General features: G+C 42.3%; 61 protein-coding genes, 3 pseudogenes and 3 riboswitches (1 of these 67 running past the window's edge). Of the genes and pseudogenes, 22 read left to right on the top strand and 42 right to left on the bottom strand.

What is annotated here, in order from left to right; translation table 11 throughout:
- The 10 genes from Q3W56_RS15125 to Q3W56_RS15080 all read right to left on the bottom strand — a co-directional run.
- Positions 1–454, bottom strand: the 5' portion of a protein-coding gene (locus tag Q3W56_RS15125; RefSeq protein WP_302896065.1) for a hypothetical protein. 29 nt of this gene lie to the left of the window's left edge; the window shows 454 of its 483 coding nt (coding positions 1–454); it begins with the start codon at positions 452–454; its stop codon lies off the left edge, out of view.
- Entirely contained in the window at positions 451–819 is a 369-nt protein-coding gene (locus tag Q3W56_RS15120; protein WP_302896064.1) for a hypothetical protein, read from the bottom strand. The genes Q3W56_RS15125 and Q3W56_RS15120 overlap by 4 nt, the downstream gene beginning before the upstream one ends.
- Positions 798–998 (bottom strand): hypothetical protein, encoded by a 201-nt coding sequence (locus Q3W56_RS15115; RefSeq protein ID WP_268398317.1) that lies wholly within the window; start codon positions 996–998, stop codon positions 798–800. Before Q3W56_RS15115 ends, Q3W56_RS15120 begins: the two co-directional genes overlap by 22 nt.
- Positions 999–1,100: 102 nt before the next feature.
- Positions 1,101–1,511, bottom strand: coding sequence for a hypothetical protein (locus tag Q3W56_RS15110; RefSeq protein WP_302896063.1), 411 nt, complete (start codon positions 1,509–1,511; stop codon positions 1,101–1,103).
- Positions 1,508–1,738 carry a helix-turn-helix domain-containing protein gene (locus Q3W56_RS15105; protein ID WP_085185694.1) on the bottom strand — a complete coding sequence of 77 codons (231 nt, stop codon included), beginning with the start codon at positions 1,736–1,738 and terminating at the stop codon, positions 1,508–1,510. Before Q3W56_RS15105 ends, Q3W56_RS15110 begins: the two co-directional genes overlap by 4 nt.
- A 64-nt stretch (positions 1,739–1,802) precedes the next feature.
- Complete coding sequence (locus Q3W56_RS15100) at positions 1,803–2,615, bottom strand: hypothetical protein (RefSeq protein ID WP_272516000.1); 813 nt, start codon at positions 2,613–2,615, stop codon at positions 1,803–1,805.
- A 251-nt stretch (positions 2,616–2,866) separates the two neighbouring features.
- Entirely contained in the window at positions 2,867–3,355 is a 489-nt protein-coding gene (locus Q3W56_RS15095; RefSeq protein WP_010333808.1) for a hypothetical protein, read from the bottom strand.
- A 959-nt stretch (positions 3,356–4,314) separates the two neighbouring features.
- The gene (locus Q3W56_RS15090; RefSeq protein ID WP_302896062.1) at positions 4,315–4,857 is read right to left on the bottom strand and encodes a hypothetical protein; all 543 of its coding nucleotides are present in this window, start codon (positions 4,855–4,857) and stop codon (positions 4,315–4,317) included.
- Positions 4,854–5,195, bottom strand: a complete 342-nt coding sequence (locus Q3W56_RS15085) for a hypothetical protein (protein ID WP_302896061.1) — start codon at positions 5,193–5,195, stop codon at positions 4,854–4,856. Before Q3W56_RS15085 ends, Q3W56_RS15090 begins: the two co-directional genes overlap by 4 nt.
- Positions 5,192–5,392, bottom strand: coding sequence for a hypothetical protein (locus tag Q3W56_RS15080; RefSeq protein WP_302896060.1), 201 nt, complete (start codon positions 5,390–5,392; stop codon positions 5,192–5,194). Before Q3W56_RS15080 ends, Q3W56_RS15085 begins: the two co-directional genes overlap by 4 nt.
- Positions 5,393–5,675: 283 nt before the next feature.
- On the opposite strand from Q3W56_RS15080, the gene Q3W56_RS15075 reads away from it, so the two are divergent.
- Together Q3W56_RS15075 and Q3W56_RS15070 are read left to right on the top strand one after the other, a co-directional pair.
- Positions 5,676–5,918, top strand: a complete 243-nt coding sequence (locus Q3W56_RS15075) for a helix-turn-helix domain-containing protein (RefSeq protein ID WP_268398331.1) — start codon at positions 5,676–5,678, stop codon at positions 5,916–5,918.
- Position 5,919: 1 nt separating this feature from the next.
- Positions 5,920–6,108 (top strand): hypothetical protein, encoded by a 189-nt coding sequence (locus Q3W56_RS15070; protein ID WP_268398333.1) that lies wholly within the window; start codon positions 5,920–5,922, stop codon positions 6,106–6,108.
- Between the two features lie 21 nt (positions 6,109–6,129).
- Here the strand turns inward: Q3W56_RS15070 and Q3W56_RS15065 are convergent, their stop codons facing one another.
- The gene (locus Q3W56_RS15065; protein ID WP_302896059.1) at positions 6,130–6,471 is read right to left on the bottom strand and encodes a DUF1433 domain-containing protein; all 342 of its coding nucleotides are present in this window, start codon (positions 6,469–6,471) and stop codon (positions 6,130–6,132) included.
- Between the two features lie 51 nt (positions 6,472–6,522).
- Here Q3W56_RS15065 and Q3W56_RS15060 point away from each other — a divergent pair, with 51 nt between their 5' ends.
- From Q3W56_RS15060 to Q3W56_RS15045, 4 genes are all read left to right on the top strand, one after another.
- Complete coding sequence (locus Q3W56_RS15060) at positions 6,523–7,947, top strand: lipase (protein ID WP_302896058.1); 1,425 nt, start codon at positions 6,523–6,525, stop codon at positions 7,945–7,947.
- 13 nt (positions 7,948–7,960) lie between these two features.
- Positions 7,961–8,272, top strand: coding sequence for a hypothetical protein (locus Q3W56_RS15055; RefSeq protein ID WP_268398338.1), 312 nt, complete (start codon positions 7,961–7,963; stop codon positions 8,270–8,272).
- A 70-nt stretch (positions 8,273–8,342) separates the two neighbouring features.
- Positions 8,343–8,555, top strand: a complete 213-nt coding sequence (locus tag Q3W56_RS15050) for a helix-turn-helix domain-containing protein (RefSeq protein ID WP_302896057.1) — start codon at positions 8,343–8,345, stop codon at positions 8,553–8,555.
- A gap of 170 nt (positions 8,556–8,725) precedes the next feature.
- A complete protein-coding gene (locus tag Q3W56_RS15045) occupies positions 8,726–8,947 on the top strand; it encodes a helix-turn-helix domain-containing protein (protein WP_302896056.1) in 222 nt (73 codons plus the stop codon).
- Positions 8,948–9,531: 584 nt separating this feature from the next.
- Here the strand turns inward: Q3W56_RS15045 and Q3W56_RS15040 are convergent.
- The 7 genes from Q3W56_RS15040 to Q3W56_RS15010 all read right to left on the bottom strand — a co-directional run bounded on the left by Q3W56_RS15040 (position 9,532) and on the right by Q3W56_RS15010 (position 15,206).
- On the bottom strand, positions 9,532–10,068 hold the full coding sequence (locus Q3W56_RS15040; RefSeq protein ID WP_302896055.1) for a tyrosine-type recombinase/integrase: 537 nt from the start codon (positions 10,066–10,068) through the stop codon (positions 9,532–9,534).
- Positions 10,069–10,113: 45 nt separating this feature from the next.
- Positions 10,114–11,094 carry a tyrosine-type recombinase/integrase gene (locus Q3W56_RS15035; RefSeq protein WP_302896054.1) on the bottom strand — a complete coding sequence of 327 codons (981 nt, stop codon included), beginning with the start codon at positions 11,092–11,094 and terminating at the stop codon, positions 10,114–10,116.
- 416 nt (positions 11,095–11,510) lie between these two features.
- Positions 11,511–12,008, bottom strand: coding sequence for a preQ(1) synthase (gene queF, locus Q3W56_RS15030; RefSeq protein WP_003218613.1), 498 nt, complete (start codon positions 12,006–12,008; stop codon positions 11,511–11,513).
- Positions 12,009–12,025: 17 nt separating this feature from the next.
- Entirely contained in the window at positions 12,026–12,757 is a 732-nt protein-coding gene (gene queE / locus Q3W56_RS15025) for a 7-carboxy-7-deazaguanine synthase QueE (protein ID WP_019714198.1), read from the bottom strand.
- Entirely contained in the window at positions 12,750–13,199 is a 450-nt protein-coding gene (gene queD / locus Q3W56_RS15020; protein ID WP_302896053.1) for a 6-carboxytetrahydropterin synthase QueD, read from the bottom strand. The genes queE and queD overlap by 8 nt, the downstream gene beginning before the upstream one ends.
- Positions 13,192–13,851, bottom strand: a complete 660-nt coding sequence (gene queC, locus Q3W56_RS15015) for a 7-cyano-7-deazaguanine synthase QueC (protein ID WP_302896052.1) — start codon at positions 13,849–13,851, stop codon at positions 13,192–13,194. Before queC ends, queD begins: the two co-directional genes overlap by 8 nt.
- A gap of 128 nt (positions 13,852–13,979) precedes the next feature.
- A riboswitch (PreQ1 riboswitch) is annotated at positions 13,980–14,024 on the bottom strand.
- Between the two features lie 138 nt (positions 14,025–14,162).
- A complete protein-coding gene (locus Q3W56_RS15010; protein WP_019714197.1) occupies positions 14,163–15,206 on the bottom strand; it encodes a YkvI family membrane protein in 1,044 nt (347 codons plus the stop codon).
- A 366-nt stretch (positions 15,207–15,572) separates the two neighbouring features.
- Here Q3W56_RS15010 and clpE point away from each other — a divergent pair, with 366 nt between their 5' ends.
- The 3 genes from clpE to motB all read left to right on the top strand — a co-directional run bounded on the left by clpE (position 15,573) and on the right by motB (position 19,577).
- A complete protein-coding gene (gene clpE / locus Q3W56_RS15005) occupies positions 15,573–17,672 on the top strand; it encodes an ATP-dependent protease ATP-binding subunit ClpE (protein ID WP_302896051.1) in 2,100 nt (699 codons plus the stop codon).
- Between the two features lie 335 nt (positions 17,673–18,007).
- Positions 18,008–18,820, top strand: coding sequence for a flagellar motor stator protein MotA (gene motA / locus Q3W56_RS15000; protein ID WP_268400556.1), 813 nt, complete (start codon positions 18,008–18,010; stop codon positions 18,818–18,820).
- A complete protein-coding gene (gene motB, locus Q3W56_RS14995; protein ID WP_302896050.1) occupies positions 18,792–19,577 on the top strand; it encodes a flagellar motor protein MotB in 786 nt (261 codons plus the stop codon). Before motA ends, motB begins: the two co-directional genes overlap by 29 nt.
- Positions 19,578–19,614: 37 nt before the next feature.
- Here the strand turns inward: motB and mhqR are convergent, their stop codons facing one another.
- Positions 19,615–20,052: a MarR family transcriptional regulator MhqR gene (gene mhqR, locus Q3W56_RS14990; protein WP_302896049.1), complete on the bottom strand. Its 438-nt coding sequence runs from the start codon at positions 20,050–20,052 to the stop codon at positions 19,615–19,617.
- Between the two features lie 192 nt (positions 20,053–20,244).
- Between mhqR and kinD the strand changes: the two genes are divergently transcribed.
- Positions 20,245–21,765, top strand: coding sequence for a sporulation kinase KinD (gene kinD / locus Q3W56_RS14985; RefSeq protein WP_302896048.1), 1,521 nt, complete (start codon positions 20,245–20,247; stop codon positions 21,763–21,765).
- Between the two features lie 28 nt (positions 21,766–21,793).
- Here kinD and Q3W56_RS14980 read toward each other — a convergent pair.
- Both Q3W56_RS14980 and spo0E read right to left on the bottom strand, forming a co-directional pair.
- Positions 21,794–22,215: pseudogene (locus tag Q3W56_RS14980) on the bottom strand (hypothetical protein).
- A gap of 83 nt (positions 22,216–22,298) precedes the next feature.
- On the bottom strand, positions 22,299–22,556 hold the full coding sequence (gene spo0E, locus Q3W56_RS14975; RefSeq protein ID WP_003232480.1) for an aspartyl-phosphate phosphatase Spo0E: 258 nt from the start codon (positions 22,554–22,556) through the stop codon (positions 22,299–22,301).
- A 203-nt stretch (positions 22,557–22,759) separates the two neighbouring features.
- Between spo0E and Q3W56_RS14970 the strand changes: the two genes are divergently transcribed.
- Positions 22,760–23,080 (top strand): YkvA family protein, encoded by a 321-nt coding sequence (locus tag Q3W56_RS14970; protein WP_019714190.1) that lies wholly within the window; start codon positions 22,760–22,762, stop codon positions 23,078–23,080.
- 109 nt (positions 23,081–23,189) lie between these two features.
- Here Q3W56_RS14970 and Q3W56_RS14965 read toward each other — a convergent pair.
- From Q3W56_RS14965 to mtnE, 6 genes are all read right to left on the bottom strand, one after another.
- A protein-coding gene (locus tag Q3W56_RS14965) for an IS3 family transposase (protein WP_302896047.1) occupies positions 23,190–24,325 on the bottom strand; the annotation gives its coding sequence in 2 pieces (ribosomal slippage) (positions 23,190–24,025 and positions 24,025–24,325; 1,137 coding nt in all).
- A 103-nt stretch (positions 24,326–24,428) separates the two neighbouring features.
- Positions 24,429–24,965: an acireductone dioxygenase gene (gene mtnD / locus Q3W56_RS14960; RefSeq protein ID WP_302896046.1), complete on the bottom strand. Its 537-nt coding sequence runs from the start codon at positions 24,963–24,965 to the stop codon at positions 24,429–24,431.
- Between the two features lie 14 nt (positions 24,966–24,979).
- A complete protein-coding gene (locus Q3W56_RS14955) occupies positions 24,980–25,609 on the bottom strand; it encodes a methylthioribulose 1-phosphate dehydratase (protein WP_302896045.1) in 630 nt (209 codons plus the stop codon).
- Entirely contained in the window at positions 25,567–26,274 is a 708-nt protein-coding gene (mtnX, locus tag Q3W56_RS14950; protein ID WP_302896044.1) for a 2-hydroxy-3-keto-5-methylthiopentenyl-1-phosphate phosphatase, read from the bottom strand. Before mtnX ends, Q3W56_RS14955 begins: the two co-directional genes overlap by 43 nt.
- The gene (mtnW, locus tag Q3W56_RS14945; protein ID WP_302896043.1) at positions 26,271–27,488 is read right to left on the bottom strand and encodes a 2,3-diketo-5-methylthiopentyl-1-phosphate enolase; all 1,218 of its coding nucleotides are present in this window, start codon (positions 27,486–27,488) and stop codon (positions 26,271–26,273) included. Before mtnW ends, mtnX begins: the two co-directional genes overlap by 4 nt.
- Before the next feature lie 83 nt (positions 27,489–27,571).
- Positions 27,572–27,672, bottom strand: a riboswitch (SAM riboswitch).
- A 41-nt stretch (positions 27,673–27,713) separates the two neighbouring features.
- Positions 27,714–28,907, bottom strand: a complete 1,194-nt coding sequence (mtnE, locus tag Q3W56_RS14940) for a methionine-glutamine aminotransferase (RefSeq protein WP_302896042.1) — start codon at positions 28,905–28,907, stop codon at positions 27,714–27,716.
- Positions 28,908–29,001: 94 nt separating this feature from the next.
- Here mtnE and Q3W56_RS14935 point away from each other — a divergent pair, with 94 nt between their 5' ends.
- The 3 genes from Q3W56_RS14935 to mtnA all read left to right on the top strand — a co-directional run bounded on the left by Q3W56_RS14935 (position 29,002) and on the right by mtnA (position 32,387).
- A complete protein-coding gene (locus tag Q3W56_RS14935; protein WP_302896041.1) occupies positions 29,002–29,781 on the top strand; it encodes a carbon-nitrogen family hydrolase in 780 nt (259 codons plus the stop codon).
- A gap of 83 nt (positions 29,782–29,864) precedes the next feature.
- Positions 29,865–30,019, top strand: a riboswitch (SAM riboswitch).
- Positions 30,020–30,124: 105 nt separating this feature from the next.
- Complete coding sequence (gene mtnK / locus Q3W56_RS14930) at positions 30,125–31,318, top strand: S-methyl-5-thioribose kinase (RefSeq protein ID WP_302896040.1); 1,194 nt, start codon at positions 30,125–30,127, stop codon at positions 31,316–31,318.
- 7 nt (positions 31,319–31,325) lie between these two features.
- On the top strand, positions 31,326–32,387 hold the full coding sequence (gene mtnA, locus Q3W56_RS14925) for an S-methyl-5-thioribose-1-phosphate isomerase (protein WP_302896039.1): 1,062 nt from the start codon (positions 31,326–31,328) through the stop codon (positions 32,385–32,387).
- A 33-nt stretch (positions 32,388–32,420) separates the two neighbouring features.
- On the opposite strand, the gene Q3W56_RS14920 is transcribed toward mtnA, so the two are convergent.
- From Q3W56_RS14920 to kinE, 3 genes are all read right to left on the bottom strand, one after another.
- The gene (locus Q3W56_RS14920) at positions 32,421–32,546 is read right to left on the bottom strand and encodes a hypothetical protein (protein ID WP_019714179.1); all 126 of its coding nucleotides are present in this window, start codon (positions 32,544–32,546) and stop codon (positions 32,421–32,423) included.
- A gap of 89 nt (positions 32,547–32,635) precedes the next feature.
- On the bottom strand, positions 32,636–33,133 hold the full coding sequence (locus Q3W56_RS14915; RefSeq protein WP_302896038.1) for a methylated-DNA--[protein]-cysteine S-methyltransferase: 498 nt from the start codon (positions 33,131–33,133) through the stop codon (positions 32,636–32,638).
- Positions 33,130–35,346 (bottom strand): sporulation two-component system sensor histidine kinase KinE, encoded by a 2,217-nt coding sequence (kinE, locus tag Q3W56_RS14910; protein WP_302896037.1) that lies wholly within the window; start codon positions 35,344–35,346, stop codon positions 33,130–33,132. Before kinE ends, Q3W56_RS14915 begins: the two co-directional genes overlap by 4 nt.
- Before the next feature lie 251 nt (positions 35,347–35,597).
- On the opposite strand from kinE, the gene Q3W56_RS14905 reads away from it, so the two are divergent.
- The gene (locus tag Q3W56_RS14905; protein WP_019714176.1) at positions 35,598–36,620 is read left to right on the top strand and encodes an acyltransferase family protein; all 1,023 of its coding nucleotides are present in this window, start codon (positions 35,598–35,600) and stop codon (positions 36,618–36,620) included.
- Between the two features lie 41 nt (positions 36,621–36,661).
- On the opposite strand, the gene Q3W56_RS14900 is transcribed toward Q3W56_RS14905, so the two are convergent.
- The 4 genes from Q3W56_RS14900 to htpX all read right to left on the bottom strand — a co-directional run bounded on the left by Q3W56_RS14900 (position 36,662) and on the right by htpX (position 39,567).
- Positions 36,662–36,832, bottom strand: coding sequence for a hypothetical protein (locus tag Q3W56_RS14900; protein WP_302896036.1), 171 nt, complete (start codon positions 36,830–36,832; stop codon positions 36,662–36,664).
- A 2-nt stretch (positions 36,833–36,834) separates the two neighbouring features.
- Positions 36,835–36,990 (bottom strand): hypothetical protein, encoded by a 156-nt coding sequence (locus Q3W56_RS14895; RefSeq protein ID WP_302896035.1) that lies wholly within the window; start codon positions 36,988–36,990, stop codon positions 36,835–36,837.
- Positions 36,991–37,146: 156 nt separating this feature from the next.
- Positions 37,147–38,496, bottom strand: a complete 1,350-nt coding sequence (ktrD, locus tag Q3W56_RS14890) for a Ktr system potassium transporter KtrD (protein ID WP_268400312.1) — start codon at positions 38,494–38,496, stop codon at positions 37,147–37,149.
- Between the two features lie 174 nt (positions 38,497–38,670).
- Positions 38,671–39,567, bottom strand: coding sequence for a protease HtpX (gene htpX, locus Q3W56_RS14885; protein WP_302896034.1), 897 nt, complete (start codon positions 39,565–39,567; stop codon positions 38,671–38,673).
- A gap of 170 nt (positions 39,568–39,737) precedes the next feature.
- Here htpX and htpK point away from each other — a divergent pair, with 170 nt between their 5' ends.
- Complete coding sequence (htpK, locus tag Q3W56_RS14880) at positions 39,738–40,442, top strand: transcriptional regulator HtpK (protein WP_302896033.1); 705 nt, start codon at positions 39,738–39,740, stop codon at positions 40,440–40,442.
- Between the two features lie 123 nt (positions 40,443–40,565).
- The gene (gene sspD / locus Q3W56_RS14875) at positions 40,566–40,760 is read left to right on the top strand and encodes an acid-soluble spore protein SspD (RefSeq protein WP_003218568.1); all 195 of its coding nucleotides are present in this window, start codon (positions 40,566–40,568) and stop codon (positions 40,758–40,760) included.
- 10 nt (positions 40,761–40,770) lie between these two features.
- Here the strand turns inward: sspD and Q3W56_RS14870 are convergent, their stop codons facing one another.
- From Q3W56_RS14870 to Q3W56_RS14855, 4 genes and pseudogenes are all read right to left on the bottom strand, one after another.
- A complete protein-coding gene (locus Q3W56_RS14870) occupies positions 40,771–41,913 on the bottom strand; it encodes an anti-sigma-I factor RsgI family protein (protein ID WP_302896032.1) in 1,143 nt (380 codons plus the stop codon).
- A complete protein-coding gene (gene sigI / locus Q3W56_RS14865; RefSeq protein ID WP_003218559.1) occupies positions 41,910–42,665 on the bottom strand; it encodes an RNA polymerase sigma factor SigI in 756 nt (251 codons plus the stop codon). Before sigI ends, Q3W56_RS14870 begins: the two co-directional genes overlap by 4 nt.
- 263 nt (positions 42,666–42,928) lie before the next feature.
- The gene (locus Q3W56_RS14860) at positions 42,929–43,723 is read right to left on the bottom strand and encodes a TerC family protein (protein ID WP_483298533.1); all 795 of its coding nucleotides are present in this window, start codon (positions 43,721–43,723) and stop codon (positions 42,929–42,931) included.
- Positions 43,724–43,982: 259 nt separating this feature from the next.
- Positions 43,983–44,649: pseudogene (locus tag Q3W56_RS14855) on the bottom strand (DedA family protein).
- Positions 44,650–44,822: 173 nt separating this feature from the next.
- On the opposite strand from Q3W56_RS14855, the pseudogene Q3W56_RS14850 reads away from it, so the two are divergent.
- The 3 genes and pseudogenes from Q3W56_RS14850 (at position 44,823) to Q3W56_RS14840 (ending at position 49,135) form a co-directional block, all read left to right on the top strand.
- Positions 44,823–46,322: pseudogene (locus tag Q3W56_RS14850) on the top strand (MHYT domain-containing protein).
- Between the two features lie 89 nt (positions 46,323–46,411).
- Complete coding sequence (ku, locus tag Q3W56_RS14845; RefSeq protein WP_483298532.1) at positions 46,412–47,296, top strand: non-homologous end joining protein Ku; 885 nt, start codon at positions 46,412–46,414, stop codon at positions 47,294–47,296.
- Positions 47,297–47,299: 3 nt separating this feature from the next.
- On the top strand, positions 47,300–49,135 hold the full coding sequence (locus tag Q3W56_RS14840; RefSeq protein ID WP_302896029.1) for a DNA ligase D: 1,836 nt from the start codon (positions 47,300–47,302) through the stop codon (positions 49,133–49,135).
- Between the two features lie 137 nt (positions 49,136–49,272).
- Here the strand turns inward: Q3W56_RS14840 and Q3W56_RS14835 are convergent, their stop codons facing one another.
- Complete coding sequence (locus Q3W56_RS14835; protein ID WP_302896028.1) at positions 49,273–50,286, bottom strand: glycosyltransferase family 2 protein; 1,014 nt, start codon at positions 50,284–50,286, stop codon at positions 49,273–49,275.
- 12 nt (positions 50,287–50,298) lie between these two features.
- Positions 50,299–51,993 carry a DUF6044 family protein gene (locus tag Q3W56_RS14830; protein ID WP_302896027.1) on the bottom strand — a complete coding sequence of 565 codons (1,695 nt, stop codon included), beginning with the start codon at positions 51,991–51,993 and terminating at the stop codon, positions 50,299–50,301.
- A gap of 197 nt (positions 51,994–52,190) precedes the next feature.
- On the opposite strand from Q3W56_RS14830, the gene Q3W56_RS14825 reads away from it, so the two are divergent.
- The gene (locus Q3W56_RS14825) at positions 52,191–53,000 is read left to right on the top strand and encodes a metallophosphoesterase (RefSeq protein WP_302896026.1); all 810 of its coding nucleotides are present in this window, start codon (positions 52,191–52,193) and stop codon (positions 52,998–53,000) included.
- Positions 53,001–53,027: 27 nt separating this feature from the next.
- Here the strand turns inward: Q3W56_RS14825 and Q3W56_RS14820 are convergent, their stop codons facing one another.
- A complete protein-coding gene (locus Q3W56_RS14820; RefSeq protein ID WP_302896025.1) occupies positions 53,028–53,579 on the bottom strand; it encodes a YkoP family protein in 552 nt (183 codons plus the stop codon).
- Positions 53,580–53,670: 91 nt separating this feature from the next.
- Between Q3W56_RS14820 and Q3W56_RS14815 the strand changes: the two genes are divergently transcribed.
- Positions 53,671–54,765 (top strand): MGDG synthase family glycosyltransferase, encoded by a 1,095-nt coding sequence (locus Q3W56_RS14815; protein ID WP_302896024.1) that lies wholly within the window; start codon positions 53,671–53,673, stop codon positions 54,763–54,765.
- 39 nt (positions 54,766–54,804) lie between these two features.
- Here the strand turns inward: Q3W56_RS14815 and Q3W56_RS14810 are convergent, their stop codons facing one another.
- Positions 54,805–55,269, bottom strand: a complete 465-nt coding sequence (locus Q3W56_RS14810) for a MarR family winged helix-turn-helix transcriptional regulator (RefSeq protein WP_079996345.1) — start codon at positions 55,267–55,269, stop codon at positions 54,805–54,807.
- Positions 55,270–55,544 lie beyond the last annotated feature (275 nt).

Genomic DNA, 55,544 nt, shown 5'->3' with positions numbered 1-55,544 from the left:
GGTAGTTTTTTAGCAGTAATAGCCGGCCCTTTAATGAACGACATCCGTCCAGCATTTCCATCGCTTCATCAATCGCGCTTACTTCTTCCGGACATGCCTCCATATCTGTAAAGACAGTAGAAGCGAATTCATGAGACTGGAACCGCCCCATAAGCCGCGCAGAAGTCTGGTAGAGTGAAGGATATTTCGGAACCGCAACTTCGACCATTTCAAACGCCAAGTCGATAAGTGGTTGATCGAAAACGATTTTCAAGTCGACCACCCCCGCCAACTCTGACGCAGCCCTTAGACTACGCTGAAGAGCAATGTGATCGGTACGGCTGCCATCGTTTTTGTGCTTGCCCGCAGTAACAAACAGGCCGGACGTCTTTATGCCTTGGTAATTGGTAACGAGATAGGCATAAACGACCCGCTTTTCATCGCTCACTTTCGTTATATAAAGCGTATGTTTCATCTTTCATCCCCCTCGGCAGTGAGAAGTCCGACCTTGTACTCATTTACCGGTATTCGATCAACCCCCTGTACAACAAACGCATTTTTCGCACCATAATGATAGGCGACATCGGTGGCCGCATTGAAAAGCGCACGTCGGATTTCGAGCTCAGTCGCTTTAGGGTTGTGCCGGACAGTAGACAGCGCGATAATGCCGCCGTCACGGCCAGTCACCATATATATGCCTCTTTCTACGTCAAGCTCGATAAGCGCAACGTCGCCCGGTAGTAAGCCCGTAAAACTGCCGCCTTTTGTTTCGCGGATGTACGAGCTCCCTGATTCTCCGTAACTACCCCAAAATTCGGTCATTTTAGATACGCAGTACATACGTCTTCCTCCCTCTGATACTCGATATTCGGTACTTCGCCGGCTTTCCGGCAGTAAAAAAGCGCCTGTGACACGAGTAAGTCTCGGTGACAGCCGCTAATCTTTCGCAATATTTCACCTGTTTCCGCGTCAACCGTGAGCACTTCGTCAGGTTTTACGTAGACCAAGACGTTAGTCAAAGATGTACCTCCTTTAGATACAAAAATCGAATTCTAATAGTAATATAGCCGGATGTCGTTTTTTGCATTTATAAAGCCCGTCATATCAACGTTTACAGACGTTTAAATCGTCATTCTTTTTCTTTGTCTATCTCGATAATCTTGATTCCTTCGCCGACTGTTTTCCTTTTCATTTTCAACCGCACATCCGGCGCAGTATAGTTGCCGGTTACTTTTGCGCTCGAATCGATGGCCGCAACGGTTGCATTTTCCCGCCCTGTTCGACTTACTTTGTAACGGGTGATTGGCTGGTAAATATTCGAGGTACTCCCGCATTAAAGCCGGATCTGCAGGCAGAACGTTTCGCATAAAGTACGGACAAACATTTCCCGGCATTGAATCCGTTTTGATTTCAACTGTACACAGACCGCAACGCTGAAGATCACAGGCACCGCTGCTTTTGTAGTTGGCGCATTGATTTCGGGCTAGGCGGCCGAGTTTAGTTCGCATCGTGTTGATCTTTCGCTGGCTCATTTAATAACCTCCGTCTGCGCGTAAAATTCAAGCAGGCTAATCACTTTAGCAGGGTTAAGATCCAATTTATCTGCTAATCTTGTAGAGACTTTTGGAGTAATTTTTCGCTTTCCCTTTTCGATCATGCAAATAAAAGCCTCGGAAACACCTGTCAAATCCGCTACATCCTTTTGTGACAGCCTATAAATTCGGCGAATTTTCAAAACCTGATCACCGGTCAATTCCATGTTTTCGATCCCCCTTTGTTAAATTTCCTTAACTAAGTGCCGAAAAAAAGGCATAAAAAAAGCATTAGCCAGAATGGCTAATGCAAGATTGAAAGAGATACCACGCGCCAGTATCCCTCTCACTATATTCGTGATTTTTCCCGTTTGTATGATAGATTTTAAGGCCCGATGCAATATTCACTGTAAAGATACCCGGACTCTCACCGTCTTTGAATTTTTCATACTCTGACTTCTCTTCCCCGTCGCTCTCAACCTGACCAAATTTTATATCGCCCGACTGCTTGGCTTTTGTATCTCTGCGGGGAGAATATGGACGATTTCCGTCCGACTCTCGCTTCCCGTATAATTCTATTTGATCGTCAAAAACAAGGCGGATTTTGTCCTTTTGACCGGCATTTTCTTCACGATTAGGAAGATATCCGTCGCGCTTGGGAGCCAAGTACGTGCCAGTCTTTTTAAACCGTTTATCCGCGTCTCTTTGCTCCTGTCCGCAAGCGTCGCTGCAATATTTCTTTTTTCCAAGGCGCCGAAAAACATTGTTACAATTCCAGCAAGCACACACTCGATAGCCTTCCGGAACTTCGGAGGGCATGGACGGTATATACTTTCGCTCTTCCTGCTCCCATTCTTCCCGGGTCCGTTCTTTTATTTGAAGCCGCTCAATATTTTCATGGACTTTGACAAACAGGTCGCTAATAAGATTCATTAACTTCGGCTCCGATTGTAGCGGACTTTTTCCGGAAGCCTGTACGTATGCCGATAGCGCAGCATCCACCTCGCAATTCAGGCGTGCGGCATCCATAAATTCGGAGTTGACCTCGGTTTTCCATCTATTTATTTTTTGTTTGAGCTCTTCCTTTGGTTGGTATGTTTTCATTTTTATTTCCTCCTTTCTTGTTTAAAACAAAGCAATCGTTCGCTTGCGCTCACTCTTGCAGATATTCTTTATCGCGATAGAAGTTATTTAATTAATAAGTATCTGCGCGAAAGTGTTTTAATTGAGCGCTATTATTTGTTGGTATTTTTAACGTTGGTATGTTTAACGTTGGTATGTTTACTCGGGTATCTAATGACCCTTTGCAAGCCCACCTCTAATGCCCGAACCCAAACGGTCATCTAGTTCCTGTATCACTTATAAACAGAAAGATCGGGCAGTATTTTTCCACCATCTTCCGAAACTATATAGCCGTCATCACTGATCCTCGGACAAAAAGAAACAAAGTACCATTTATACCGACTTGTCCCGACCCAAACGTCTCTCGCTTCGAGTAACAACCCGTTAGTTAGCAAAATATCAACGAGCGGCTTAATTCGTTTCTCTGCAATTCCTAAGTCATATACAATTTTGTGTTTTGCTGGAAAGCTAGCCCCAAAGCGTTCACTTTTTTCGCCACTCTCTAACGTATGCTTGCCATCGACATATGAAAGTAGATAAAAGTACAAAGCGATAATGTCTCTAATTTGTGGCTTTCGCTGCTTCCGTTTATAAATTTGATCAAACTCACCAATAATACGCGGAAACACCTTGCGCATAAGGTCGAGGTTATACATTTCATAGTTTGTTTGTTCTAATAATTCAGTCTTATCATTAGGCAAATACTTTTTAAATTGCTCCATTTACTTATCCTCCTCACACACAATATTTTGTGTGTTTTTATTTCTCGCTTATATAACGGGTAGGTAGTAGCCAGTATTGCGACATCTTGCACAAAACAATATGCAAGTAAGGTGAAAACCGCGCAGTTCACTAAATAATACCCGTGACTTTTTCAAACCGCACAATTAAGGGAAAATTTCTTCCATCATCATTAACTGCGAGGCTAGATACCAGATTGGCACAACATTTTCGTAAATAACTGCAAATTCACTTTTATAAACGGACACTCTATAAACCTTTTCGTTCTCACATATATAATGGGTAGGCTACCGTGAATTTTGCGACATTTGATTCAATACTTTTTCTCCTGACATTTTTAAACTCCGTATTAACTTCCGTTTTAGCAAAACCTTTTCATTAATAACTGCGTATTAACTTTCCAAAACGGACACTTTCCGGTGAAACCTTTTGCCTCCTTCCCTTAAAACCCCATCGATATATTCGATTTTGCGACATACCAAGTAAAACTTTTTTACAACCGATAATATGTACGCCCAATTAATGCCGCACAAATTTCTTGCGTCATTAATAACTGCGTATTAACTTCCGGATTGGCACATCTTTTACGCTAATTTTTCGTCCTTCATAAGTAAAACCCCATCGCTGTGCTCGAATTTGCATCATCGGTTTAAAAACTTTTCTTCCGTCACTTATAGATGCGTATATACTTCGGGAAAAGGACAAAAAAATTAAGCCGGTTTGTTACCGGCTTTAACTTCGGAACCTCCATCAATTAACTTTTCCGGAACGTCATGTATAGTACCCGACTGCCCCTCGATCTTATAACTCCGTTCTTCGCACTGCCGGCCGATTATCTTACCGGTCAAAGCTTCCGCCGAAAGCCAAGTCAGTCCGTCTGTTTTAACGCCCCAATATCGCACAGTTTCGCCTATTTTATACACGGTTTTCACCTCAATTCTCAAATGTAAGGTACAAGTGCGCGTTCTAACTCGCTTCTCTCTTTTCGCAATTCAGATCGTTCGATATGCAGCCGCTTGTTCTCAGCGCAAAGATTCGCCAAGCGTTTATTTAGTTTCGCCTTCTCCTCAAGTTTCGCCTCGATCATTGCAAGCCGCACTTTAGCGATCTCGTAACTATTTTCGTGAAAAGCAAGTTCAGCTTCGCACCATTTGCGGTGGGTCTCGTCTCTTTTCGCGATCAGAGTCTTTTTAGTCGACTCCTTAAGCGATTGGCAAACCTCTTCCGATAAGTTGTGCGGTGACTGTATCGCGTAATCAATGGGGAAAACGTCTAATACGGTGCCATTCTCGGCAATAACAAGGCGCACTCTTTCGTTATAGTTGTCGTAAACGGCTTGGCTTCCGCTTGTTGATTCGAGTGACCAAACGAACGCGGCGCCTTGAGCATATTTAGGCAATACGTTCTGTGCTTGCGTTTTTGTAAGACCGAGACGAGCTGTCGCATTTTTTACTGCTGTGCGAGAAACGTTATATTTATTCATCGTGAATCCTCCCTTTCTAGTGAAAAACCAATCTGAATGAAATCCATAAATGACATATTTGCAAGTTCAGGAAAATCGATTTTGGAAAAATCTCCGCCTAGCTTCGACGTTCCTACCATGATAAAGCGCGGATGGTTATCTTCGTAGATATGAAAAACGTTATTCTTTTTCTCCAGACGCTCAACTTCGTAAAATGCGAGTTCATCGTCTCCCATATATTTCCCGATGATGTCGGGACTCATTAACCAGGCGTCAGATACCTCGTGCATCGGCAGCCCCGTATCAAATGCGACTCCGTGCCAGTGAAGTTTCACCTTCGGGCTATATTTTTCTGTCATGCTGACCGCACCTCCTCACCGAATAATTCTTGCGCTGCTTTAGGCTTGATTTCTGCGCAACCAGCAAATGCTTTTCGGGATACTTGAGGCAAGAGCGTAAAGAATTCCTTTGGCGAAAGATTTACAAATTGCGCGTCTGAGCCTGCCGGATAAATATTCCACCAACCAACAACAGTTTTTCTATAGTAAACGTTCATTTCCAATTACCTCCTTTAATTTCTCATCAAGACGCAACACTGCAATAAGAAGCAAATCATGTGAAATGTATCTTAGGGTTAGTAGACTGCAAAATTTTTGCTTCTGATCTGATTGTCGATTTCTTCACCTAATTTTACTTCTGAAGTGTTACTTGTTGAGTTAATAATATTACTACAGGAGTAAAACGTCAAGAGGTTTTCTTGCGTTTTTTAAAAAACATTTTACTGCTGCCGTTTTACTTGTATAATATGGTTAAAATGAAATTAAGGAGGATTAGAGAAAATGCCTTTTGAATTTAAGTTGAACGATATACTGGACGAGCTAGAAATTACTAAAAACAAACTAGCTGTTGAGGCAAAAGTGCGACCGGCAACTATCGGGGATCTTTGCGAGGGGAAAACCAAACGGATAGAACTCGAAACAATTGAGAAAATCTTATATGTATTAAATAATTTCTCACCAACTAAGACATACACCATTGACGACATTATTCTTTACAACTTGGATATTGAGGATAAATCATAAAATGTTATTTGAAGGAGAAAAACAAGAATGGCTACTCTTTAAGGAAAGGGATCTATCGGTTAGAGTTTTTAAAGCCAATAATACATACGAAGCATATGCGACAATAGCAGATAAAGGTACACATGTAGCTCGCGGTTTAGAAAAATGGTCCACGATATCCGAAGCAATTGAAGGGATAATACAAAAATAAAGACGCCACGCTGGCGTCTTTTTAATAATCGCAATCTTTATCTCTACATTCTTCCTTTCTCACAGCATCTATAGTGTGTCCCATAATCTTGTCATTTGCCTTATCATAAATACCGTCAAATTTATTCGATGTATCATCGTTGTAATACCCAAAAACTTCTATTCCACCCATTGGATCTATTTCGTACTTATCTTTAAATGTAACGTTATGTATTCCTTCATAATTTGCTTTGATAAATTTCTCCATTCGTTCTTGAGCAATCTTCACCTCTTTTGTTAGTTCATTTTTATCATTAATATTCTTCATTATAAAACCTCCAACTGCTATAATAATTATTATCAGGATAAAAATGTATTTTTTCATAGAATCACCCCTTTCAATAATTCATTTTACATTATATGTGAGGAGTTTTATATGGCTAAGAACATCAAAGTACCTGAAGTATCTGATGAGACTTATTACATACTTAGTCGGTACGCATACAAATATAATAAACTAAAAGAAAGCCTAAAAAACAATCAACCTATTATAGCTGATAAAAATATCCCTTGGTATGTTGAGAAATTAAAAACCGACGAAGATACCGGATTGGATGCAGTTGTACTATCGCAAGGAGAAAAAACAAAAGATGGTAAATGGGTTAAATCCAAAAATCCAGAAAATGTTGTCGTATCTTTTGCAGGCACTGATCTCGCAAAAAACCCGATCAATGATGGCGTAAAAGCCGACGGCGGCAACATAGTTTTTGGAAGCGACCCCAAAAAAGAAGCTCATTATATCGTTAAAAAGGACGCAAAAGACACGTCTAAAACACTTGGAAAATACAACGGAACACCTTCTCAAGACGCGATGCTTACAACCGGAGACTATAAACTCATTACGAAAACATCGCAAATCGACCAAGCAGACCAGCTCGTTAAAGAAGTGAAAAGAAAGTATAACGGAACATCGACGATTGTTTCAACAACTGGTCATTCGCTTGGAGGTGCAGAAGCAGAGTATAGTGCGGTAAATAATGATATTTATGCGGTCGCGTTTAACAGCCCTTCTGTCGTCAAACTACATACTGATAACATGCAAAAAGAAATAAACGATGGCTTGTACGACCCTTACGTGAGGTCTATCATCAACCCAGATGATATGGTCGGAGCCGGTTACTGGAACGAGTATGATCGCCACAACGGGACCACAATTTACACAAAGAATCCAGCACTATCGCAATTCAGTCGCGAACAGAGACTTAGCGGGCGATGGGGTGATCAAATCGCTAAGAACCTCGCCTACTTTATAGGCACAGTTATTGTTCGCAATCCAGATACACACGGTCTAAATGAGGCAAACTTTATATTTGATGAGAACGGAAATATCACGAACGTAAACGGCGATGAGCTTGTCTACGATAAAAACCTAAACGCAATGCTACCGGCTGGCGCGATCGGCGGCGGGGGTGCCATTAAAGTCACTCCCAAAAGTGCGAAAAAACTTGCCGAAAAAGTTGACGCGATGGTCGAGGATCTGAGAATGATGAAAAAAGAAGCGCAAAATGCTTATCAAGAGCACGATGAGAAAGTTGCTGAACTAAAGACGGAATTTTTCGGTCAAGTTGGCCATGGCTTTTATGATCAGCTAAATGCGCATGATGTAACCAATACGTTAGAGGATATAGCCCAGTCTTACGATAAAGGACCGATATTTTTCGACACACAGGCTGAACAATCATACATAGATTCGCTACAGGCAGCAATTACAGATCTTGAGGAAATAGGCGGTTTCTTAAATAAAATCGCCGACGATTTTGAGGAAAAAGATCAAATGCTTGCCAATTGGCTAAGATTATAGGAGTGACACCGCAATGCCAACGTTAGACAACCTTTTAGAACATAAAGATGATCCAATGCGAAAACAGCTGCAGCGTCAAATGCTGAAAGCAGGGATGACGCAAGTGGCAAATACTAAGCTAGCTACGGTTCGTAAAAACCTAAAACCAAAGTTCGAGATGAATTCGCTGCAAGAAGAATTAAACGACGTATATTCAGCCCTTTTATACAGCTTCGAGGGAAAAGCGCAAAAAGCACTTGCTCAGCGTATCAGTGAAAGTGCCCAGCTGATCGTGAACGCGGAGAACGACGGAGAAACTTTTGTTACTAGCTTTAAAACGAGATAAAAAGCCATTTTAATTATCGATGATAACCAGCAGTTTATTATAGACAAGTTCAGTCTCAGAGGTGATCGAAATGAAATTAAAAGCTACACCACGCCTACACGCCGTTATGAAGGACAAAGGGTGGACACAAGTGAGGCTCGCTGAAGCATCGGGCGTTCCTCAAGGTTCGATTTCGCGATTCGATAAGAACACTCGCCACGAAGATTGGCACGTTTTCTCGATTGCGAAGGCGCTTAGCGTGGAAGTCGATGAGTTGTTCGAAATAGAAGAAGACGCTGAATAAATCGGCGTCTTTTTTTTTTGCTTCCGTATAGTAAAGAGAATTTTTGAAATGCTCGTTTAAAACGTGCCTGGCGCCCAGGCTTTTCGAAGCGTTTGGAGGGTCGCTCGTGAGACGGCGAAGGCTGACATTCCGCATAGTTTTTCCGTTATAATTAACACGAGGTGATCGAAATGAAACTTACGGTAAAACCTCGTCTTGGCGCGGTTCTTTCGCAGCTAAACTGGTCGCAGTCCGAATTATCGCGCAGATCCGGCGTCCCGCAGTCGTCGATATCTCGGTTTGATAATTCCGAAAGACACTACGACTGGCATGTCGCAGCCATAATGAAAGCAACCGGAGCCAAATACGAAGAATTATTCGAAGTAAAAGAAACGGAAGAGGACGCTGAATAAATCGGCGTCTTTTTTTGTCTTGAATTCCGTTCAACCACCCGAGTTCAAAATTTTGCGCGCATGTTCCGAACAGTAGATGAGGCGGCCTTGGCGGGGCACTTGGGGAGTCGGCGGCTTTTTATTTATTTTCCATTTAAATACGATTGTATAATTCATTCATGTTTATGAATAACGAATTTAACAGAATGAAGTTGAGTTAAATTCAATAACAATCATAAACGTTGATATAACAGCGTTAGTAGGCGATTACCCCGCGTAACAAATCGTATGTATTTTATACAACGTTGAAGCCGCGCCACACCAACACCCCACCGACTGCCATATGCCGCATACCATGTATAAGATAATGCATATTGGTAATACGTCGGTGTTACACGCATCTATCAGTTGGACGCAATGTGTCCCGATAATGATACGCTCACATATTGCTGGAGTCGTTGATATGACGCGGTTTAACTCAATACTCTCTTATGTAATAACGCTATAACCTAGTGCCCCCATGCCCGTATTACAGGCGTAACAGTACGCAACCCCCTGAGTTTCGGGCGGCCATCCGCGGTAGACGCGGCTCGTTGGTGCAGACCCTATACCTCGATAGCCTCATACGCAGCCTCGATCTCCTCCGCAGTTATGCCGATATACCTTAACGTCTGCGCCTCCGAACTATGGCCGAATATCTTCATAATCCGTGTAATGTCGATTTCCTTTGCGTGTAACTGATAGCCGAATGTTTTACGCAACGTATGCGTTCCAATCGCAATATTCAGACCTGCACGATCCGCGGCAGCCTTTAGAATATTATACGCCTGGACGCGACTAATCGGTTTGTTTACGCCTTTACGCGACTGGAAGATATACGCATCATCAGGGCCGGTCAGTTTAACGGTCGCAAGCTGGACCGTTTTCGATAGCTTTATCGGCCGCATCTTGCCCGTCTTCCCCTCTCGAACCTTTAGGTGCGCCTGACCGCGCAGATCACCAATCTTCAACGTTAACAAGTCAGAGATGCGTAGGCCTAAAGAAACGCCTAGTATAAACATCATCTGATCGCGTCCATGAAGGGCGTTCTTCATTTTATTTATGTCTCGTTTCGTTTTAATTGTGTCTACAGCGTTTGCCATTATATACACCTCGTTATTTAAAGTTTGAGATATACTGAAAATCGACTATAAATATTCCCGAAGGTTTTCAGCTACTTCATTTTTATCCAAATACAAATACTGTGTTGTTACGGAAAGATCGCTATGGCCGAGCGCTTTTGATATATCTGTTAATCTAGCGCCTTTATCAAGTAATGATTTGGCGAAACCTCTTCGCAGTGCATGCGGATTAATATTTTTCAATTCATACTCACGAGCGTACTTATTTAAACGCTTCTGTATGTTATTGTTTGATGGCCCCGTTACGATTGGTCCGCCCTGTTTCGTAATAAAAACGTAGTTATTATCTTTATGGTATTGACTTCGGATGGCTTTGTTTTGCTTCATCAAAACGTCTAACATACGTGTAAGAATATCATCGAATGGTAGCAATATAGATTCGCGATTCTTTAGAATGTCGCCGTTCAATCTTAGTAATTTATCCGAGAGATCAATGTGTTTTTCTTCGAGATTTGCCAGGGTACTTACGCGAATTCCCGTTTTATACATAAGAAGAACTGCCGTAGCATCGCGCAATTGGACGAAATCTCTTAAGTCTAATACAGATAGTAGTATTTTAATATCCTGCTCCGTCGCTCCTTCTTTCACTTGTTTATCAACCTTTATATTAATATTCTTCCAAAACTTCGTTTCAAACCATCCATTGTCATAACAGCGCGTCAAAAAAGCCTTTAGACACTTTAGACGTATTAGTCTTGTTTGTGAGCTGACATTCATTTTTTCAAGCCATAAATAAATTGATTCGGTAGTTATTTCATCTAAATATGTAAGGCCCTCTGATTCGAAGAAGTTAATTACGTAAAGACGATAGTCACTTATGGTTCGCTTCCTATTCCCCGCAACCTCCATTTGCCTTAGTACAGTAACTAGAGCTTTTTCGATCGTTGTTCGGTCCCTATTAGAATTAGTTGAACTTAATTTATGTATTAAATTAGATAACTCAGTTAAATCCTCTTTGACCATGAAAATGTCCTTCTTTTTTGTCATTTTAAATACTCCTTCCATCAAAAAGGATATAGAGTTAACAAACCATTTTCAACAAAATAACGAAAATTGCATTGATTTAACCAAATGAAAATTACTATTTATACCTAAAACACGAACATAAAACAGTAAATTAATACTAATTTTAACGAAACACGAACGAAACTATTCACTAACAATGCGACAAACTAACGCACGAAGACGCTACCGAGACGTTAACGAATCGAATCGCGCAAAAAAAAATCCCCGTCAAAAAGACAGGGATCGTGGTCACACTTTTGTATATTTTCGGTCACGGTGTGGTCACAAGAGGGCCGCCAAATTGTGACCGGGTCACATTTCCGCCTAAAATTGACGCTAAATGTTCGGATTTTACTGTGACCTCATTACGAGGCACACTCCGTATCACTTCGAAAAAATTAGCGATTATCAATCGTCTCCGGATACAAGTCATGGTTCATCATACGGTATTCAGCCATTTTCTCATACTTCGTGCCCGGTTTTCCGTAGTTTGTGTACGGGTCAATGGAAATTCCGCCTCTTGGCGTAAATTTGCCCCATACTTCAATGTAGCGCGGGTCCATTAATTCGATCAAGTCATTCATGATGATGTTCATGCAGTCTTCGTGGAAGTCACCATGGTTTCTGAAACTGAACAGGTACAGTTTTAATGATTTGCTTTCAACCATTTTTTCATCAGGGATGTAGCTGATGTAGATTGTTGCAAAGTCAGGCTGTCCTGTCTTCGGGCATAAAGATGTAAATTCAGGGCAGTTGAATTTTACAAAGTAATCACGGTTTACATGCTTATTCGGGAAGGATTCCAGCACGTCCGGCGCATATTCAAACAAATAATTTGTTCCTTGGTTGCCAAGCAGTGTGACACCTTCTAATTCTGATTCTTTTCTAGTCGTCATATTTATCTTCCTTTCTATTATACTCCGCGTTTGTTGCCCCATAACAGGGTGTGCAGCTGCGGAAGCACTCTGACCAGATTCAGCTCCGCGTCTACAGCTACCTTATCAACAAGCGCTTCATATTTTCCAAGCAAATGTGCAATCAGTGACTGATCGTCTGTTGTATGCACATCATCATTACCGACTTGTAAATAAAACGGGATTTCCGGGTAACGTTTGTGCACCGTTTTAGCAAACTCCAAATCTTCATCACTAAAAATGACTACCTTCAAGCTGACAGCATGCTGTCTATTATTCTCTTTAAGCGAAGTCAAAATGTGATCAAGCTTATTAAAGTTCGTCACCATTTTTGAGCTTGGCGGTTTTGGAGAAATTGTCAAATCATCAATCAGCGTAAACCAATCCTGATAAACAGTCCCCTGGGTTTCAAGAGCTGCACGGATATTGTTTTCCTTCAGCAGATCTATAAAAGCATCCAGCTGTTTTAACAGGGCCGGGTTGCCGCCTGAGATCGTCACGTGTGAAAACGCGTCTCCCCCAATGTCCTTAAGCTCGGCAAAAATCTCCTCAGCCGTCATCCAGCGAATATCTTTTTTAGCAGACCCGTCCCAAGTAAAGGCGGAGTCACACCAGCTGCAGGAATAGTCACAGCCTGCTGTACGGACGAACATCGTTTTCTGTCCGATCACCATGCCTTCCCCTTGAATCGTCGGGCCGAAAATTTCTAACACAGGAATTCCTTTAGCCATTCGAACCACCCTTTTTCGGACGGTAAACACAATAACTTGTCGGTGTTTCACGGACAAACACCTGTACACAGCTTGGCTTATTCTCCAATGTGTCTAAGTAAGCCTGCACCTTGTCATAAATCGTTTTCGCCACGACTTCAGTTGTCGGCAGTGAATACCGGTCGTCCTTAGAAAATTCTTCATGATCATTTAAAAGCGTATGATCATAGTTTCCGTGCACCAGTTTTTTGAGTACGCTGAAATTGACAAGGAAGCCGGAGTCGTCAAGTTCGTCGCCGGCAACGGTAATATTTACGGTATACGTATGCCCGTGAACCATGCTGCACGCGCCAGCACTTTCCCGAGGGATAAAATGAGCAGCTGAGATGTGCATGTCCTTATTCAATTCAAATGAATAAGGATGCTGGGCCTGCGGATAAATTTGAGATAACAATTTACGCACGCTCTCCTTTCATCGCCATATATTCTTCATACCCTTTTGAACGAAGGTGGCATGCCGGACATTCGCCGCAGCCGTCTGCGATAATGCCGTTATAACATGTCAGTGTATTGTTTTTTACAAAATCAAGCGCGCCAAGCTCATCTGCAAGCTTCCACGTTTCTGCCTTATTGAGCCACATGAGAGGCGTATGGATCACGAACGGTTTCTCCATCGCCAAGTTTACTGTTACATTACAAGATTTCACGAATTCATCGCGGCAATCAGGGTAACCGCTGAAGTCTGTCTCGCAAACTCCTGTAATAATGTGGCGCGCGCCAATTTGGTATGCCAGAATAGACGCAAAAGATAAGAATACCAAATTGCGGCCCGGAACGAATGTGGATGGCAATTCGCCGTCTTTCACTTCTATATCAATTTCATTTCTTGTCAGAGCATTCGGTGCAAGCTGATTTAAAAGTGACATATCGAGCAAATGGTTTTTCACACCAAGCTTTTCTGCAATGGATTTTGCCACTTCAATTTCCTGCGAATGACGCTGATTGTAATGAAAAGTCACCGTTTCGACTTCTTCGAATTCCTTTAGAGCCCACAGTAAGCACGTGGTGCTGTCTTGACCGCCGCTAAACACGACAATTGCTTTTTCTTTTTTCATGATTCCTCTCCTTCTCCGCAATAAAAACTTTCGGCGAGAGACATCGCTACAGCTGATTCACACAAAAAAACACCTTTTCGGAAGGTGCTCTAGAAAAACATAAAAAAGGCCGTATCCAAGGATACAGCTCGTCCTTAGTTTTTTATAGAGGGTGTAGCTAGAACCTCTCCCGCATATCGAACGGATTTTCTTCAATTTTTCACTTCTGCTATCTTACCATACTGTTGTTTTTCTTGACAATAAAAAAGTCAGCCCCTAGCTTTCCGTTCAAGCATCGTTCTGCAATGACGGCTCGCTTCATTATATGTATGTTACAAACTGCGCCGCCGGGGAGACCTTTTGCAAATCAGGGCGCCTATGAAGGCCAAACTCACATAGCCAAACAAGGGATAAATCGTTGAAATCAGCTTGCCGTATCCAATTTGGCTCGTGATATAAGCCGTAATCATAATGGCTGCAAAGATATATTTGCTTTTCATGGGCAGAAAGCTCTGCACTTGTTTTTCCAACCCATATAGATTGCCGATAACTGATGTGAACACTTCACCGAAGATAATGAGCAAATAAATCAAATGGACAGATCGCGCAAAGAGATAAACCACTTGAGCCATCGGTATATCATATAAAAATACATCCGGGAGTGTCGACAAAGACAGAAAACTCGCGGACAGCACAATCGTCAGCATGGTGCCTCCGATTAAAGCGCCTTTTTTTATCACTTTTTCCGATGGCATTTCATTCGCCAGCGGAACCAATACAGCCTGGGCAAGCGATAAATTCAAAGCGCCGTAAGAAACCGCTGACAACAGCCAGTCCCAGCGATGCGGCCAGACCCACTGTGCTGCGTTCCGCGACTCACTGAAAATAAAAGAGTCGGCCACCACAATCATAGAAAAGATAATCAAAAGAGGAACAACAAACACATTGACGCCGAAAATGCCTTTTACCCCTTTAGTCATCACAATTAAGCTCAATCCGATTGTAATCAGCATCCCAATCTGAGCAGACATCCCCAGTTGCTCCTCAAAAAGCGCCCCTGCCCCAGAAAGCATAACAGATGTGACACCGAGGAGAACAAATAGCATAAACACATTGATAATCCGCCCAGCTGTCGCCCCGAACAAGAATATATTCATTTCTTGATATGACTTAGCATTGATTCGCTTTGAAATGATCATCAGCTTGGCCCCCAAAAACGTAAACATCCCGCCGCTGATGATAATACCGAATAAACCGAACCAGCCGAACTTCAGAAAAAATTCAACAATTTCCCTGCCAGTCGCAAATCCAGCTCCGACTACTGTGCCGACATACACAAAAGCAAGCTGACTTGCAGACCCTTTTGATTGTTCCATTTCTCCCCTCCGAACGAACCGCAGTTTTGTCCATATATACCTTTTTATAACCTATGAGACAAGTTCATTGAAAAGACGAAGAAAACATGTTTTACTGGGTAAACAAATCAAAAATTTTTTATGCAAAAGACTTGAAAGTCAAAGATGGTCAGAGTATACTATGAATCAAAGTTGGTCAAACGAACCGGCCTTTTTTAAAAACCGATTGGTCAAAGTTGGTCAAATAATCAGATTGCTTTGAGCATATGGTTTTGACAGCCGGTAAGTTTGCCGTATACTATTAGTCAAAGAAGGTCAAACCCAAACGACCTTTTTATTCACATCCATTGGTCAAAGAAGATCAAACTTTTAAGGAGGTTTTGGCAAATGCGTTGTCAACATTGTCATCAGAACGAGGCGACGATTCGCCTTAACATGCAAATAAATTCCGTTCATAAACATATGGTTTTATGTGAAACCTGTTATAACGAACTGACTCGTAAACCTTCAATGAGCATGAGTCCTCAATCTTTCGGTTTTCCGTTTGAACATGCATTCCAGCCGAAAGAACATAGCGCAGCAAAACAAAGCGAGAAAAAAGGATTGCTTGATGAGCTGGCTCAAAATATTACAAACGGTGCAAAAGCAGGTCTCATTGACCCCGTCATCGGCCGTGATGAAGAAGTGGCGCGCGTGATCGAAATTCTGAACCGCCGCAACAAAAACAATCCAGTTCTGATTGGTGAGCCGGGTGTAGGGAAAACTGCCATCGCCGAAGGGCTTGCGTTAAAAATTGCTGAAGGTGATGTTCCAAACAAACTGAAAAACAAAGAGCTTTACTTGCTTGATGTTGCATCCCTTGTTGCAAACACAGGGATCAGAGGCCAATTTGAAGAGAGGATGAAACAGCTGATCACAGAGCTGAAAGAACGAAAAAATGTCATTCTGTTCATTGATGAAATTCATCTTCTCGTTGGTGCAGGCTCTGCAGAAGGATCAATGGACGCAGGCAACATTCTTAAACCTGCGCTTGCCAGAGGCGAACTGCAAGTCATCGGTGCGACAACACTGAAAGAATACCGTCAAATTGAAAAAGATGCTGCACTGGAAAGACGTTTTCAGCCTGTCATGGTGCAGGAGCCTTCAATCGAACAGGCCATCCTCATTCTGCAAGGGATCAAAGACAAATATGAAGCATACCATGGCGTGACATTCAGTGATGAAGCAATTAATGCTTGTGTGACTTTATCATCCCGTTACATTCAAGACAGACACCTGCCGGATAAAGCGATTGACTTATTAGATGAAGCAGGTTCTAAAGCCAATCTGTTAATTGATGAGCTGAATGATGAAGATGCGGCTGAACGCTTAACTGCGATTGAAGCCGAAAAAACAAAAGCCCTGGAAGAAGAAAATTACGAACTGGCGGCAAAACTCCGTGATGAAGAAATTACATTAGAGAAAAAGCTGAACAGCTCTTCTGCTCATTCCGCTGTCACTGTGGAAGCTGAGCACATTCAGGATATCATTGAACAAAAAACAGGCATCCCTGTCGGCAAACTGCAGGCAGATGAACAAACTAAAATGAAAGAACTTGAAGCAAAACTTCGTGAACGCGTGATCGGACAAGAAGCCGCTGTCCAAAAAGTGGCAAAAGCGGTAAGACGAAGCCGCGCAGGATTAAAATCCAAAAACAGACCAGTCGGCTCCTTCCTCTTTGTCGGTCCTACCGGTGTAGGGAAAACAGAGCTTTCTAAAACACTGGCAGATGAATTATTCGGCACGAAAGATGCTATTATCCGCCTCGATATGAGCGAATACATGGAGAAACACGCCGTATCTAAAATTATCGGTTCACCGCCTGGATATGTCGGCCATGAGGAAGCTGGGCAATTAACAGAAAAAGTGCGCCGCAATCCATACAGCATCGTGTTGCTGGATGAGATTGAGAAAGCACACCCTGACGTTCAGCATATGTTCCTGCAAATTATGGAGGACGGCCGTCTGACAGACAGCCAAGGCAGAACCGTAAGCTTTAAAGACACTGTGATTATCATGACAAGCAACGCAGGTGCTGGTGAGAAACAAACAAAAGTCGGTTTCCAATCAGATGACAGTGTAATTGAACAACAAACATTGATTGATTCACTGAGCCTGTTCTTTAAACCTGAGTTCCTCAACCGTTTTGACAGCATTATTGAGTTCCGCTCACTGGAAAAAGAACATTTGGTCAAAATCGTCAGCCTGCTGCTTGTAGAACTTGAAGACACATTGTCAGAACGCGGCATCAGCTTGAGTGTGACAGACGAAGCGAAAGAAATAATCGCTGATCTGGGCTACCACCCTTCATTCGGCGCACGTCCGCTCAGAAGAACCATCCAAGAATGGATTGAGGATAAAATGACCGATCTGCTGCTTGACAATAACGAGATCACAAGTTTTCACGTCACTGCAGAAGATCACACAATCAAAGTGCAAGCGAAATAACTACCAGCGGTTTCCTATTTAGGAAACCGCTTTTTTGCGTATTCATACTCTGGAATGAGAAAATACCGTTCCTTCCCCCGAAGCGTTACTTCCCTTCATCCTTTACACTTTTCTTAAGGAGGGATGGGACATGTTTATATACAGTGAATATTTATTCCTATTATTATATGAAAACCGTCTGAAGGCAATTTCGAAAGGCCCGTTTTGTTTATTCCTCCCTTCTATGCCTCTTCCTTGAATATTTCATGAACAAATTCACAATCTCCCTAAAGTTCCGGGCACCAAAACCGATATTAACCATAGACAAGCTAGTAAAAAAGGATTTGGTGAAAACTATGGATAAAACTTCGTTAATCGGTATTATTCTTGCTTTTGTGGCATTGAGCGTGGGGATGGTTCTGAAAGGCGTCAGTTTCAGCGCGCTTGCAAACCCAGCCGCCATTTTAATTATTATCGCCGGGACAATCTCAGCAGTCGTTATTGCGTTTCCAACCAAGGAAATTAAAAAAGTGCCTGCGCTGTTCCGAGTGTTATTTAAAGAAAACAAACAGCTGACGATAGAGGAGCTCATTCCTATGTTCTCTGACTGGGCCCAGCTTGCACGCCGCGAAGGCCTGCTTGCTTTAGAAGCAAGCATTGAGGATGTAGATGACGCTTTCCTGAAAAACGGGCTCAGCATGGCTGTTGACGGTCAAAGTGCGGAATTTATCAGAGATATCATGACAGAGGAAGTCGAAGCGATGGAGGACAGGCACCAAGCCGGAGCCGCTATTTTTACACAGGCGGGAACGTACGCGCCGACACTTGGAGTACTAGGCGCTGTAATCGGACTGATTGCCGCCCTCTCTCATATGGATAACACAGATGAGCTTGGACACGCTATCAGTGCAGCCTTTGTCGCCACCCTTCTCGGTATTTTTACGGGATATGTATTATGGCATCCTTTCGCAAATAAATTAAAACGCAAATCAAAACAAGAAGTAAAACTGCGTGAAGTCATGATTGAAGGTGTTTTATCCGTTTTAGAAGGACAGGCACCAAAAGTCATCGAACAAAAGCTTTTAATGTATCTTCCTGCGAAGGACCGCTTGAAATTTGCAGAACAAGGAGAGGCGCAAAATGGCGAGAAAAAAGAAGAAGAAGCATGAGGACGAACACGTTGATGAATCATGGCTCGTCCCTTACGCCGATATCCTTACTCTTCTCCTTGCATTATTTATTGTGCTGTACGCGAGCAGTTCGATTGATGCAGCTAAGTTTCAGATGCTTTCAAAATCATTTAATGAAGTCTTTACTGGCGGCACCGGCGTAATGGACTACTCCAGTGTCACCCCTCCAGAAAACGAGTCAGACGGAATTGATGAAGTTGAAAAGGATAAAGAAGAGAAAGAGAAAAACAAGAAAGAAAAAGAAAAAGCCGCTGATCAAAGAGAACTTGAAAATGTGAAGAGCCAGGTGGAAAAGTTCATCAAAGATAAAAAGCTGGAACATCAGCTGGAAACGAAGATGACTAGTGAAGGTCTTCTGATTACGATTAAAGACAGTATCTTCTTTGATTCTGGAAAAGCGGCCATACGTAAGGAAGATGTTCCGCTTGCAAAAGAGATTTCAAATCTTCTTGTGATTAATCCGCCAAGAAATATCATTATAAGCGGACATACTGATAATATGCCAATTAAAAATTCTGAATTCCAATCAAACTGGCATTTGAGCGTTATGAGAGCGGTAAACTTTATGGGGCTTCTCATTGAAAACCCTAAGCTCGATGCAAGAGTATTCAGTGCCAAGGGGTACGGTGAGTATAAACCGGTTGCTTCCAACAAAACAGCGGAAGGCCGAAGCAAAAACCGGCGTGTTGAAGTTCTCATCTTGCCGAGAGGCGCAGCGGAAACAAATGAAAAATAGTAAAAAAGGAAGCCTGTGACATATCAGGCTTCCTTTTTTACTTATTATGAAACTGTTTTGCGTTTAATCCTACTCTTTTTAACATGTCGGTGCACATCTCTACCTCTTCTTCGCTTAATACGCTGATCATTTCATCAATTTCAGCAGCGTGATCGGGGAAAATATCATCCAAAAGACTGATGCCTTTTTCAGTGATTTGTGCAAATGTCACTCGTCTGTCTGTAGGAGACGCTTTCCGAATGAGGAGTTCTTTTTGTTCAAGCTTATCAACTACATATGTGATGCTCCCGCTAGCCAAGAGAATTTTATCTCCTATCTGCTGCAGCGGCTGATCGCCTTTATGGTACAACAGCTCTAGTACAGCAAATTCAGTCGGGTTTAGTCCATGCTTATGAATATGCTTGTTCATATGATCGTTAATGGACCGATACGCGCGCGACAGCACGATAAATAACTTCAGTGATTTTTCTGTCATGTCTCAATCATCCTTTTAGAAACCGTTACAGAGAAACATTAATAAACAAAGACCGAAATGTCAATAAAAATCTTTCCAATATTTCTCTTCTTTTTTATATTATAAACTGTTCAACATCTTTTTCTCATTTTTTTGGTTATTTTTTCTTATTAAAGAAGAAGAAACAATGATATAATACCTCTAATCAGGTGTATGTTGGAGCGATGCAAATTGAAAATACTAAAAGACGCCTGCGGGAGAGTCAAACTATATATGATACTGGTCGTGATTCCGGCAATCGTCATCAGCTTTTTCGTATATGAAAAAGAAAAAGATACAATAGCCGCAGAACATAAGCAAGAAGCGAGTGTTCTGCTGAACCTTCACCGCAACAAAATCAATTATTTAATCGGAGAAACAGAGGCGAGAATGACCTCCTTGTCCATCGCCATTGACAGACCGGTTGATATAAAGAAAATGCAGTCGATTTTGGAAAAAACCTTTGATTCAGAGCCGAGATTTTCCGGTCTCTATTTTCTAAATGCCAAAGGAGACGTCACCGCAAGCACAACAGAATTAAAAATGAAAGTAAACCTGGCCGACAGATCTTTTTTTACAAAAGCAAAGGAAACAAAAAAGACAGTCATTTCAGATAGTTATTCGAGCAGAATTACAGGTCAGCCGATTTTTACAATTTGTGTCCCTGTTTTGGACTCAAAACGAGATGTGACAAATTATCTTGTCGCAGCTATTCAAATTGATTATCTGAAAAATCTCATTAACTTACTAAGCCCTGATGTTTATATTGAAGTAGTGAACCAAGATGGAAAAATGATTTTTTCGAGCGGACAGGCCTCTCATGCAATAGATCAGAAGCCTGTCAGCGGATATCTCGATGATATCAGCTGGAATATGAAAGTATATCCCAACCCAGTTACAATAGAAGAACTGACAAAAAGCCTTGTGCTTCCGCTTTCATGCAGTATTGTTCTGCTGAATATCCTTTTTATTCTCGTGCTGTATTATTTGCTGAAGCGGCAGACACAGCTGGAGCGCTCAGAAAATGAAGCGCAAAAATTAGAGCTGATCGGAACACTTGCTGCCAGCACAGCCCATGAAATCCGTAACCCGCTCACCGGCATAAGCGGCTTTATTCAGCTGCTGCAAAAGAAATATAAAGGTGAAGAAGATCAGCTTTACTTCTCCATTATCGAACAAGAGATAAAGCGCATTAATCAAATTGTGAGTGAGTTTCTCGTTCTCGGCAAGCCGACAGCTGAAAAATGGGAGCTGAATTCGCTTCAGGATATTATCGGTGAAATTATGCCGATCATCTATTCCGAGGGTAACCTATATAATGTAGAGGTCGAATTACAGTATTTAACTGAGGAGCCTTTACTCGTAAAATGTACCAAAGATCATATTAAACAAGTGATTTTAAATGTAGCAAAAAATGGCCTTGAGTCAATGCCTGAAGGAGGCAAACTGACGATCTCCCTGGGGACTTTGGATAAAAAAGCCATTATTAAAGTTGTGGATAACGGTGAAGGGATTTCTCAGGAAATGCTGGATCATATCTTCCTTCCCTTTGTTACTTCTAAAGAAAAAGGAACCGGTCTCGGGCTTGTCGTATGTAAACGGATCGTTCTGATGTACGGTGGCTCTATTCATATCGAAAGTGAAGTGCGAAGAGGCACAGAGGTGACGATCACCCTCCCCGTATCCGCTTCATAGCCCCCCTGACCGTGTCAGGAGGGTTTTTTTATCTTCGTGACCGGGCCGACTTGCTTGCTGTTCTGCCAGAAGAGAGTATTTTGCTGAAGCGGAACAGCAATTTCAGAAGCAAAAAAACATAAAGAATAGTAAAAAACCCTTTAAACCTTCCGTGGCATCTAAAAACTCCATATTCCCTCTCCCCGTCACTTTTTGCTGAATTTCAATCGCAAAAACGATAACAATGATCACTGTAACGGTATAGATAAAGGACAAGGCTGTCATGCTCCATTTAGAAAGCCTTGAAAACACAGCGTATGTGACGCCGAAAAAGATGATGCCAAAAATGCCGATCACCCAAAAATGCATTTCTTTGTCGGTTAAATGAATGCCAAACATTTCGCATAATGAAATAAAAGCGTCATGAAATTGATTGACCATTTCAGTAATGAGAATCGTCAGTTCTTTCATCAGTTCCCTCTTTCAAAAATTTTTCCAGAAAAAAAGAGCGCTTCTGAAAAGCTCTCTCTTTATATATGCATTTGATAGTGCCACTATTTATTTGCATCATATGCCGGCATAACATCTCTGCGGGGCCACAAGCCTAATTTTTTTACAAGGCCTTGAATCCCTTGAGAATGTTCGTTTTCATGCATGAGCTGGTGATATTCATTTATTAAACAATCCAGCTCCTGACTGTGTCTGATCGTGTCATGCCCTGTAAATCCCTGCTTTCTAGCGGCATCTATCATTAACTTTCTTTTTTCATCAATAGACACCAACAATCTTTCTTGTTCAGAAGAACCGCCCATTCACTTCACCCCTCGCCGCTAAGAAATAGGAAACAAGTTTGGTTGGGTTATTGTGCATTATTACAGATTATACTTTATTTGTAAACATATTTTCATTAAATAAGTTATTTTTTCAGGTATAATAGATATATTGATAGGATTAGAAGAACAATACCCGGGTGAAGAATATTTTAAACACGCTGCCAGGCAAGGAGGTATGCCCGATGAAAAAAAAGAAAGCAATAATGCTTGGAGCGGCAGGCGGAAAAGCGATGTTAAAAAGGAAAAACCGAAAAAAATGTATCCAGTACACCACTATTTTTTTTCAAATGCTTCGCGATTGGAGAAACGGCGACTATCCCCGTTCTCAGGTCAAAACCCTATTTTTTCTAACTGCTGCCATCTTATATATCGCCATGCCGCTCGATATCATTCCAGATGTTATACTCGGTCTTGGAATCATAGACGATGCAGCTGTTTTAGGTTTGATTTGGATGCTGATTAAAAAAGAAATGTCACAGTATGAAAAGTGGCGTTTGCAATAAATAAAAACCCCCGCATCCTGGTCTTACCCCTGTCAAGTAGACAGCCACAAAAAGCCTAAGCAACCAGTGTGTTACGGTATTCTACCGGAGCACACTGGTTTAATTTTTTCTAGAATCGTTCGTGATTATAGAATTGAATGTAATCTTCAATGCTCTTGTGAAGCTCTTCTTCGGTTTGACACGTCGAAAAATATGCATTCTCTGTTTTGAGATGCGAGAAAAACGATTCGATACAGGCATTATCTAGGCAGTTTCCCTTACGCGAATGGCTGCCTTTCAAACCAACGGTTTCGAGTCGCTTTTGATATGCTTTTGCTGTGTATTGGAAGCCTTGGTCAGAATGGAGGATAGCTCCCTGGACGTCCCGTTGGGCTGTCATACTTTCTACTGTCTTCATGACCAATTCAAGATTATTTCGTTTTGACAGCTTCCATGCGACAATCTCATTGTTGTAAAGATCTTGTACGGCAGAAAGGTAATAGAATCGCTGTCCACAAGCAATATAGGTAATATCGGTTACATATAGATGGTTAGGTCGATTGGTTTGAAATTCTCGGTTAAGCCGGTTTGGCAGGACAACCGGTGCCTGTCTTCCAAAATAACGTCGCTTTTTTCGAATGATCGATTGAATGTTCATCTCTTTCATCAATCTGTAAACACGCTTATGGTTGATCCAAAATCCTTCTCTCTTTAAAGCGATGGTAATCCGAGGATAGCCATAGAAAGGGCGTGAGCGGTGAATCGCCATGATGTGTTCTTTTATGATCTGCTCTCTCTGTTGTCTTGCCATTCGAATCCGTTGAGTCTTACACCATTTATAGTACCCCGACCGTGACACTTTGGCGATACACACCAGCCACGTAATCGGATAACGATCCTTCAATTCGTGCACAGCTTCAAATCGTGCTGTCTTCAAAATCCGTCCTCTCCATGCAGATTTGGATAACGCTTTTTTAGGTATTCGACCTGTGCCTTTAAATAATCTCGTTCTTCCTCAACACTTTTAAATGTTGTCTTAGGGCGTCCAATAAAAGGATTGTCTGACTTTGTCTCTTTGCCCCTTTGATCATCTAAAGACTTGCCTTCTCGATAGGTTTTCACCCAATTTTTGAGCTGGGTTGAACTCCGAAGCCCTAATTCTTCAGATAACGTGTTATAACTTTTGTTTCCTTCTTCATACATGTTGACAGCTTTCATCTTGAATTCTTTGGTATAGTGCTGAAAGTGTTGCCCTTTTCTCGCCATAAAAAATCCCCTCCAAGTATAGTGTAACAGCCACTTTTGAAAAGTGGGCTTTTTACACTGTCTACTTAGAGGGGATAATATCACTTCGAACGGGGCTTTTTATTTATTGATTCACGCTGTCTTTTTCATAAATTGGAACCCATCCTTCAGTTGTGACGAAGATTCTTACTGCGACAACTTTGCGATCCTCCTGAAGTGTAAAGTAATGGCGTATATTTTCAGGCACGGAGATTAAATCTCCAGGGTTTAATCGGACATCAAAAAACGTGCCATCCTTGCCCTGAATGACAAAAATGCCGTGTCCGCTTACGATAAAACGGACCTCATCGTCTGTATGGTGATGCTCTCTTTTAAAGTTCTCAAGCAGTTCATCAAGTTTCGGATTGCTGTCTGACAAAGAAATAACATCCTGTGCTTTGTATCCGCGGCGGGCTGAGATATCTTTAATTTCAGTTTCAAAGGTATTAAGGATTTGCTGTTTTTCTTCTTCTGTCAGATCATATTTCTCTGAAAGCTGTTTCGGTAGCTTCGCGATATCCCATTGCTCATAAATAACTTCTTGACTGTCCAGAAAGCTTGCAACTTCCTCTAGATTTTCAATCGTTGTATTTGCCTCATCATGAATACAAATTGTTGCCATTTCAGTTCCTCCTTTTATGTAACCAGCTGGTGCTGGAGTGTTTTCAATTTCAAATGGTAGCTAAACAAAAATTCATATGCTTCAAGTACTCTTTTTGCTTCAAATGCTGTTCTTCCCCAAACGGTAATACCGTGATTTCGGATCAGAACAGCTCCTGAATCTTCTGAAATCTCTTGCGCAAACAGTGCCGCTAGCGTCGGAATATGAGCCGGATTTTCAATGATCGGTATGGTCACTTCTGCATTCTCTTCCCACAGGCCAAGCGCTTTTATGATTTCCTGCCCTTTGAATGTAATTTTCTTTTGATCTCCGTATAGCTCTGAGATCACATTATTGTTTACCGTATGGACATGCAGGCAGCATCCGGCATTGGATTTGTTGTATAAATGTGTGTGCAAAAGCGTTTCCGCTGACGGTTTCAGAGAATGCCCGCTTTCGGCAGGCTCTCCGTTTAGATCCACCAGCAGAAAATCTTCACCCGTTTCTTTTCGTTTATCTTTACCGCTTGCGGTTACGAGAAATGTTAAAGGCTCATCAGAAACCTTAATAGACAGATTGCCGCTAGTCGCCGGAAACCAATCTCTTTCTGCCAATTCCCGCTTTACTTCAGCAAGTTCTCTCCAGCGTTCTTGTTTTGCAGCCATTCCTGTACCTCCGTTACATTCTCAATATCTGTTCTGATCTCATAAAAATCTTCGTACGGGAGATGATTCAGGTTCTGCTCCCGGCATTCGTTTAATAAATAATCCCTTGCAAAACAAAGGTCAGACAGCTTTGCGGCCTCCACATCTGTAACCGAATCACCGATCATAATGATATATTGGTTCGGTTCGGCGAGTTCATGTATCACTGACGGCTTGCAGCACCCGCATTGATTCCTGCAAGTTCCTTGGCAAGAATAAGGCCAGTCAATATGAATATAGTCACTGTCAAATGATGCATGGTTGCAATAAATATGGTCTTTCTCCACAATGCCTTCAAGCAATGGATATACAAAAAAGTCCATCCCTCCGCTTACGATATAAAACGGAAGCTCGTGCTCCTTGACAAACGCTACAAATTCCCGAAATCCTTCTCTGATTTTTGCATCTTCCAATACATAACTTGTAATCTCTTCTTTTAAACGGCTTGGCAGAAGGCCGAACATCCGCCCGACACCTTCCTTAATCGACAGCGTTTTGGATAATACGCCGTCTTTCAATGCCGTCCACTCCGGCGGAGCAAATGTTTTCATGATGCTTATAATGTTGTCGTTCATCGTGATGGTTCCGTCAAAATCACAAATAATTAAAGGCTTTCGAGTCGTCATACAGCTTCAACCTTTCCCCATTTCTCAAGCGCAAGCTTCAGATCTTTGCATTGTTCGGCTTTTTCATCAATCGGCTGGGCTTCTAAAACCGCATCAATAATGGCTCTGAACGCTTTGCCCCCGCCCTGGGCGCCGTTCGGGTGTCCATGTACGCCTCCCCCGGCGTTAATAATATGATCTATACCGAAATCCCGCATTAAAAGTGGAACCATACCGGGGTGAATGCCTGCTGACGGAACGGCAAATGTTTGGTTAAAGGCATCCTCTCTCACACATTCTTCGTGAATTGCCAGCGCAGCTTCTTTTGGAAGCGCAACTGAACCGTATGGAGATGGGAAGAGACTAAAGTCAGCACCGCAATACCGGTTCAATTTTCCGAGCAAAAGAGCGTGAGAAAATCCGTAGAACGGAGAAGACGTAAACGCCCCGCTGACAGCTGGATGTGCCATAATCGGGATTGCGATTTCAGGATCTTCCGCTAGGCTTTGCATGACGTCTAAGCCGTAAGCGAAGACATTAAACAAAAGCGCATCCGCTCCCAATTCGGCGGCGCGTCTCGCTTTATCTTTTAGATCAGCCGTACGTCCAGTTAAATTCACAGCATACAGCGTTTTATGCCCGTTTTGCTCATACGTTTCTTTCAATATTTGCTTTCCTTCTGTAATTCTTGTTTCAAAAGGTGCCAGACCTGTCTCAAAGAAAATTTCATCGTCCTTAATCAAATCAACTCCGCCAAGCGCCTGCTGTCTGAGCTGTTCTTTAATATCACTCAGGTCCCTTCCGATAACCCCTTTAAATATGCTCATTAATAGCGGTCTCTCAAACTCTCCCAGCAGCTTCCGGATGCCATATACGCCAAACTTCGGTCCCGGCAGTGTGCGCTTAAACGCGTCAGAGAAGTGAAGATCGAGTAATTTGATTTTTCCGTCCAGCGACAGCTTCCCAAACACTGTTGTCAGCATAGCCGGAATATCCTGAGAGAAATTGATGTCAGGATAGGCAATTGTGATCACCGCTTGTTTTCCTGTCGCAGGAGTCCCCTCTCTTTCCTCTACCTTTATCACCCGTCCCTTGTGCTTTTGCATTTGCTCCTGTTTTACAAGGGGCAGATCAGTCCAGGAGCCTACTGTTAATCCTGTTGCGATTTGTTCCGCTTTTTTCTCTGTATCCGCTCCCGGTTCGGTCAGGAGATATGTTGCTAATAACTCACCCATGCCAGAGCTCCTTTCATTTCATCCATATAAAAAAACCTCTTCAAACAGCAATCGCGTCTAAAGAGGTTTCGTTTCTCGTCCGAATCTTATCTCTCAGCCGCCAGCTGCAAGAATTAGCACCGTGCTTTATAAGTCGGTTGCCGGGCTTCATCGGGCTCGTCCCTCTGCCTACTCTTGATAAGAAAATATAGATTTTATAAATTATTTTGAATTATCCCATCGTTATCAGATCTTGTCAATGCTTTTTTGGGTAAACAGGTTCAGTTTCCCAATTCGATAAGCGGCTTCTTTGAGTCTTTCTTCGCTTGTCAGCAGTCCGACTCTGACGTAGCCCTCGCCATATTCACCGAAGCCGTTTCCAGCCGCAACCGCCACATTCGCTTTTTCCAGCAAAAGGTCTGAGAACTGTTCGGAAGTATAGCCTTCAGGCACAGGCAGCCATGCAAAAAATGAACCTGCCGGAGCTGTCACATCCCAGCCAATTTCCCGGCATGCCGCAATCCAAGCGTTTCGCCTGCTCTCATACCGGGCATTTTGCTCCGCCACACACGTCTGATCAGCTAGCAGTGCCGACGCTGCAGCCTCCTGAGTCGCTCTGAAAAGACTGACAAACATATGGTCTTGATAAAGATTGATTGCTTCAATGACCGAAGCGTTACCGACAGCAAAGCCGACCCGCCATCCTGCCATGTTATACGTTTTTGACAGCGTATAAATTTCAATTCCGATATCTTTCGCACCTTTAGTCTGCAAAAAGCTTAACGGCTTGCAGCCGTCAAATCCTACAGCGCCGTAAGCAAAATCGTGAACAACACAGATCCCGTGTTCCTTTGCAAAATTCACGGTTTCTTCAAAAAACTCGGCAGTAGCAACAGCTCCGGTCGGATTATTCGGATAATTTAAATACATCAATTTCGCCTGATCTCTCACTTCAGCAGAGATGCTGCTGTAATCAGGAAGAAACGCCCTGTCCTTTACGAGCGGCATCATTTCCATCTTCGCTTTCGCGAGTGTGACACCTGACCAGTAATCAGGATAGCCCGGATCCGGAACTAAAATCGTATCACCTGGATTCAACAGGCATTGCGGGAGCTCGACCAGACCGGATTTTCCGCCGAATAATACAGCGACTTCAGTCTCCGGGTCAAGATCAATGCCGTATTCTCGTTTATAAAATGCTGCTGCGGCTGATTTCAGTCTGTATGAGCCGCGAAAAGACGAATATTTATGATTTTCAGGATCAACAACGGCTCGTTTCATTTCCTCGACGATATGTTCCGGAGTCGGCTGATCAGGGTTTCCCTGTCCGAGATTGATAACGTCATGTCCTTCTGAGAGCTTTCGGTTCACTTTTTGCACCAAAGAAGCGAAGAATTGCTTTGGCAATTCCTGCAATACATGAGACTGTTCAAATTTCATCTATTCTCACCTTCTAAAAAAATCTTGAAATGATAGTCCATCATCATATATGGTTAAATGAAAAAAGTAAAGAAAAATTTGGGGTGTTTAAAAGATGAAATGGACGATATCTTGTCTTCAATTTGATATTTCATACGGTAAACCTTCGGAAAATATAAAAAAGGCTGAATTTTTGATTGAGAAAGAAAGCAAACATGCAGATGTTCTTGTTCTTCCTGAATTATGGACGACTGGATATGACTTGGCCAACCTTGATAAGCTCGCTGATGAAGACGGGAATTCTGCTCAGAGGTGGCTGCAAAAAACCGCAAAAAAACATGGGGTTCATATTGTCGCAGGATCTATTGCTGTCAGAAAGGATTCTGATGTTTATAATACAATGTACATCGCGGATAAGGAAGGACAAATCATTAAAGAGTACAGAAAAGTCCATCTTTTTCAGCTGATGGATGAGCATGTGTATTTATCAGCCGGTTCCGAAGACGGATACTTTGAGCTTGATGGTGTCAAAAGCTCAGGACTGATCTGTTATGATATTCGTTTTCCGGAATGGATCAGAAAACATACGACTAAAGGCGCTAACATGCTGTTCATTTCTGCGGAATGGCCTCTGCCCCGTCTTGATCATTGGAGAAGCCTGCTTATTGCCCGGGCCATTGAAAATCAATGCTTTGTCGCTGCCTGCAATTGTACCGGTTCAAATCCAGATAATGAATTTGCCGGGCATAGCCTGATTATTGACCCTTGGGGACGTATATTAGCCGAGGGCGGCCGTGAAGAAGGCATTGTCAGAGCAGAAATTGACCTTCAAGAAAGCGTTGACGTGCGGGGAAAAATTCCTGTTTTCAATGATATCAGAAAAGATTTATATTAAAAAATATATTGACAATTCAATCACAAACCTGTTACTATTTTCATCAACTGATAAATTAGAATTGTTTAACAAGTGAATATATTCTCTTATCGAGAGTTGGGCGAGGGATTGGCCTTTTGACCCCAACAGCAACCGACCGTAATTCCATTGTGAAATGGGGCGCATCTTCTTGGCGCCGAGACTGAGGTCTCGTAAGGCACGGTGCTAATTCCATCAGATCTGATCTGAGAGATAAGAGAGGCGGGACATAATTGTTAAGCCTCCTTCTCTCTGAGAAGGAGGCTTTTTTACGGCCATTCTGCGGCACGCATATCAAGAGATTACATAATTGGAGGTTATAACAATGGCAGTCACAAAAACACCTTTATACGAAACGTTAAATGAAAGTTCAGCTGTGGCGCTGGCGGTGAAGCTTGGCTTATTTCCAAGCAAAAGCACGCTGACATGCCAGGAGATCGGCGACGGCAACTTAAATTACGTTTTTCATATTTATGATCAAGAACATGACAGGGCTTTGATCATTAAACAGGCGGTTCCTTATGCAAAAGTCGTCGGAGAAAGCTGGCCGCTGACAATCGATCGCGCAAGAATTGAAAGCAGCGCTCTCATCCGACAAGGCGAGCATGTCCCCCAACTGGTTCCAAAAGTGTTTTATTCTGATACAGCAATGGCGGTTACCGTCATGGAGGATCTCTCTCACCTCAAAATCGCAAGAAAAGGACTCATTGAGGGTGACCATTATCCGCATCTGTCACAGCACATCGGTGAATTTTTAGGAAAGACCCTTTTCTATTCATCAGATTACGCGCTTGAACCCAAGGTGAAAAAACAACTTGTTAAACAGTTTACAAATCCGGAGCTGTGCGACATTACGGAAAGACTTGTCTTTACTGACCCTTTCTTTGACCATGACACAAATGATTTTGAAGAAGAGCTTCGTCCTTTTGTCGAAAAACTCTGGAAAAATGACAACGTCAAAATCGAAGCCGCAAAGCTGAAAAAGTCATTTTTAACATCGGCAGAAACCCTGATTCACGGTGATTTGCATACAGGAAGCATTTTTGCCAGCGAACAAGAAACAAAGGTGATTGATCCTGAATTTGCTTTTTACGGACCGATCGGCTTTGATGTAGGTCAATTTATCGCCAACTTATTTTTGAACGCGCTCGGCCGTGACGGGGCTGAAAGAGAGCCGTTATATCACCATGTCAAGCAGGTCTGGGAAACATTTCAAGAGACATTCATTGAAGCCTGGGAGAAGGACAGTCTGGATGTTTACGCTAAAATTGACGGTTATCTTACTGATACGCTCAGTCATATTTTTGAAGAGGCGATCGGGTTTGCGGGCTGCGAACTGATACGCCGCGCGATCGGTCTTGCCCATGTGGCTGATCTGGATACAATCGTGCCATTTGATAAACGAATCACCCGAAAACGGCTGGCGCTTGAAACTGGCACAGCCTTTATCGAAAAACGTTCGGAATTCACAACGATCACGGATGTTATTGAATTATTTAAGTTACTTGTAAAGGAATGATGTATTCATGACCCATTCATTTTCTGTTCCCCGTTCTGTTGAATGGAAGGAAACAGCCATTACCATTTTAAATCAGCAAAAGCTTCCTGACATGACGGAATATGTGGAGCTGACGACAAAAGAGGATGTGTTTGACGCAATTGTCACACTCAAAGTAAGAGGTGCTCCAGCCATCGGCATTACGGCCGCCTTCGGACTTGCGCTTGCTGCAAAAGACATTGAAACAGATGATGTCATGGAATTCCGCCGCAGACTGGAAGATATCAAACAATATTTAAACAGCTCACGGCCTACCGCCATTAATTTATCTTGGGCGCTTGAGAGACTGAGTCATTCAATCGAAAAAGCCATTTCTGTAAATGAAGCAAAAACAAACCTTGTCCATGAAGCGATTCAGATTCAGGTCGAGGATGAGGAAACGTGCCGGATGATCGGCCAAAACGCCTTGCAGCTATTCAAAAAAGGAGACCGGATTATGACGATCTGCAATGCCGGCTCTATCGCGACAAGCCGCTATGGAACGGCGCTCGCTCCATTTTACTTAGCCAAACAAAAGGATTTGGGTCTGCATATTTATGCCTGTGAAACAAGGCCTGTCCTTCAAGGTTCACGTCTGACTGCGTGGGAGCTGATGCAGGGAGGCATTGATGTCACTCTTATCACAGACAGCATGGCCGCCCACACGATGAAGGAAAAACAAATTTCCGCTGTCATCGTCGGAGCCGATCGAATTGCAAAGAACGGTGATACGGCAAATAAAATCGGAACATACGGTCTCGCGATTTTAGCAAACGCCTTTGATATTCCGTTTTTTGTCGCCGCACCTTTATCTACATTTGATCCAAAAGTGAAATGCGGCGCAGATATCCCGATAGAGGAACGGGATCCTGAGGAAGTAAGACAGATTTCCGGAGTACGGACGGCTCCATCCGATGTGCCTGTCTTTAATCCCGCTTTTGACATTACGCCTCATGATCTCATTTCAGGAATCATCACAGAAAAAGGGATTATGACCGGTAACTACGAAGAAGAAATTGAACAGCTGTTTAGAGGCGAAAAGGTGCATTAAAAAACCGCTGGACTTTGCTCATTTCGGGCCGAGTCAGCGGTTTTTTTGTTTGTTTTTAATGATATGAATAATTTCATCTTTTTGAGCGCTGGATAAAATATGCATTTTCACAAACAGATTGGCAAAAACAGCAATTTTCTCAGAGCGGCTCGGCTTCAATTGCTTTGTCCTCCTTTTTCATCAGACCAACTTTTTTAACTTAATAAAATGATATGTCGGCCGTAAAAAAATGGAACGTGCCATATGTTTTATTTTTCTTTATAGGATATTTGCTCGATGTTCAGCAAAAATGCTTTGATATCGGTTTTGCTCCCGGCGTACCCCGTTAACGCGCTGTTTTTGCCGATCACTCTGTGGCACGGGACAAAAATTGGCAGGTCGTTACGTTTATTAGCCTGTCCGACTGCGCGCACCGCTTTCGGACTTCCAACCGCAGCGGCAATGTCAGCATAGCTTCGGGATTCTCCGTATGGTATCATCGCCAGCGCCTCCCACACTTTTTGCTGAAAAGGGGTGCCTTTTTGGCTCAGCGGCAGTGAGAATGTCTTTCTTTCGCCGGCGAAATATTCATGAAGCTGTTTTTTCGCTTCTGCCAGGTAAGGTGTTTCCTTGCGCTCTGTAGGCTGAACGGTTACTTTCCATTCCATCCAATCTTCCTGGCTGAGAAATAGACGGGTGATTTGGCCATCCTCTTCGGCAATTTTGAGTTCCCCGAGCGGCGTTTCCGCTGTCGTGTAGTAGTTCATTCATCAATCCTTCTTTCTTCAGCATTCTGTCTGACGGGAAGCGTAAGATGGAAAACGGTGCCCTTCCCTTCTTCACTTTCTACCATGATTTCGCCTTGATGTTCTTCTATAATTTTATAGCTTACCATAAGCCCAAGTCCAGTTCCCCGTTCCTTTGTCGTATAAAACGGTTCACCAAGGCGCTTTAATTTATCTTCTGTCATTCCAATTCCCTCGTCTTTTAAGGAGATGAGAACATGATCTTGATCCAGTGTCCTTATCGTCACAAAAATGTTTCCGCCGTCAGGCATCACTTCAATGGCATTTTTTAAAATATTGATAAATACCTGTTTCAGCTGATTCGGTTCACAGTAGATCGGGGGAATGTCGTCAATTAAATCAAGATGCATTTGTACGTTGCTTAAATTGGCTTGCGCGTTTAGAAGGTCTATGGTGTCTCTCATAATTTGGGTAACATGTTTTTCTTCATACATAATGGCCTGGGGCTTGGCTAAAATCAAGAATTCGGTGATGATGGATTCGATGCGCTTTAGTTCTGAGGTGATCACGTTAAAGTAAAGGGCGTAGTCTCCCTCCACACTTCCTTTCAGGAGCTGAATGAAGCCTTTAAGAGCTGTCATCGGATTTCTGATTTCATGAGCGATGCCGGCAGCGAGTTCGCCGACTACATGAAGGGTATCTGACTTGCGAAGGCGTTCCTCCAGTTCTTTTCGCTCCGTTACGTCTTTAAAGATAGCGAGGTTCATATTTTGAATAATATTTCGTTTAAATGAGAATTCCAGTTTTCTGTTGTCACTGCTGCTCAACAAAAATGGAATTTCGTTGTCCATCTCATCAAAATTAATCTGTCTTGCCGGTGATGCAAGATTTTCTATTTCATACGAAGAAATAATATCTAACAGGCTGTGCTGTTTAATTTCTTCATGTGACAGGCCTAAAATATGGCTTGCTAACGGGTTGGCGTCGATGATTCTGTATTGATTGTCGAACAATACATTGCCGTCCATTGAGCCGTTGAACACTTTTCTGAATTTCAGCTCACTTTCCCGAAGCTCCTTTTCCATCCGCTTTCTATCACTGACGTTTCTTAAAATCGTCAAGTGCTGGTTCTCTAATATTGTCCGCTTTGAAGTGAATTCAAGTTCTTTGAACTGGCCATTCCCCATTTGAAACAGCAGCTCTTCTCTGATCTCTCCGTATTTTGCGTATTTCCTCTTCGTTATGCTGTATTTCTGCTGCGAGTCAACGAGAAAATCGCACAGCCTTCGTTTCAACAGCAAATTCATCGGCAGCTCAAATATTTTACAGGCTGACTGATTCGCCTTCACGATTCTTCCGTCATTCGACCAGATAATAATAGCGTCCATCGCATTTTCAAATATTTCTCTGAAGCGCTCCTCACTTTTAAAGAGCTGCAGCTCCATAGACCGCTTCTCTGTAATATCCCTCATAATGGACATATAAAACCCGCTGATGATGTTTGATGTAATCGTGAATTCAAATAGCTTTTGAACGCCTGAACGAAGCTTGACGGGCAGCTCTCCCTTTGCTTTTCCCTTGCGGTTGAGCGTCTTCCAGACATTGTCGAAATCTTTTCGTGAGCCACTGTCTATGAACTCATACAACGATAAATGAGATAGCTCATTATGATTGATTTCAAAACCTTTACAGAAGGACAAATTGGCATCAATAAAACCGCCATCTTTATCAAAAAGGACGATTCCGTCAACAGCTCTGTCAAACAAGTCCTTAAAAAGCTGTTCATTCATAGAGAATTCCCGCTCCAGTATTTTCTTTGAAGATATGTCTCTCATGACAACAAAAAAGAAATCCTCGCCAATCCCTCTTTTGGCCAGAAACTCTATGTATTTTGTCGCTCCGCCGTCAAGCCTGATCGGGACCTCCTTCCATAGGAACCCTTTTTTAAAAAACTTTTTTACAGCAAGACTCAGTTCATCCTCTGGAATTGGAAACAAAAAATCCAAAACGGAACGCTTTTTCAAATCTTCCGAATCCACTTGAAGCATCCTCTCTGTTGCTTCATTTGCCTGAACAATTCGCATTTCATTATCACATATAAAAATAGCATCGAGCGTATTGTTGACAATCACTTGATGCTGATTCAATTCCTTTTTCAGCCGGGCATTTTCTTCTTTGAGACGCTTCAGTTCTTCCCGCAGCTCCGAATTTGTCTGAGCACCAAGAGTTTCCATGCGTGTACACTCCTTCTTCACAACCTATCCCTCAATATTTCTACAAAATGCGGGAACTTCCTTCATTTGCCCTATAAATTTCAGAAAATGTCATCGCGATTACATAACGAAGACATTTTCTACGATCCTTACCGCCACTTTACATCGTCCTAACAATCAGCCATATTTTAATTCCTTTTTCATTTTTTATTTTAAAATATATACCAGCAGGGAATAATCTCTTAGTGACTGATTAAAGAGAAGGTGATGCTATGAGTAAATCGCGGGACAGTTATTTCGATAATGCAAAATTCTTATTGATATTCCTTGTTGTATTCGGTCATATTCTTCGTTCCTTTATTAATGATAACAACTTTATGCTCTACCTCTACAAGTTCATTTACACATTCCACATGCCTGCCTTTATTCTTGTATCCGGTTATTTCGCAAAAGGCTTTAAACGCGCGGGATATGTGAAAAAGCTGGCGGTCAAGCTGATTATTCCGTATTTGATTTTCCAAATCATCTATTCTGTCTTCTATTACATTATGCAAGACGAAAGCATGGCAAATGTGAATCCGATTGATCCGCAATGGTCGTTATGGTTTCTTGTAAGCTTATTTTTTTGGAACCTGCTGCTTTATCCTTTTTCAAAGCTTTCAAAGCTATGGGCGCTGTTTGTCAGCTGCGGAATTGCCGTGCTGATCGGCTATTTAGACTTTGTCAGCAGCACGCTGAGCCTGTCGCGGACGTTTGTATTCTTACCGATGTTCCTTGTCGGGTTTTATTTAAATAAACATCATTTTGATTTATTGAGATCAAAACGGGGCAAACAAATTGCGCTCGGGGTATTGGCCGCTGTATTCGTCATCTGCTGGGGCATCGACTTTGACTATTCTTTTCTGTTTGGTTCAAAACCGTATTCTTCATTTGGAGACGTTACCTTGGCAAGCGGACTTTCCCGGATCGGCTGGTATGTACTCGCCTTTGCGGCGACCTTCAGCTTTTTAGCACTCGTTCCGCAAAAACGGTTCTTCTTTACGAAATGGGGAACCCGGACATTTTACGTGTATTTGCTTCATGGGTTTATTATTAAAACGCTGAGACAGATCGGACTTGAGGATTCGCTTACTGACTATCAGAGCTTAGTGATTCTCTTGCTTTTAACAGCAGCCCTGACATCAGTACTCTCCAGCAATTTTGTTAAGACAGTTGCTCAGCCCTTCATTGAGCTGAGAATGACCAGCTTAATGCAATTTGTCAGAGGAACGGGCAAAAACGCTTATTTAAAATAGAAAAGCACCTCTTAAGCGAGACATCGCCTAAGAGGTCTTTTTTATTTTTGTTTTTTCTCTTTTTTCTTTTCAGGCTTTGTGATTTCTAGCATTTCGATAATCTTGCCGGCATTGTAATCCCCTAGTTCACTTGAAAATTCTTCCTCCAGCACTTTCTTATTCATAGGTTTTTTATGATTTTGCATATCTCTGCTATGACGGTTTTTCTTCAAAGTCACATGCCTCCTTGCTGACCCTGTTTGGAATTACGGTTTGCACCCCTAAAATTCGGGTTGTCATGATACTGGGTCTTAAAAGAATTGGGGTCCATGCTCTCAGTAGGTGTATTGTTATTTTTAATGGCTTCATTCACTTCGGCTTTTCGCTTCATAAAAATCCTCCTCGCCAATTTTTCAGACATCGTATCTCGCTTAAAGATGCAGGAGCGTTAAACTGCACCTGTTGATGTTAGGTTCTCCAACTCAAGCGGCGCCACACATCTTTTTTTTGGCAATCAAAAAACACCGCAAATTATGCGGTGCTTTTTCTAGCCAATAATCACTCTTTCTTTTGGATAATGATAATTCGCTTCAATTTCCTTTCTTCCGATCAGATATAGGAAGGTCAGGATACCGATTCGCCCGATAAACATCACAATCATAATGACACATTTTCCAACGTTGCTTAAATCAGCAGTAATTCCAAGTGACAGACCGGTTGTACCGAATGCCGAGCACACTTCAAACAAAAGCTCCAGCAGGGAGTGCTTTTCTGTAATCGTAAGAATGAGTGTCGAGCCAAAAACAAGCAGAATCGCCATCATTGTGACAACAAGCGACTTCATGAGATCAGCAGGATGCAGCTCTCGTTTGAATACCTTGACTGACTTATTGCCGCGGGCAAAATGAAACAGCGCAAGAAGGTTCAGAGCGAAAGTCGTTGTCCGTATGCCTCCCCCTACTGAACTTGGTGATGCTCCGATAAACATCAGCGCGCAAATAAAAAATATTGTAGCATCTGATAATTGGCTGATATCAATAGTTGCCAGCCCCCCGCTTCGGGTTGCCGTTGATTGAAACAGGGACAGAAACAAGATGTCATGCCATGACTTTCCGGCAAACGCGTGGTTTGCTTCCAGGACATAAATGCCGATAGCCCCAAACAAGACGAGTGAGCCGAACGTAATCGTCGTGATTTTCGTAAAAAGTGTAAACGGATATCTTCGATGCTTTGAAAACAAGAAATCCTTTACTTCAACAAGAACGGGAAAGCCAATCGCCCCAAGTACAATTAAAAGCATAGTAATAAACTGTACAAAATAATCGTGGCGAAAAGGGATCATCGAATTACCCGTAATATCAAAACCGCCATTTGTGGTTGCGCTGATACTGGCAAAAAACCCTTGTAAATAAGCTTCCTGAAAGGAATCATAGTAGGTTAAGAAATAAGTGCCGAGTATGAGCCCGCCAAAAAATTCAATCCACAAGATCAGGAAAAGAACCTGTTTCATAAGATTGACAATCCCTGAAAACTGGGATTGGTTTTGGTCAACCATAATCAGTTTCCGTTCTTTCAGCCCGATTCGTTTACCCATGATCAGCCAAATGAACGTTCCGAGCGTCATAATCCCAATACCGCCAAATTGCAGAACAAATGCCAATATAAAAATGCCTATTGTGCTGAATGTATCAGCTGTATCAACTACCGTCAGCCCCGTTACGCTCACTGAACTGACAGCTGTAAACAGGGCATCAATAAACGTCCAGTCTGCCCCCGGTTTATGTGCCGCTGGCAGACTCAGCAATATAACCGCCACAGTGACTGCAAGAAAATAATATAATGCAATCAGCTGGGCCGGCGACAATGCCTGTATCAATTTTCCAACCTTTAATTTCATGTAAAATCCTTCTGCCTCTCTTTTTAAGTACGGTAATTATTCTAAAGATATCGGACCCATTTTTAAAGGCTTTTACGAAACATTTTCTTAACTTGCTTATTTTTTTATTATTTTAGTCAAAGGATAAAATAAAAAACCTCTGAGGGATTCTCTCAGAGGAACAATGTGTTTGTATTATTTAGCTTCTAACCGTCTGATTCGCTCATCTAAATCAGGGTGAGTTGAGAAAAGCGAAGAACGCTTCTTGCCATTAATTTTTAATGTTTGGACAGCTGTCTGATCGTCTTCCATAATGCGGGAAGAGTAGCTCTTAAGCGTCCGAAGCGCATGAATCATCTTATTCTTGCCGGCAAGATCCGCTCCTCCCCTGTCAGCATGAAATTCGCGATGGCGTGAGTACGCAAACACAACCAGGCTGCCGAGTATGGAAAAGACAATCTGAAAAACAATCATTGCAATAAAATGAACGATCGGCGCAAGATCTTCCTTGACGAAACGGCTCGCAATCCATGCTGCGATACGCGATAAAAAGACGACAAAGGTATTGACGATACCTTGTAAAAGCGTCATTGTAACCATATCACCATTAGCGATATGCGCGACCTCGTGGGCAAGCACCCCTTCAACTGCGGCATCATCCATTTGCTCCAGCAGCCCTGAAGACACTGCCACAAGGGAACGGCGTTTTGACGGCCCAGTTGCAAACGCGTTCACTTCGGGTGAACGGTAAATTCCGACTTCGGGCATTTTCGTTAAACCGGCAGAGCGGCTTAATCGGTGAACACGGTCAACCAATTGCTGTTCCTCATAGCTGAGCGTGTGTTTTTCCGGATTTAGCACTCTGACACCCATCATCGTCTTTGCCATCCATCTGGACATCGCAAGAGACATAAAGGAGCCGACAAAACCAACGACTAAACTGAATACAAAGAGCGCAATTAGGTCGATACCGCCATCAGCTGTAAAGTATGTCCCGACCCCGGTAACCGAGCTTAAAACAGACAAAACGATTCCGATTGTTGTAAGCACCAAAATATTCGTTAAAATAAATAGAAAAATTCTTTTCGCCATGACAACCTCCGTTATTTTAAGTTCAGAAGAACCTGTATACTTAAATTATAAATCATCCGTTTGAAAATGCAAGGAATTCGACGTATGATGTTAGTAATTGCTGACGCAACACTTTAGAACCCATAATACATATACTATATCCGCGTCAAATTGTTTTAAAGAGGTGAACAATGAACATTTTTAAACTCACTCGAACCGATATGGTGCGGCTGCTCTATTCTCTAAAAGGACAAGGAGAAATAAGCCCGCTCGACATTCTCGTCCAATCAGCGACCATGTCAGCAGAAAAGGCAGCAGCCAACCATCTTGAAATTCCTGAATTTCTCACAAGATACGAACGAAGAAAGCAGAAAAAAGAATACGGTCTCTCTACAAACGAAATCGTAGAGCTTGGCAACCTATGCGAGCTGACTTCGTTAAAGTCCACTGCAATTCAAAACTGGGTAAAGCGTGATATTAAGGATTTGATCGGACACCCTGAATTGGGCAAAAAATACTCAGTTGAACAGGCAGTCATTCTTTTAATTGTACGTGATTTAAAATCCATTTATGACTTTGAACACATACGTGCTATTTTAAAAGTGGCCTTTAACACAATTACAGACAGATCCGACGATGTCATCAGCCCAATTTCTTATTATGAAAGCTGTGCATATGTGCTTGATGCCGTTCATCACCAAGACACGCCTTCTATGAAAGAATCGAATCTGCAGGAGATCGTCGAACAGGAGACAGAGCGTCTACGCCACCATTTTGAAGAACTGAATGACAGCCAATGGCTGAAGATCAGACAGATTATCGCCATTACAGTCCTCTCCATTTTGACCTTCCATATTCAAGCAACCGCACATAAAATGACAGAAGACATTCTATAGTCTGCGTCCCCCCCGGCTTAGTGGCCGGGGTTTTCTTATTCTCCACAACAATTGCCAGCATAAATAAACCACGTACATTTCAAACTAAGTACGCGTCAAGTATTGAAAAAGGAGATGAAAAAGATGGCGAGCAGAAATAAACTCGTTGTTCCAGGGGTGGAGCAGGCACTAGACCAATTTAAACTCGAAGTGGCTCAAGAATTCGGTGTAAACCTTGGTTCTGATACAGTCGCACGCGCTAACGGCTCTGTAGGCGGGGAAATGACAAAGCGGCTGGTACAGCAAGCACAATCACAATTAAATGGCACAACTAAATAAATTCAGGTCTTTATTCGCCGGGGGCACTCGGCGAATCTTCTGTTTGAGCTGAATTATTATCACTGCTGTAGCCGTTTTGATTACTGCGGTCAGAAGTGTTATCCCTGTTGGACGAAGAACGATTCCTGCCTTGTTCACCGTTATTCCAGTCTCTGTGATATTGGCTTTGATCTTTTTTAGCGCGGTTGTCTTCATTTCCTTTATCTTGAGGATCTTGTATTGGGGTTTGCTCATGATCCCCATCTTTTTCGGCATTTTTGTTTTCATCTGGTTTCTTTACATTTTCATCTTTGTCTTTATCATCAGTCTGTTCATTTGTTTTATCTTCTTTCTGGTCTCCGGAATCCGTATCATCCAGCTGTTCATTATCTCCATTGCCGTCCTGGGCGTCAGGTGAATCGATATTTTCATCCTCATTTCCGGCATTCTTTTGATCCTCTTCCCCAGATGGATTGCCGGAGTCATCTTTTGGCTCTTTATTATCCTTTTTTTCATTTGATTTGATGTAGCTGCCTGTTGAAACGCCTTTCTTTTTCGCTTTTTCCCTCGTCTGCATATCTGACTCGAGAGATTCCATGCGATATGTCGTTTTATATTTTTCCGTCACATCGTTCAGCTGTTTATTCACAGCTTTTTTATATGTATTGTCTTCCATATTTTCATAAACAGTGGAAATCAATATTTCTTTCGATTTCTTTACATACCCATGCTCACTGCAGTCGGTTATAATATCGTCAATCACCTTTTTAAAATCAGTCTTCTCCCAATCATCTATATCATTCACGACTTCCTTACCCTCATCATTTAAAGGCGTCAGTTCAATCACTTCGTAATCGCTGTTTAACGCCATTTCAAAGCTTGGATTGATATCGATTGTCATATACGCATAGGCCTTATTATTAGAGAAAACGGGGAGAACTATAAAAATAAAAAGCATAATAGCAGTCATCGTAACAATCCCCATTTTGAAAGGGCGCAGTCTTAAAAAATCAAAAAAGCTGGCCCTTCTGCCCATGCGTGATTCACTCGGAAGCATAATTTCTTCTCCGATTTCATAGCTGCAGCGATCATTTTTGGCTTTTAAAAATTGTCCGTCAGGGGTCAGCAACGTAACGAATTTTCTATTTTTCTCAACTATAATCCCTCTTCTCATGAGTGCAGCACCCCTTTAAGATAATCTTTTAAATAAATATAATCACCCGTAATGATAATACACATCGCAATAATATATTTTCTGTTTCTCTCAATCGTTTTTCGGCTGACAGAGACAAGCTGTTCTAGCTGTTTCACCGGAAGCTGTTTCTTTGTATACAGGATAGCGGCTAATTCTTCATGTTCAACCAGGGTCATTGCCACCTTTATGGCGTTTTGCCTAGCGTCCGCATGCTTTGGAGAGTTTTCAAGCAGTTCTTTAAACGATAAACCATAATCTTTGAGCTGCTTTTGGAAATAGAGGATTTCCTCCCGCCTCTGCTCCTGCTCAATCTGGCGGCGGTATTCATCAATGGAAAGCTCAGCTTCAATCAAGCTTTGTGATGATTCCTGATCGTCTCCTTCCTGCAAATCGATATTTATATTTTGTGCGCTTCTGGCTTCTTTTCTGATGTAATCAATGACTTTTCTTTTTATTATTAGCTCAGCAAATGCGAGCAGAGAATTGCCTTTTTCAGGTGAGTATTTTTCAATAGCTTCATTAAACGCGATCAGTCCGATACTGAACTCATCGTCTTTTTCATCTATATATCGTTTACAAACGGATGAAACCGTCTTTGCGATAAATGGCTTATATTGCTGTATTAATTCATTTTGCAGATCTTTATTGCCTTTTTGTATACTTTCAACAGTTTTTTCAAGCGTTTGCTTCTTTTTTCCCAATTTAAACAAAAGGCTAAGCACTGGTTTCACCTCAGTTCCTCCCTATAACTACTCATTAATGATAGCTAATTTGATAGGGATTCGCAAAGGAGAAAAAGAAATATTGATTTCCAATGTCTCAATTGTGACAAACCATTCTGACGTCCTATACATGATTTCGTGCCTTTCTAGAGAATTAAGGGGGTTTTACACGTGTTTTTTGTAACAAAGCTGTTATAAAAATGTTATTTTATTTCGTTCATGAAAACGTTTTAAACATGAAAAGACTCTGCTTTTTATGCAGAGTCTTCAGATTACGCCCGTTTCCGGCTGCTGTTTTTTTGTTCGTTTTGTGCGCCCTCCGGCTGTTTTTTCCCACCTGACATGAACCAGCCGCAAACCGCGATTGCCACTAAGACACCCCAGAAGATGAGCTTCCAAGTTCCAGAATGGATAAAGTGTTCAGAAACAACCGCTATGTCGTGATGGGCAAGCGTATATAAAGCAAGCTTTACTCCGACCCAGCCGACTATCACAAAGGCTGCTGTTTCTAGGCTTGGACGTTCCTTTAATAACTTAACAAACATTGAAGCTGCAAACCGCATAATCACCAGGCCGATGATACCTCCAGCCAAAATGACGATAAATTGTCCTCCGTCAAGTCCGCCGATTTTCGGAAGCGATGTTCCAGGAAGAGTAACCGCCAACGCGACTGCCGCTAAGATGGAATCAACCGCAAACGCGATATCTGCCAATTCAACTTTTAAAACAGTCGGCCAAAAACCGCTTTGCTTTGTCTCTTTATGCGTGTCTTCTTTCTTAAATACATATCTTTTCAATATATGGCTTGCTGAGATATACAGCAAGTAGATCGCGCCAATCGCTTGAACCTGCCATACGTTGACTAAAAAAGAAATCGCGAATAAAGAGCCAAACCGCAGAACAAAAGCCCCTGCCAATCCATAAAATAACGCCTTTTTTCGTTTTTCCTCCGGCAAATGTTTTACCATGACCGCCATAACCAGCGCGTTATCGGCAGCTAAAATTCCTTCCAGCCCGATCAAGACGAGAAGAACCCAACCATACTCTAATAATAATGCTGCATCCATAAATGATACCCTCCCAAAAAAGTTGTTTTCTTTCTCTTCATCCGATCTTATGCCGGCCGGACCATGCAAAAAAGACCTTTGCCGACATAAGGCAAAGGTCTTGCTAGACATGAATTCAGGCATGCCAACAAAGCCGATGGATATCGCTATCCATGAAATGACGACTTTGTTTCCGGAAAACATTCCGGACGCTACTCCCCTTTGGGATTTCAAGAAATATGATATTATACATCAATGATATGTGCAGCGCGAAACTTTGTCAACGTTTATTTTTAAAAAATACAGATAATTGTTCGGAATGGGTGCGTTTCTTCCTCTTTTTTAGCAGCAAATAGAGCAGGAACAGTGCTAAAATCGCTATCCCGATTGGAAGCATATATTGATCAAGTATAGAACCGACTTCCTTCCAATTTTCACCGAGCTTCACACCGAGATAAACATATACAAATGTAATCGGCAGCATGGCGATAAACGTATAAAACGAAAACACCCAAACGTTCATTTTTGCAATTCCGCACGGTATAGAGATCAATGTCCGAATGCCTGGCAAGAAACGGCCGCTGAAGGCTACAAATCCCCCATGCTTCTTGAAAAATTCATCAGACTTATCAAGCGCTTCAGGCTTAATAAAGAGATACTTCCCGAAACGTTCAAGAAACGGCCTTCCTCCATACCGGCCTATCCAATACAGCGTAAGCGGGCCTGCCACTCCTCCAAGAGATCCTGCCAAAACAGCGCCAAAAAGTGTCATATCACCTTTAGATACCCAATAGCCCGCAAGCGGCAGGACAATTTCAGCAGGGATAAACTCAATACAGAGCGCTAGAAATATTCCAAAATAAGATAAGCTTTTAAATGCTTCTATCCATGACATAACCAGCTCTTCGATAGCCATCACTTCCCCTTTTTCCATATTTATGTATCATGCATTTTGTTTTTCGGCAAACGTCAACATGATTTTAACACACTTTTCACGGTCAGCTGAATTAAAAATAGATACTACCGTATTTCTTCATAAAGGCTGAAACTCTAAGACTAAGCAGCCGATAATAATGAGAGTCAAGAAGACAGCAACACAGGACACGGGGGGAATCTCCATTTGGAAATACACGTTACATATAATATAACGCTCATATGTTTATCTATTTTTATTGCCTGTGCAGCATCGTACATTTCCCTTGAACTGTCAAGGAAAGTCACTATCAATACAGGCTTAAAAAGCTTATTTTGGCTGATCGGCGGCTCACTTATAATGGGGTTCGGTATTTGGTCAATGCATTTTGTAGGCATGATGGCCGTCTATATGGAGATGCCGATGCAATATGAATTCATGCCTTTAATTGCATCAATTGGCGCAGCTGTTTCCGGATCATTTGTGTCATTATATTTTGTCACCTGGAATTTTCTTGCGAATTACAGACTGCTTACCGGATCAGTTGTGCTCGGGGCATCTATAGCATTTATGCAATATATCGGAATGTCTTCCATTTCCCGGGTAATGATTATGTACGAACCGATCGTTTTTGCAGTTTCTATTATCATTGCGATTGCGGCATCTTTCGTCTCGTTAAAAATATTCTTTGACTTGGCCTTAAAAAAACATTCTGATCATCTTATGTTTTATAAAGTCATCAGTTCAATTGTAATGGGTACTGGGATTTCAGGCATGCAATATACAGGGATGCTCGCGGCATCTTTTCACGAGGACATGGGACCGCTCGGAAGCCATATGGAGGTACAAACGTTTCATTGGTCGATTTTTGTTACGTTAATCGTTATCTGTATACAAACGCTATTATTATCCAGTTCCCATGCGGACCGAAAGTTTAGTAAACAGAGCGAACGCATAAAGGTTAACGAACAGAGGTTTCAGCCTTTAATCGTCCAAAATATTGACGCGATTTTTATTTTGTCATTAGATGGAGACATTATATCGTCCAATCATGCTGGTGAGGACATGATCAGAAAATTTGGTTTTAACATGCACGATTGGAGACATTATACGTCAATGAAAATTAATCGCCTTTTTGAGCAAGTAAAAAAAGAAAAACAGGCCATTAACAGTGATAGCGATCTTATCACTGAAAAGGGCCAGTTTCACTTAAACATCACGCTAATACCCGTTGAGGTCAATCAAGAACTGGACAGCATTTATGTCATTTGCAAGGACATGACAAAGCAGTAACTTTACGGCAGTGATGAGTCGCGAGCATCCTTTGAACAATGGCACAGTTATATTCTTTCTGGACTCGATCACTCCAAGAAGGTTTTGTCTTCTTTAACGGAATTAGGCATCAGAATCAGTATTGATTATGACGGAACGGGACACAGCTCCCTTACTATCCGATTCACTGGCTGAAAATCGACAAATCATTGATTGACGATATTCAGGCCCATCCGAAATCAGAGCAAATTACCGGGGCTATCATTGCCATGGGACATCAGCTGTCTGCAGGTGATTGCTGAAGGGGTGGAAAATTCAGCTCAAAAACAGCTACGTTACCAAAAGAGCTGTGACCATTTACAGGGCTTCTTCTTTAGCAGGCCGATACCGCCGGAACAACTCGAACAATTAATTCTCGAACAGCCGTCGCAATAACAGCGATGGCTATTTTTTTTACCCATAAGTTACTACACATGGATCGTACTCCCCCTCTTCACACTAAAGAAAAAAAGGGGTTTATTAATATGCATACAATGTGGAAGGGATCAATCAGTTTTGGTTTGGTAAATATACCCATTAAGCTCTATGCGGCCACAGAGGATAAAGACATTAAGCTGCGCAGCCTTCATAAAGAGGATCACGCGCCAATCAAATACGAAAAGACTTGCACGAATTGCGAAAAAACACTCGGTCCTGATGAAATAGTAAAAGGATATGAATATGTAAAAGGAAAATATGTAGTGCTGACGGATGAAGATTTAAAAAGCTTAAAGCAGGAGCATGAGGAGAAAGCGGTTGAGATTGTTGATTTTGTTCAGCTGCAGGAAATTGACCCGATTTATTTTAACCGCTCTTACTTTGTCGGACCCGGGGATAACGGCACGAAAGCTTATACCCTGTTGCGTGAGGCGCTGCGCTCAACCGGAAAGATCGGCATCGCCAATATGACAATCAGGTCGAAGCAGCAGCTGGCCATTCTCCGCGTTTATGAAAATTGTATCGTGATGGAGTCTATCCATTATCCGGATGAGGTCAGAAGCGCTGCCCATGTCCCAGGTGTGCCGGATCAATCGAATGTAAACGAGAAGGAACTGCAAACCGCTATCACATTAATAGACGAGCTGACGGCTGAGTTTGAGCCGGAGAAATATGAGGACACGTACCGGCACGCCCTGCTGCAAAGAGTCAAAGACAAGCTTGAAAATAAAGAAACAGCCGTTACTCCTGATAAAGCGCCTCCTCGTGAAGATGTCATTGACCTGGTCAGCGCCCTGCAAGCCAGCATCGACCGGACCAGAAAGCCGAACCGGGAAACCCCGGCAGCAGCACCAGCACAAACAGATGAATCGAAAGGAGCCGGAGAAAAAAAACAAAAAACAACTAGAAAAAAAGCCTCCGGCACGTCATAGCCCATGGCGTTCACCATGCAGCCCGTCCTTACTTCCTCACCGCCAATAGGAGAAGAATGGCGCTACGAAGTAAAATATGACGGGTACCGCTGTATTCTCCGCATCCATTCAGCAGGTGTGACCTTAACCAGCAGAAATGGCTTGGAGCTTAACAGTACCTTTCCTGAAATCACGCAATTCGCCAAAACAGCCTTTCAGCATATGGAAAAAGATCTTCCCCTGACACTTGATGGCGAAATTGTATGTTTGGTGAACCCTTGCCGTTCTGATTTTGAACACATTCAGGTGCGGGGACGTTTGAAAAGACCAGAAAAGATCCAGGAATCGGCAAACGCGCGTCCGTGCTGTTTTCTCGCCTTTGATCTGTTAGAGCGCCGCGGAGAAGATATATCGTCTCTTTCGTATCTGGACCGAAAAAAATCACTGTATGATCTCATGTCTGGGGCAAAGCTTCCTGCGTCTCCAGACCCTTATGCTAAGGAAACGATTCAGTATGTCCCCTGCTACGATCATTTTGATCCGCTTTGGGAAATGGTTATGAAATATGACGCAGAAGGAATCGTAGCGAAGAAAACAAACAGCAAGTGGCTTGAAAGAAAGCGGTCGTCCGATTGGCTCAAATATAAAAACTTTAAACAAGCTTATGTTGTTGTAACAGGGTTTAACCCAAACAATGGATTTCTGACGGTGTCTGTGTTAAAAAACGGCGTAATGACACCGATTGCCTCTGTCTCACACGGAATGAGTGATGAGGAAAAAAACGCCATACGTGAGGTTATGGAACAACACGGACATAAAACATCTTCAGGGGAATTTACGCTAGAACCATCGATTTGTGCAACCGTTCAATACTTAACGATTCTCCAAGGCACATTGAGAGAGGTATCGTTTGTCGGTTTTGAACTCCATATGGACTGGACCGAATGCACATATACACAAGTCATTCGCCACTCCAAACCGGTACATCCAAAGCTTCAGTTCACAAGCCTGGATAAAATCATATTTGAAAAGAATAAAAAAACGAAAGAAGATTTTATTCAGTACATGATTGAAGTCAGTGACTACCTGTTCCCATTTCTGAAAAACCGTGCTGTCACCGTCATCCGCTACCCGCATGGATCAAGGAGTGAATCGTTTTTTCAAAAAAATAAGCCGGACTATGCGCCGGATTTCGTTCGATCTTTCTATGACGGAAGCCATGAACATATTGTCTGCAAGGATATGTCCACTTTATTATGGCTTGCCAACCAGCTTGCTTTGGAGTTTCATGTCCCTTTTCAAACCATTCAAAGCAGGCGTCCGGCTGAGATTGTCATTGATTTGGATCCGCCTTCACGAGACGATTTCCTCATGGCCGTGCAGGCTGCGAATGAGCTGAAGCGGTTGTTTGACTCTTTTGGCATCACATCGTACCCGAAGCTTTCCGGGAACAAGGGCATCCAGCTTTATATTCCCTTGTCCCCAGAGGCATTTACGTATGAGGAAACACGCCAGTTTACACAGCTGATCGCTGAGTACTGCACCAATGCATTTCCCGAGCTATTTACTACTGAACGCTTGATTAAAAACAGGCACGGCAAATTGTATCTTGATTATTTGCAGCATGCAGAAGGAAAAACGATTATTTGTCCTTATTCGACAAGAGGGAATGACCTTGGCACTGTCGCGGCACCGCTCTATTGGCACGAGGTACAGCCCTCCATAACACCCGCTATGTTTACGATTGATACTGTAGTTGATCGGATTAAGAAACAGGGCTGCCCATTTTTTGATTTTTACCGCAACCCGCAAGATGAACCTCTTAACGCCATTTTCCATCAGTTGAAGAAAAAGAGCTGATTGTCATCAGATGTAATGGAGGTGGGGTTCAAGAGGACGCCTGAGTCATTAGCTGCCTATCATTCAAATACGTGGGTATTCAAAAGCAAGTTTGCCGCACGCTAAAAGAGCTGACTAAATAAGTCAGCTCTTTCCATTCAACTGTACTTTTTTTCTAACCGCTCTTTTTCCTGGCGCTGGAGCGGGCTTAGCGGCTCATTATATAAATCGATATCAATCGCATAGTTCGGCCGTCTTTTCACCTCAGAAAAAATGGTTCCAATATACTCTCCGACGATCCCGATTCCCATTAATTGCAGCCCGCCCAAAAACCAAATGGAAATGATGAGCGACGCCCAGCCTGCATTTGTATGGCCTAGCAGCTTTTGTATAAACGCGCCAACTCCTGCCACAGCGCTGAAGAAAAATAAAACAAAACCTAAAAGCGTAAAGAATCGAATCGGTGCGACACTGAATGATGTAATCCCGTTAAAAGCGAATGATAGCATTTTTTTCAGCGGATATTTCGTTTTGCCGGCAAAGCGTTCTTTACGGTCATACAAGACTTCGGCTGATCTAAAGCCAATCATGGGAACAATGCCTCTTAAAAACAGATTCGCTTCCGGGTAACGAGCGAGCTCTTCAAGCGATCTTTTATTCATTAAACGAAAATCAGCATGATTATAAATCAATTTAATCCCAAGCTTATTCATGAGGCGATAAAAGCCTAAAGCGGTCGTGCGCTTAAAAAAGGTATCGGTTTTTCTACTGCGGCGGACACCATAAACGATTTCGCAGCCCTCATGATATTTCAGCAAAAAATCCCGGATCACAGAGATGTCGTCCTGAAGATCAGCATCAATCGAAATGACGCAGTCTGACCTATTCTTCGCTTTATGCAGTCCAGCTAAAAGCGCTTTTTGGTGTCCGACATTGCAGGCTAATTTTAAGCCTGTCACCTTCTTGTTTCTAATGCTCTCCATAGCAATCAAGGCCCATGTACGGTCTTTGCTGCCATCATCGACAAACAGAATTTTACTGTCTTCACTAATTAACTTCTCTTCAATTAAGCTGTCTACAACCTCTGTCAGCTGACGGCTTGTCTCTTGAAACACTTCCTCTTCATTGAAACACGGAACGACGATGGTTAATACTGGCTGTGGCTGTTTCAATCGATATCCTCCTTATCTTGTTTCATATAAATAAATGCGCCAGGCAGAATCTTTATGGTCAAACGTCTTAACGAGCGAAAGATGGTTTTGATCAGCATTCTTGATCGGAACTGATGAAAAAATATAACGCCCGCCCATTTTTTTAAATACATCTGTATTTAATTGAAGATTATTAATCGTTTTCTTCGAATTCTTTTTAAAATCATATCGTTTACCGAGTTCATCAACGAAAAGATAGCAGCGGCTGCCCCATTCATCAAAATATTGTTTCAGCCGAGCGTTTTTTTCCAGCTCTTTTTCAATGATTTTCCTAAATTCATATTTATATGAGAGCGGGTACAGATTGTTATACGTATCTAACGTGTAAAACCCGTTATATTGGGCGATAGACGGATGCAGTCCGATGCTTGCCACCCTGTACGAATCTTGAGGACGCCCGATATATTCCTTAATCTCTTTGAATTGCTCGGATGCATAAAATTCCCGGAATGTCGGCGCATTGTAGTGAACGCCATACGTATATTCTTCATTAAAAGGCGCCAACACCATCAGCTGAGCAGCAACTGCAGCATATACAATCCATTTCCATCCTCTTCCCATCCGCCAAATGAGATATAAAGCAAGCGCAAAGCTTACGTATATGACAAGCGGCCGCAGAAAATGAAAACGGGCAAAATTAAATTCGGCTAAAAAGGCAAATTTCTGCTTTGGCACCGCCCATATTTTGTTGAACCAAAATGCATACCATAATGACAGTCCGTAATTAAGCACACATAAAAACAGATAAACATTTTCTAACTTTGTCCGGTTTCGCTTGAACAGCACAGCTGCAAAAACGAGCAGCAGGATCGGAAGGATGACAACGGTATGAACTGTCATCACATGATTATGGCCATAGACAAAGTTTTTAACGGATAGACGGAGAGAGTGCCAAACGTCATGCCTTGATGAAATAAATTCAATCCGATGCATCGGTGCGTGCGAGAACAACATCGAATAGACAAGCCGATATTCAACGAAAAGATAAATACTCGTCATAAATGCAATACTGCCTAAAAAAATCAGGTTCCATCTTCTATTTGCGATAGCATCATACAGCCAAAAGCACGCCATTCCTGCCAAGAAAAAGAAGAAGCCTAAGACAAAGCTTGAATATATAGGAAGCAAACCGAGCGTGAGCCACTCTTTCCAAGAGCTATCCCCTTTTCGGATATTTAAAAAAGCCCACAGTGCCAAAGGATATCCAAGCGTACTCAGCATTCCTGAAGGCCAAAAAGGTGTTAAGGCAAATGCCAGCGATACGCCAATTGTGATAAAAGCCGCTTTTGGCTCCGGAATTACATGTTTCTTCAGCAGCATATACATTCCAAAAAAAGCGACAACCCTTGTAATCGTCTGGCTTATTGCATAGGCGGTCATGGAAGAAAAGAACGCGTGCAGCCAAACAATTCCGCTCAACTCAGTGCCAAAGGCGTCCCGAGGCAGCCCGTTAATGATTTGCGGAATGGCCGCGTCAACCTTGCCGATGATTTCTCCGCTATCTGCCAGTACCTTGTACCAAGCGATATTCGAATCTAAATTATCGTGCACGCGAATATGGGCATCTTCCTTTAAAATAAAGAGCGGGGATACATATAGCAAAAGGAGAAATAATGCGATCCAGAGATAATATGTTTCTTTTTTGTGTTGTCTCATTAATCGTAACATCGCTTACACATCCATTTGTTATTCTGACACCGCATCCGGCATGATCTGCCACATGTGTCAAAATTTATTATCCCTTTTCCTTTCCAAAACATTCATCAGATGACAAACCGTTTTTCAACCTGTCTCTTCCCCATTAATTCCCGCTATCCATGAGGCTTGATTACTTACTATACTGATAGGAGGGGAGGGGATGTATTTTGTTTACAATCTTACTTTCATTGGCCATACTCGTATCTGTGCCATTTATATATAAAGCGAACCGCAATACAAAAGATGTAAAGGTCAACACCATTTCAATCGATCAAAAAGACGGTTCAGCCAGAAAAAAGTTAAATATCCTTCATTTATCAGATCTCCACTTAGAAAACATTTCTGTATCAGCTGAAGAGCTGTATCATTTAATAAAAGATCAGCCTGTGGACATCATCGCCCTGACCGGGGATTTTCTAGATCGGAAACGTAATATTCCGAAGCTGGCAGGTTACTTGAACGCATTGCAAAAGCTAAATCCAGTATATGGAATGTATGCGGTTTTCGGTAACCACGATTATGTATTGAAAGAAAAGGACTTTCAGAGATTGAAGCATGTTTTAGAGGAAAACGGCTGTATCACACTTCAAAATGAACATGTACAAATCGAGACGGCTGCAGGGCCTGTCAATATTATCGGCATTGATGATTACAGCACGAATCGCAGCAATATTACCGGCTCTTATCAAAATCTAGAAAACGGCTACCACCTTGTATTAACTCACGACCCAAACATTATTCTGGATATGAAAGATGTTCATTATGATTACCTGCTTTCAGGCCATTTTCACGGCGGGCAAATTCACTGGCCAAAACCGTACCATTTGGCAAAAATGGGCAAACTTGTGCGCATGAATATCGTTAAAGGCCTTCATTATCACCATGATAAACCGTTTTATATCAGCGAAGGCTTAGGACAAACCGGTGTAAATATCCGTGTTGGCAGCCGTCCTGAAGTGACATTTCATCAGATATAATCAAGAAAGACTGTGCTGACCAAGGCATCAGTCTTTTTTTTGATAGGTTTTCTGCAGCTTTTCTTTCGAAATAAACAAATAGGATGTATTCGGTAAATGACGCAAGGTCATCTGCTTTGAAGTGAGATAGAAAATGGGTATATGCGTGATCTTTTTAAAACTCCTGTAAATAGGGTTGACCGGGGTGACCACATCAAAACCGAGCCTTTCCACACCTTTGTCAAGCATTGTAATGCCCACAATCCCTTTAATTTTGTCACTTTTTTTGTGATTATTGATGTAATCCACGAGAATCGGCATCGATTGATATACTTTTTGATAGATAATGAGCCCTTTTCTGACTGCGCTTTCAATGCTTTGCAGCTCCCTGACCAGCTTAATGTTGTGCAGATGGATTTTAACGAGCACATCATTTTTTCTTATATGCGTTCCGTCACTCAGTACGACATGATGTCCTTTGTACTTCGTCAACCTGACCCGAAAGACGCTTTTTTGATCTTTGTCAATCAAGGTGAGTCTTGAAAAAAAGAAATAAATCGGGTCAACCACTCTCCAAATAGAAAGGAAACAAGTTCTCATCTCTTCACCTTCCTTATGATCAAAAACACCCTTATATTTTGTGAACGTTCTCCCCAAAATATAGTTGCCATATTTTTTAAGGAGGACCATCATGAAGAACATTCTCATTTTTCCTTTTTTAAGCATATCCACCGGGCATCACCATGTTGCAGATGCCCTGCAGGCTGAACTGAAGACCCAAGGACTGGCAGCTGAGAAAATGGATATCTTTTCATATACGTATAGACGGTTAGAAAAACTGTCCTCTGAGGCGTATTTAAAATGGATTCAATATTTCCCGAAAACGTACAGCGGCATTTACAGGCTCCTCGCCTGCGGAAAATATCAAAATGACAAACGCTATGCCATGTACGAATGGCTGTTTACACAACAAATGAGACACATCTTACAAGAAAAACAGCCTGATATCGCCTTCTGCACACATGCACTGCCTTCTTATCTGTTGAACCGGCTAAAGCCGGAATATCCGAATATGAAGGTTGTGAATGTATATACTGATTTTTTTGTGAATCAATTATGGGGGCGGGAGAATATTGATTACCATTTTGTGCCGATCATGGATGTCAAGAAGCAGCTCATGTCTGAAGGAATCGATCAGAAAAACATATATTTGACCGGCATTCCCGTTCACCCAATGTTTGAAATGGAATCAACAGACACCTGCCAGCATCATCCGCCATACACCATCATCATCACAGGCGGCAGCATGGGAGTCGGAGGTATTTTAAAATGGGTTCAGAATCTGTCGCCAGGCGGAAACATCTTATACAAAATATTATGCGGCAGAAACGAAAAGCTCTACTGCTATGTCAAAAGTTTACGTCACCCTTTTATTGAAGCGATTCCCTATCTTCACAGCAAAGCAGAGATGAATCGTTTATACGATCAAGCGGCAGGCATCATGACTAAACCCGGAGGCGTAACCATTAGCGAATGCTTACAGAAACGGCTTCCGGTATTTATTTTTCATGCGCTGCCGGGACAGGAGGAAATGAATTTGAATCTTCTAATGGAACGGAGGCTTGTCACAGATATGAGAAACTGGGACATGCAGAAAGCAGAGGAGCGTATTGCGGCATTTTTTCAATCGAATGAACAACTGAAAGAATATGAAAGACGTGTCAATAGATATCTTGGCGAAATATCTGACCGGAAGATTGTAGATGTTTTACAAAGGTTGATATGAAATAAAAAAACACTCCCTGAAACAGAGAGTGTAAAATAGTTAACGAAACAGCAAATGCTGACTGTGAATGCCTGCTTTCTTCAGCAGAAGGATCAACTGGTCCTGTTCATCAGGCGAAAGGCCTGAAAACGCTCTTGCAATACGCAGTGCATGAATCGGATAAATCTTATCCAAATACTCATTTCCCTTGTCAGTTAAATGCGCATAGACGGAGCGTTTATCTTTCGGATCCTGCTCCCGTACTAAAAATCCGTTTCTTTCTAATTTGTCAATGACATATGTGACGTTTCCGCTCACAAGCAGAAGTCTCGACCCAATTTGCTGTAGTTTTTGCGGGCCTCTTGTGTACAGGAGCTCTAGTACAGCAAATTCAGTGGGATTAAAGCCGTGCTCTTTGCTGTCACGGATACTATGTTCAGACACACTTTTGAAAGCCCTTGCAAAAACTCTGTACAAATTCATCGCACGCTCAACTTCTTCTTCGTTAAACGATAATCTCATCATATCTACCTCGTATATAGGATTTTTATAAAAAAATAATGAAAACCCTTACATATAATAAGAGTTCAGTCCCTTACTATACGTATTCGCTATAATTCGAGAAATTCCTTCTGAAACAAAAAAATCCTTATACATTATCTTGTATAAGGATTTCAGACTGTTGACAAAATAGTCGGATCTTTATGATCCGACCTATTTTTGTCCAATTTATTCTGTTTTTCGGTCGAATAGGCTGGCGAGTTGGTCCTTTCCAAGTCCAATTCGCCAGTTTTTTTAGA

Origin of the sequence: Bacillus sp. C28GYM-DRY-1 (assembly GCF_030519405.1) — a bacterium.
GTDB lineage: Bacteria > Bacillota > Bacilli > Bacillales > Bacillaceae > Bacillus > Bacillus spizizenii_A.
This window is presented reverse-complemented; position numbering and strand designations above follow the sequence as displayed.

Bases quoted from the DNA above. Each gene is read 5' to 3' on its own strand.
- Q3W56_RS15120 (WP_302896064.1), bottom strand. From the start codon at position 819: ATGTACTGCGTATCTAAAATGACCGAATTTTGGGGTAGTTACGGAGAA.
- Q3W56_RS15110 (WP_302896063.1), bottom strand. From the start codon at position 1,511: ATGAGCCAGCGAAAGATCAACACGATGCGAACTAAACTCGGCCGCCTA.
- Q3W56_RS15105 (WP_085185694.1), bottom strand. From the start codon at position 1,738: ATGGAATTGACCGGTGATCAGGTTTTGAAAATTCGCCGAATTTATAGG.
- Q3W56_RS15100 (WP_272516000.1), bottom strand. From the start codon at position 2,615: ATGAAAACATACCAACCAAAGGAAGAGCTCAAACAAAAAATAAATAGA.
- Q3W56_RS15095 (WP_010333808.1), bottom strand. From the start codon at position 3,355: ATGGAGCAATTTAAAAAGTATTTGCCTAATGATAAGACTGAATTATTA.
- Q3W56_RS15090 (WP_302896062.1), bottom strand. From the start codon at position 4,857: ATGAATAAATATAACGTTTCTCGCACAGCAGTAAAAAATGCGACAGCT.
- Q3W56_RS15085 (WP_302896061.1), bottom strand. From the start codon at position 5,195: ATGACAGAAAAATATAGCCCGAAGGTGAAACTTCACTGGCACGGAGTC.
- Q3W56_RS15080 (WP_302896060.1), bottom strand. From the start codon at position 5,392: ATGAACGTTTACTATAGAAAAACTGTTGTTGGTTGGTGGAATATTTAT.
- Q3W56_RS15075 (WP_268398331.1), top strand. From the start codon at position 5,676: ATGCCTTTTGAATTTAAGTTGAACGATATACTGGACGAGCTAGAAATT.
- Q3W56_RS15070 (WP_268398333.1), top strand. From the start codon at position 5,920: ATGTTATTTGAAGGAGAAAAACAAGAATGGCTACTCTTTAAGGAAAGG.
- Q3W56_RS15065 (WP_302896059.1), bottom strand. From the start codon at position 6,471: ATGAAAAAATACATTTTTATCCTGATAATAATTATTATAGCAGTTGGA.
- Q3W56_RS15060 (WP_302896058.1), top strand. From the start codon at position 6,523: ATGGCTAAGAACATCAAAGTACCTGAAGTATCTGATGAGACTTATTAC.
- Q3W56_RS15055 (WP_268398338.1), top strand. From the start codon at position 7,961: ATGCCAACGTTAGACAACCTTTTAGAACATAAAGATGATCCAATGCGA.
- Q3W56_RS15050 (WP_302896057.1), top strand. From the start codon at position 8,343: ATGAAATTAAAAGCTACACCACGCCTACACGCCGTTATGAAGGACAAA.
- Q3W56_RS15045 (WP_302896056.1), top strand. From the start codon at position 8,726: ATGAAACTTACGGTAAAACCTCGTCTTGGCGCGGTTCTTTCGCAGCTA.
- Q3W56_RS15040 (WP_302896055.1), bottom strand. From the start codon at position 10,068: ATGGCAAACGCTGTAGACACAATTAAAACGAAACGAGACATAAATAAA.
- Q3W56_RS15035 (WP_302896054.1), bottom strand. From the start codon at position 11,094: ATGACAAAAAAGAAGGACATTTTCATGGTCAAAGAGGATTTAACTGAG.
- queF (WP_003218613.1), bottom strand. From the start codon at position 12,008: ATGACGACTAGAAAAGAATCAGAATTAGAAGGTGTCACACTGCTTGGC.
- queE (WP_019714198.1), bottom strand. From the start codon at position 12,757: ATGGCTAAAGGAATTCCTGTGTTAGAAATTTTCGGCCCGACGATTCAA.
- queC (WP_302896052.1), bottom strand. From the start codon at position 13,851: ATGAAAAAAGAAAAAGCAATTGTCGTGTTTAGCGGCGGTCAAGACAGC.
- Q3W56_RS15010 (WP_019714197.1), bottom strand. From the start codon at position 15,206: ATGGAACAATCAAAAGGGTCTGCAAGTCAGCTTGCTTTTGTGTATGTC.
- clpE (WP_302896051.1), top strand. From the start codon at position 15,573: ATGCGTTGTCAACATTGTCATCAGAACGAGGCGACGATTCGCCTTAAC.
- motA (WP_268400556.1), top strand. From the start codon at position 18,008: ATGGATAAAACTTCGTTAATCGGTATTATTCTTGCTTTTGTGGCATTG.
- motB (WP_302896050.1), top strand. From the start codon at position 18,792: ATGGCGAGAAAAAAGAAGAAGAAGCATGAGGACGAACACGTTGATGAA.
- mhqR (WP_302896049.1), bottom strand. From the start codon at position 20,052: ATGACAGAAAAATCACTGAAGTTATTTATCGTGCTGTCGCGCGCGTAT.
- kinD (WP_302896048.1), top strand. From the start codon at position 20,245: ATGTTGGAGCGATGCAAATTGAAAATACTAAAAGACGCCTGCGGGAGA.
- spo0E (WP_003232480.1), bottom strand. From the start codon at position 22,556: ATGGGCGGTTCTTCTGAACAAGAAAGATTGTTGGTGTCTATTGATGAA.
- Q3W56_RS14970 (WP_019714190.1), top strand. From the start codon at position 22,760: ATGAAAAAAAAGAAAGCAATAATGCTTGGAGCGGCAGGCGGAAAAGCG.
- mtnD (WP_302896046.1), bottom strand. From the start codon at position 24,965: ATGGCAACAATTTGTATTCATGATGAGGCAAATACAACGATTGAAAAT.
- Q3W56_RS14955 (WP_302896045.1), bottom strand. From the start codon at position 25,609: ATGGCTGCAAAACAAGAACGCTGGAGAGAACTTGCTGAAGTAAAGCGG.
- mtnX (WP_302896044.1), bottom strand. From the start codon at position 26,274: ATGACGACTCGAAAGCCTTTAATTATTTGTGATTTTGACGGAACCATC.
- mtnW (WP_302896043.1), bottom strand. From the start codon at position 27,488: ATGGGTGAGTTATTAGCAACATATCTCCTGACCGAACCGGGAGCGGAT.
- mtnE (WP_302896042.1), bottom strand. From the start codon at position 28,907: ATGAAATTTGAACAGTCTCATGTATTGCAGGAATTGCCAAAGCAATTC.
- Q3W56_RS14935 (WP_302896041.1), top strand. From the start codon at position 29,002: ATGAAATGGACGATATCTTGTCTTCAATTTGATATTTCATACGGTAAA.
- mtnK (WP_302896040.1), top strand. From the start codon at position 30,125: ATGGCAGTCACAAAAACACCTTTATACGAAACGTTAAATGAAAGTTCA.
- mtnA (WP_302896039.1), top strand. From the start codon at position 31,326: ATGACCCATTCATTTTCTGTTCCCCGTTCTGTTGAATGGAAGGAAACA.
- Q3W56_RS14915 (WP_302896038.1), bottom strand. From the start codon at position 33,133: ATGAACTACTACACGACAGCGGAAACGCCGCTCGGGGAACTCAAAATT.
- kinE (WP_302896037.1), bottom strand. From the start codon at position 35,346: ATGGAAACTCTTGGTGCTCAGACAAATTCGGAGCTGCGGGAAGAACTG.
- Q3W56_RS14905 (WP_019714176.1), top strand. From the start codon at position 35,598: ATGAGTAAATCGCGGGACAGTTATTTCGATAATGCAAAATTCTTATTG.
- Q3W56_RS14895 (WP_302896035.1), bottom strand. From the start codon at position 36,990: ATGAAGCGAAAAGCCGAAGTGAATGAAGCCATTAAAAATAACAATACA.
- ktrD (WP_268400312.1), bottom strand. From the start codon at position 38,496: ATGAAATTAAAGGTTGGAAAATTGATACAGGCATTGTCGCCGGCCCAG.
- htpX (WP_302896034.1), bottom strand. From the start codon at position 39,567: ATGGCGAAAAGAATTTTTCTATTTATTTTAACGAATATTTTGGTGCTT.
- htpK (WP_302896033.1), top strand. From the start codon at position 39,738: ATGAACATTTTTAAACTCACTCGAACCGATATGGTGCGGCTGCTCTAT.
- sspD (WP_003218568.1), top strand. From the start codon at position 40,566: ATGGCGAGCAGAAATAAACTCGTTGTTCCAGGGGTGGAGCAGGCACTA.
- Q3W56_RS14870 (WP_302896032.1), bottom strand. From the start codon at position 41,913: ATGAGAAGAGGGATTATAGTTGAGAAAAATAGAAAATTCGTTACGTTG.
- Q3W56_RS14860 (WP_483298533.1), bottom strand. From the start codon at position 43,723: ATGGATGCAGCATTATTATTAGAGTATGGTTGGGTTCTTCTCGTCTTG.
- ku (WP_483298532.1), top strand. From the start codon at position 46,412: ATGCATACAATGTGGAAGGGATCAATCAGTTTTGGTTTGGTAAATATA.
- Q3W56_RS14840 (WP_302896029.1), top strand. From the start codon at position 47,300: ATGGCGTTCACCATGCAGCCCGTCCTTACTTCCTCACCGCCAATAGGA.
- Q3W56_RS14830 (WP_302896027.1), bottom strand. From the start codon at position 51,993: ATGTTACGATTAATGAGACAACACAAAAAAGAAACATATTATCTCTGG.
- Q3W56_RS14820 (WP_302896025.1), bottom strand. From the start codon at position 53,579: ATGAGAACTTGTTTCCTTTCTATTTGGAGAGTGGTTGACCCGATTTAT.
- Q3W56_RS14815 (WP_302896024.1), top strand. From the start codon at position 53,671: ATGAAGAACATTCTCATTTTTCCTTTTTTAAGCATATCCACCGGGCAT.
- Q3W56_RS14810 (WP_079996345.1), bottom strand. From the start codon at position 55,269: ATGATGAGATTATCGTTTAACGAAGAAGAAGTTGAGCGTGCGATGAAT.